The following is a 57,671-nucleotide window of genomic DNA, read 5'->3' as shown; positions in this document are numbered from 1 at the left end:
ATAGTATTGATTACGCTGCTTCGTTTGAAGGCAAAAAATAGACGGTACTTTACGATTTCTTCCTTAAAAATTACGAAAGCAAACAGTGACGCCAGAATAAATTGCGGTCTACACCATAGGTTTAGTGCAATACATACTGCTCCCAGAATGAGTAGCGACTTCCGTAAGTACGGGGTTTCAGAAAGAGCATCTTGAGTAGTTCGCGCTTGTAGCCACAATCCCAGTCCTAAGCAGGTGAAACACAATGATGACAGCATAGGAAGCGAGTAGATTTGCGGCAGATACACCTGAATTAGCACTCCGCTGGACATGAGCATAACGAGATGCGACAGCACAAGGAAGCCGAAGGATCGCTTTGGGAAGAAGCGTCGAAGTAATTGCACCATAAGATAGATAGAAGCAATTGCGAAAGCGACAGCAAAGAAGGCGACGGCGTAATCTGTACGCAAATCGTGGCCGGTAAGTACTTTGAACGGCACAAAAAGTAACAGTGCAGGAAGTGCGCCGAAGTAAGTAAAGTAGTGGCTTCCGTGGAACGCATAATCCCAGTAAGTTGGTTGACCAGTTTTTATCGACATGGCGTAGCGCGCGCCTGCATCGTAAGGGTTGCTCATATTCGGCAGCCAGTCAGGAACCGGCAGATCCAAGTACAGGTGACCTTTGAGCAGACTGTTGGCGAGGTGATTGTACTGGTTGGCGTCACATATAAAGCCGCCGTTATTACACACACCAGCTGTAAACATGTGTTGAGTACCAGTAACTTTCGTTACTCCAATAAGTATTGCGCACTGCACTAGCATTAACGCAACAAGCCACAACTGCTGCTTGCGCACACGCAAATCAAGTGCTTCTTTATAAATGCGCGAACGCGGAGCCAACGCGTATATCGCGTAAGCAATCAGCAACAACATCACGACACGAACAAGTGAAATATGTAACGGTCTACGCTGGTTCAACGCAAGATTAGCAATTGTAAAAGAATCGCCTTTCTGAAGCTTCGTGCTCAAACGCAAGCCCGCAACTTTATCAACCGCATGCACGCGCACATACTTCGTATCGTTCACATTCGACGTAACTGGCTGAGACGCAACTTGAATATAGGAAGTACTATTGCCGCCATCCAACACATACACAGCAATATCGAGTGTGCGAGTGTGAGGCGAACGCGTATCGACGTAAATGTTATTTATTTGAGAAGGCCGAGCGTAATGCAATTGTATGTATTGATCGTTTTTGCCGGTAACTGTATACACGTCGCCGTGACGCGTCAAACCTGCACCGATTGAAACTCTCTGAACAGGAGTTGGATTGAATCCTAACGATTCGATTGCCGGAAAGTTGAACCATACAAGTTCCAGCAGAAGCACAATAATAAGCGGCATAATTAGCGATATGCGTCGTAAAACAGAACGCATAGCGCGAGTACAATCGCGACTGCACTGTATCGCACTGCTTATTGCACCACTTATTGTGCTACTTACTGCACTACCAGCCATCGTTACGTTTCTTTCTGCCGCCACATCATTTACAGCAGTCGCATTACCGTTACTATTGCTCGTATCGCCCATATGCACACCTGTTAATTCCTTCGTACTATTGCCATTCTTAACGTTACTGTTTTGTAGAGTTACCGTTTTGTAGCGTTACATAACTCACTCAAGTCTGCCACAATCGATCGCATACGGATTTGAACAAATATCCTGCTCGATTACATCGTCAGTATGACTGCTATGCAAGGATTCACAGTCAACATGACGGAAGTGCGTAATAATATCCGACGGCAGCTGATAAATATCACCATACACGCGTTCCAAAATATCTTCCGATAACTGCGGTATAGCAACAGAAAAATCTTCAAAAGTTGCCATTTTTACTGGAAACATTTCGACACATTGTGCAATATACAAATTCTCAGCATCAACATTATCCAAACCGTACACCACGTTGTGCGCGCAAGACTTACTCACCACAAGCCCCTGGTTTACAGCCTTCTTTTGGAAACTCTGAAAAATCTGTTCAATATCAGCAGTGTATTCGCCGCCCTGCTCAACATAACCGCGGTCAAGCCATGTGTTGAAAAAAGTCTGCGAACGCAACTCTTGCTGCAAATCCTTACGCAAAGACACAAAACTCTGCTGCTGTTCAGACGTCAAATCAGGCGCGTAATCGTAGAAGAAAATATCCAAAAAACAAGGATTACTATTATTCGCGTAACGGAACCGCAACTGACGGCAGCACGCGTACGGATCGTACACGAGCACCGCACGGTAGCGCGCGCACAACGCGGCATCCTCACGCAACATCGTTAACAGCTTATCGATATCCTCTCGCATCATACCCAAGTCAACATCGTCATCCCAAGGTATAAACCCACGATGACGCACGCAACCGAGCAGCGTACCAAAATCAGCCCAATACTGAAGATTATGCTGCTGCGCAATCTGCGTAAACTCGCTCAGCAGCGACGCGCAACCACGTTGTATAACGCGCATAGAACCTGTAGCTTTCGGCAAACTAAGGAAGAAACGCTTATGTGCATCCACGCTACTTTCGCCATCTTTCCTATAGTTTGACCAAGCCATAATCGAAGACTGCTCACGATTCGTCAAAATCTCCGCACGCAACGACTTCTCAACGTTATACTGTCCAACCTCAAGATGAGCGCAGCGAGCGTCGACACATTCTTGCAATCGAGAAATTTGCGTTTGAATAGTGCTCAGCTGCTCGCGCACTTCCACAATAGAGCGTTTTGACGAAGGGAGTCTGCCTATTATCCAACTCACTATGCGACGTAACTGCGAAACCATAAGTTCATTACTCCCTCATTATTTAAAAACATACTTGCTATAGCGTACTGCTATAAACTGTTGCCACAATGCAATACAGGTTTATCATACTCCGTTGCGATTATTTTTCGGAAGCCACCACTACCGTCCCCGCAATTATCACCACGCAACAAACCCACGCAATAAGCGGCGGAATCGTTTGAGAAAGTAACGCTGCTGCAATCATGCTCCACACCGCGTACGTAATATTTCCAGCCATAGCGCGCGTCGCACCAACCTGAGCAATACCGCGGTAGTAGCACAAGTAGGAAGCAGTACCAAGTAACGCTATAAATATAGCTAACGCAATAAAGCCGGCTGATTGCATAATCTTTACACTAAAAACCGGCAGTATCGTACACAACGGCACAATGAGTAAGGCGTACGACAGTGCGGAAACAGTTTCGCGCACGTGCAGCATTACTTCGTCGTCCACGCTTTGCTTTCTAGTAGCCCACGCGCAAGCAACGGCTTCACTTCCCCAACCAATAACACTGAAAATAGCCGCAATCAAACCTAAGACTATGCTGCCCGGAGAGAAGACAGTTGCGGTTGAAGATTCCACGCAAGAACAGTAGCCAAGCACTCCTACCGCAATAAGCGTTACAGCAAAAGCACAATATTTCAACGCACTTAAGCGTTCGCACAACACAATAGAAGAAAGTACTATGCCAAAAGCCGGGTACAGTGCGGAAATCGCAGCAGCGTAACCGGCACCAATATTGCTTGCCGCAATAGCGTAACCGGTCATACCAATTGGGCCTCCAAGAAGCGAACTCAACACAATAGGCACAATCAATTTCGTACGTTTGCAAAGAGCAACAGTTTCGCGCAACTTTGAACGACAAGCCATATAAATCCACAATATTACAGCGCACACAACGTCGTGAACGCAAGCACCCACAACGCCCACATACCATACTGCAGAAGGTGTTAAACCATGAACAGATAACGCAACCAATACCGCAAGCAAAGCAGTGTCGACTCCCCAAAAAAGGCCGCTTATTAAGGAATATTTCATAAAATCACACCTTTGCTACAGAGCCTGCAGACCCGTCACAACCAGCAGATTCAGAGGATTCAGCGGATACGGCACCATATTCGCTCGAAGCGCGGTCGACATAACGTTTCGCATAACGGTAATACAAATAACGACAGTCACCTACAGGCTCCCCCTCAGCCTCTTTTACCAACGACCACAAATACCAACACCACCCCGCAAAACCAACGTACGCCATGCAATGACGACGCTCAGCACAAGTAGGATTGCGCTCAAAATACTCCGCTAGAACCGCGTCAAATTCCTGCTCATTAAGCGCGTCAGACACGCACAACGTACCCAAATCCTGCGCATAATCCGACATCCCCGCATACTCCCAATCAATCAGATGGTAGCGTCCAGCAACATCCACAAGCACATTCGCACCCAATATATCGTTGTGCGCCAAGCAAATTTTTTGACAAGCATCTTTACTCACGCACTCATGCAAACAATCAACCTTATGAAGCAAAGCGTCAGCACCCTCAGGCAACGCAACACGGCGAGCGCGCAAATCGCGCAAATAACGCTGAGATTCCTCATAAAAATCGAAGCATCTACTCACCGTAGCACCACTGTTGTGAAGCTTACGAATCAGACACATACCTTCGCGCAAATCGCAAGAATCGTGAAAATCAGCGGTACGACAACCTTTCAAAAAATGCGAAATTTTCCAGCCGTATTTCGGATCATCCGCAACCAACGTACCGTCCAAACCAAGGCGCTGCGCCGCACGCAAAGCCTCATCCTCAGCCTGGCGATTCACCAACACATCCGTGCCAACCCCCGGATGACGGTACACATACTCGTTAGAACCAACCATAAAATGGCAAGAAAGATTCGTCAAACCATTTTTCAACGGGTAAACGTCGCGAATATCCGACTTTTTGCAACCAAGCACCTTAACGATGCGGTCAAAAACTTCACTGTCAACATTTTCCAAAAACAGCGGATCAAACTCGCGAAGCTCATCTAACGAATCGAACTCGTGAATAATCGGCGCATCGTAGCGGCGCATGCGCATATCAAGCTCGTCTAAATGCTCAATCAAAATGTCTTCCCACAACTTGCCAGCAGTCTGCGGCAAATCATATTCCGCACGCAAAATTCGCACAAACTTAGCCGAAAATTCGCTGTCAAAATACACGTGACCAATCATGTACCACGCATCACTGCCACCAATAGTTACCGAAGTAATGCGATCGTGCGCACCTACACTCATACACCACTCTTTAGTGCGGCCCCGCTGATATTGCGCAGAATAGTAAGCCTTCCACACGTATGGTTCAAAAGGATTTTCGTCGAAATAATTGTCAGAAGAACAAATATACGTGTTACTTAAAAGGTGAGCAACAGCCATGATTGAACTGTTGTTGTTACGCTCACGATATTCCTTATTTGGCACGATTTTTACGCAAAAATCGCCTTTAGTAAACTTGTCTTCCAAATAGAAGAAACGTTCCTGCTTGTAGCCAACCACCACGCTAATATCTTTAATTCCTGCCGCTTGTAATTGACGAATTTGTCGTTCCATAAGCACTTCGCCGCGCACAGTGAGTAAACCTTTTGGCAATTCGTAAGAAATCGGGGAAAAGCGGGAGGAAAGGCCAGCTGCCATGATCACCGCATTGTGGACGCGATGCGGTTCGAGTGCGGTAAGACCTTTTGATGTAACTTCACCATTAACAACAAACCCATGCTGAATAGCATCGCGTAACGCACTATTTACTGTGCCTAATGAAAGCTTCGTATGCTCAGCTATAGTACGTTGATTACTTCCTGGCAAACGTTGCAATGCTGATATTACAGCAAATTCGTTATGAGTTAATGCTGAATATGCTTCCATAACAGTGTCTCCATGCACTAGTCGAGGTGCATAATGATGACTCTATACATTTTGTTGCATTAGTATAGTATGCACAAAGGTGTTCAAAAAATAATTATTATTAGTTTATTTTGAACATTTGACACTGTTTGCAGCATACACTTTTATACGTATTGCATGCCACCATAACTATTCTTAATACTCACATTCATTACATAACTTGAAAAAATTACATAACACTTGCCACACAGTATAGCAGACTATATGCGCAAGTACTACGCACAGTACTGCACACTGCCACATAAACGCAAATAGATTGTTGCACTACAATCCACAACAATAGGTAAGATAACAGTGATATGCACATAGTATAAGAACATTACTGCTCATTCCATGCGCACCATTCGCCATTATGAAGGGACATATTATGACTTCTGTCGCAGTGCTGCTGCCGTGCTATAACGAGGCAATCACCATTGAAAAAGTTGTTAAAGACTTTAAGGCGGCACTTCCAGAAGCAACGATATACGTGTACGACAACAACTCAACGGACAATACTGCAAAAATAGCCAAAGAAGCAGGTGCTGTAGTTCGCAAAGAACCTAGACAAGGCAAAGGCAATGTGATTCGTGCAATGTTCCAAGACATAGACGCAGATGTTTACGTAATGGCAGACGGCGACGACACATATCCCGCTGAAGCGGCACCAAACATGGTCGCCAAAGTTATTGAAGGCTACGACATGGTTATTGGCGACCGTCTAAGTTCTACGTATTTCCAAGAGAATAAGCGACCATTCCACAATTTTGGAAATCGTTTAGTTAGAGGCGCAATCAACACGCTTTTCCACGCAAAAGTAACTGATATTATGACAGGCTATCGCGCTTTTTCTTTTTCATTCGTAAAGACTTATCCTGTACTTTCGCGCGGATTCGAAGTTGAAACAGAAATGACTATTCATTCACTCAACAACAATATAAAACTGTACGAAATGCCAATTCAGTATCGTGACCGCCCAGAAGGATCAGTTAGCAAGCTAGACACAGTTGGAGACGGTATTCGAGTGCTTTCAACCATTTTTCACATGATTCGCGAATACAAACCAATGCCTTTCTTTGGAACACTTGGCGTAATAATAACACTGTGCGGAGTAGGAGCATGCATGCTTCCATTCATAGAATTTTGGCGCACACACCTAGTAACACGCTTCCCTACTCTAATTGGTGCTGTAATGCTAATTATTACAGGATTACTATTCTTTATTTCCGGAATTATTCTTGAGATTTTAGCCAAAAATGAGCGCAAACGTTTTATAGAACAAGTAAACCTTTTTGATTACATAAAAAGAAATAGAAAGTAGTAACCTGTGCGAGCCGTCATAAAAAACAATCTTAAACTAAAAACTTATTTGCCATATATAGTGTGCTTTGTTATAAGCGGACTAATAACACTAATGTTTTTTAGTAACTTATTTCAAGCATCCGAATTAGGATTTAAAACACAAAGCATAAATTTAAGCACAGTAAAAGAAGTAAAAGCTGAACAAGCAGAAGACTCTACAAACGCAAGCCGTGATGAAATATATGCAAAATACAAAAATGACGGCGTACATATATCTAAAAATGGCGCAGATGTAGAATTCACAAACTTAAACACGTACAGCAAAACATTAGAGATTTCGCTACAACAAACAAAACCAGTTTATTACGTAACTGGAAGCGTAGAATTAGAAGACTTTGGTGTAGCTCCTGGATACGCTTTAGCTAGCCAATTTAAAATAACAACAGGAAAATTTAATACGACTAAAGTACGTTTAGAAAGTCACGGAAAACTAAACAAAATAAAATTACACTTTAATGAAACGCCAAACGGAATCGTTGTTAAAAATATAACAATTAATCCAAAATACAAGTTGCACATAAACTATGGAAAATGGGCTATATTATTCGTTTTTGGATCCGCGATTATAACTATACGTAAGAAAAAATGGCACAAAATAGCCTATACTCAAGGAGATCGAGCTCAAACCATAATTTTTTGGGCTTTGTGCGCAATAGTAACCGGATTCTCACTGTATATTTGGCTCCGATTAAACACTTATAATCGAATACGCGTTCCACTCTCCTACGATAAATACGATTTTATAGACGGAAACCCATATACAGAGCAGTTAAAAGCCTGGAAACAAGGATCGCTATCTTTGCTACAAGACCCACCAAATGGCTTATTGCATTCAACAAACCCATTTAGCATTGGCAAAAGAATGCAATTAGTGCGCGAGGGAACTCCTGCAATATGGGATGTTGTGCTGCATAATGGCAAATATTATTGCTACTTTGGAATAGTACCGTTTATTTTAACTTATTTGCCGTTTAACGCTTTGTTCCCAGCTTGGATGCCGAGCGCAATAATGGTCACAACATTATTTGCAGCAATTACAATACCAGCATTATTTGCATTGTGGAAAGAAATAATAACATTCTTTGAAATACGAATAAACTACTGCTCAATGCTGCTTATAGGAGCAGCCTTACCATTTGGATGCCTTGTTTTTTATCTGCAAGCATCTGCATCGATTTACTACATTCCTATGGTAAGCGCTATATTTTTCGGAACATTATTTGTTTACGCATCACTGAAAGCCGTAAGGCTTAAGACTAAATTTGCTCAGTACGCATTATTTGCTTTAGCTGGATTAAGCTTAGCTTTGCAATGCGGTTGTAGACCAAATTCTTGCATTTCCACAGTTGCGTTTATAGCTCCACTGTTTATTGCTTTACTGCTTAACAACTCCAGAAGCGTAGTAAATAAAGTATCTGCAGCTTTAAGCTTCCTAACTCCTGCAATAGCTGGGTTTGCCGGAATCTTAGTATATAACTACTTGCGTTTTGGTTCATTCTTTAACTTTGGTAACGAAGAACAATTAACAAATTTTGACTTGCGATTTAATCGTATAGCATTTGACCCTCTAAAAATCAAAGACTTGTTAATAAACTTCTTTATAAAGCCACCAAGCATAGATACGGAATTCCCGTATATTACAATAACCAGCTCAAACATTTCGGATTATGGAAATAGTTTCTTTAATCACATGACATTTGGTCTGCTATCAATACCACTTATTTGGGGCATTTTCTTAATAAGACGCAAGTACATGCAAAAAATCGAATACATAATGTGCTTAAGCGGAATAACATTCTCGATTATGTTAATCTACGTAAACTACTGCTTAGGCGGCAGCCTTTACCGTTATTATTGCGATTCAATAATAATTCTTATGATTATTGCATCTATTGGTTTTGCTAGAAGAAATTGCTCAGCTAATCAAGATGCGCAGTTGCAATTAGATAAAGAAAATGCATGCAACAATATCGAATTGAATAGGAACCAAATGTCTACTCAAACTCTAATCGTTGCATGCACTACATTAACGATAGTATTAGGATTCTTGCTTGTATTTGCAAATCACACAGAAGCTGCGAATGAAATACAATACACAAATCCAGATGCTTTTATTGCATGGAGCCAAATGCTATCAGTGGGCTTCTAACACAACATTCTGGCACTTTTGATGCCATAAGCCATTGCCATCATTGTGTTCATCTTCAATAGGCGCGCCGACCTTCTTAAAGTCACCGCGCGCATAATAATCCTTGCGAAGATTGAACATGATAACGAACTTCTTGTCTGTGCCATGCGTCCAAACATCACCATTCTGGCAACGCTGACGCCACCAGCCAGCACCCAAATTCTCCTCATCAGCAACAGGAGCACCAAGCCAACCAGCACCACGATGCCTATAGTAAGAATCACGAAGAGCAAACATGATAACAAACTTCTTATCCCTACCATGCGTCCAAACATCACCATTCTGGCAACGCTGACGCCACCAGCCGCCGCCCATGTTTTCCTCTTCGGCAACAGGAGCGCCAAGCCAAGCAGCACCACGATGTCCTTGGTAAGAGTCGCGTAACTCAAACTGAATCACGTACTTAATGTCTCTGCCATGCGTCCAAACATCACCATTCTGGCAACGCTGACGCCACCAGCCAGCACCCATGTTTTCCTCGTCGGAAATAGGCGAGCCAAGTCGCGAATAGCTTCCGTGCTTATAGTAGGAGTCGCGCAATTCGTACTGGATTACGTACTTCTTATCTCGGCCTTGCGTAAACACATCGCCGTGCTTGCAGTGCTGACGCCACCAGCCAGCACCCAAATTCTCCTCATCAGCAACAGGAGCACCAAGACGACCATAACCACCATGCTTGTAGTAGGAGTCACGCAATTCGTACTGGATTACGTACTTCTTATCTCGACCCTGCGTAAACACATCGCCGTGCTGGCAACGCTGACGCCACCAGCCAGCACCCAAATTCTCCTCATCAGCAACAGGAGCACCAAGACGACCAGGACCGCCATGAGCATAATATGAATCGCGAAGCTCGTACTGGAGCACAAACTTCTTGTCTCCATTAGTCCATACTTCACGACGACCAAAACTCTTTACAGTCCAGCTACCATAGTTGCGCGTTTCTCCAGAAGGCTTAGACGAATTAGGCTTAGTAATAGTGCTACCAAACTCAGAAACACCATTGATTTCGCCGCCATCAGCCATGCCGAATGCGTTCAAATCAACGCGACCATCAATTCCGTCAACGCTGCCGTCGGAAGTGTACTGCCATCCGCGCAATGCTGTAGAAATAGGGAAGCCTACGCGAGAACCGTAGCTAGCAACCCAGCTTGTACGCTCGTGAATATACTGAGAATTTAATGGTCCTCTCAAATAATTTGCATAAGAGTAAACGCCGAGCTTATGGTAGCCTGCAGAAACTAACTGATTCCACCAGGAAGCAACAATATCCTGGTAAACGTATGGTGATGTTGGTGGTTTATGACCACTCCAGCTCCACTTTTCCAAATCGTAATAAACAGGATACGTTAAATCTTGAGGACTTACTCCAGCACCCTGCAAAAGATTTACAATGTCGGCACCTTCAGCAGCACCATCTTCAGCTTTTTCAGCATAGGAATACATGTAAATGCCGAATGGAATACCAAGACGCTTGCATTCGCTAATATTGCGCAAAGCTTGCTTGTCATATCCATTATCCCAGCCATAGCTAATACGAATAATCGCACCATCTACTCCAGAAGCTTTTACAGCATCCCAATCAATTTCTTTTTGATGCTCAGAAACATCAATAACCGCCTTAGCGTTATTAACGAACACATCATCATTTCCATCAATAAAAGCCGTAGTGCCATCAGCATCACTCCAATGCGCACCATACTCATTATCAATAAACGAGCTTTGATACGCAGTGCCAGAATGTGATTGAATAATAGGCTTAACAACACTTTTGGTATGCACATTGGTATGCACATTAGCACGCACATTTGCATGCACATGTTCAATCGATGAAGATTTTTGCGGCGCAACGACATTCATAGTGAAAGCAGTAGCAGCCGACACTAATCCAGCTAATACACGTACGATAATCTGTCCCACGAGTCCTCCAGACATGTTTTTTACGTGTCTCTCCGCTATTACCATAGCAATAGCACCCTAATAGCAAGCATAAATTCAATGAAAATGTGAAAACAATATGCAAAACATGTGATTTTCACAAAAAACTGAAATAAATAAACCATTAAAAAGAAAATTGCAAAACGTAAAGCAAAAATAAAAAAATGGAGCGGACGACGGGAATCGGACCCGCGTAATCAGTTTGGAAGACTGAGACTCTACCATTGAGCTACGTCCGCAATTACGCACCATATTTGCACGAAATATTCACGCACAAATATCGACTCGTTCAAGTATACAGATGCTTGTGACATCGACACAAGTGCACAAAACATATTTTTCTTATAATGTAGCTTTTCTTATAAGACTTCAAGCATTACAACAGCTGATGCAAAAGCTGAATTATCGTCTAATAATCCGTCATGACTAAGCGAAATATGCCAACGAATATTATCTATGTGCTCACTACTATCTACACACTCGCTGGACGCACTGAAAAGCGATTTTACAAGTTGCGAATGCACATCTGAGCTGAGAATAATGCGTGGGCAACCATGGGAATCGTTAAGAATCTCAATACTCGCCCATGGCATGTTATCCAGAGTATATGGATAAGGGTTATTTATTGTGCATAACGCCTCGGACCACGCTTTAATCACAGCTTCTTTGCCAGCCCAGCGTGCTGCAATATGTAAAGCTCTCTCATCATTCTTCACTTGCGCACGAAGATCACATTGTCGAAGCTCTCGCACAGAAAACAGCGCACGCCAACCATTGCCATCCTGCATCTGTTCAGCAAACTGCGCAACGTTTACCAAGTCGTGCCCTATTCCTGCAATCATAAACACCTACTTTTAACACACATACCTACTTTTCTATGTTCTACGCAAAAATACTATATAAAATCTTGTATAAAATATATTTAAATCAACAATCACTTACGCGCTTTTACTGCAGTAGCAAACGCCGAAAAAGTCACCGGCAAATGTTTTCCAAAACTACAAAACAGCAACAAACACCAGAAAATTACGCACGCGACAAATTGCTTAAGCATGTGCACAAGAAACGCTACAAGCGTGATTAATTCATATACGAATAAATTACTATAAAACGATAAACTTTTAGATAATTTTAAATAATCCGTCGTTATGACAATATTTTATACATAGAGCACCCCCCCCCCCGGCAGGAAATTTTACAGTTATGGAATACTTAACAATAAAAAAATTACGACAAAATAGCAAAAATACGATATAATATTATGCAGCATGTGTATAAGCGTACTTATTGTCTATCGTTGCTTTATGCAAACACAGAATTAGTGTTTGAAGAAGAACTAGACACACGTTTATATACGACGCACATTAGGGAACGCTAAATTAAGAAGCACAAGAATAAAGGATTACGGATTATTATGGCAAATAACAACCGCAAAAAGCATGCACGCGAGCAAGTTGAGAGCTCGTTTAAAAACGTTGATTCATCTTCTGCGTATGCAACCATGCGCAAGGTGTCATTGAGCACACTTGCCACAGTTCTCACTGCAGCAACCTGCTTGGGTGGTCAGCCAATCCTCGCATCCTCTAATATTCTTCTTCCTCCAACTACTGCGGCATTTGCGGAAGAAGTGCGTAAGAACGACCCTACTCCTTGGCTGCATACACCAAACATTCTTGAGTATCAGCGCTACCGTTACTTAAACAGTAAAGGCGAATTTGGCTACGTTGGAGACGACAAAGTCGGCGACTGGGATAAAATCATCAGCAAGACCGACATGTATGCGCACGTTCAAGGCGAAGGCAATAACAGATACATGGTTTTCGACGTGTTCTTTAACAACGACGGCAAATCCATGGTTTCTGCATCAACAACGCAGCAATACGTGTGGCAAATTCCTTATGCAATTGCCGATTTAAACAACGGCGGCTACAAGGGTGACACTATGCGCAATCTTAGATTTGACTTCTACAAGCGCAATAACAAATCACCTCAAACATATGCAAATCTTTCGCACGATATTGGCTTGTTTGAACACGACGCAAGCAGATCGTTCAGTCAAGACTTCTTGAAAGATAGCCAGGATCACAATAACTCAACATACCACTACTCTATAGGTGTACGCCCTGGCAGACCAGGTGATCAAGACATAAAAGATAACTTCCATGTTAACCCAGATGCTTTGGATTCTGCTATTAAAAAGGCTCTCCCACCAAACCAAAGACCTTATAACGGCTACAACTATGGCATTGGCATAACAACAACTCACGTTGATTACGCTGTTCACATGCATTGCGAGTTGAAGCTTAGACCAGACGTAACCGATGAAGAAATCAAAAATGCCTTTACTTGGGCAAATAGCAGCTCTTATGGTAGAACTACTCATTCTGCTTACACCTTTATTTCTGGTCGTACAAAAGATGAAAATGTGCCACCTACAAAAAGCGATAAAATCCCTCCAAAGCTGTATTTTAATGGCAAAGAGATTAGCGATTCCAACAACAGCATTACCGTGTATCAGGGAGATATTCCTACAATCACTTTCGGCACATCAGATGACAGCGGAAAGGTTAATAGCTTCTCAGTTAAGGGTCTTCCTAACGGTAATGGAGATGTCACTGAAAACAGTAATGGCATGGAAGCAACTGAAGCTAAGCATCACAACCATGTTGTTAATAGAGTTAAGTTTGAATATAAGAACGGCAACACGCCAGCAAATACTGACTACACGGTTACTGTCTCTGCAACCGACGCTTCTGGAAACAAAGTAGAAAAGAAAGTTACAGTACATCTTAAAAATCTGAACCAGAAGTACAAGGCTCCAACCACTACACCGATTACTGTTGATTGGGGACATAAGGCAACTAATGAAGAATTAAAGAAACATGTTTCTAATATTGAAGGCGGTGGACAACTAGATTTCAATACTTTCCCAGAGACTAAACTACCAGATATAGCTTTTAACGGGAAAGATACTGCTACAACATCCACATCAGCAAAAGTAATATATTCAGACAATTCGTACCATATTGTTACGATTCCTGTAATTGTCAGAAAGCCGCTCGCATTGCAACACAAAAGCGAGCTGAAAGATCACGAAGTTAAAGTAAATGTTGGAGACCCTCTTACTAAAGCAGGAAACAAGGTTGACGCTAAGGAATATCTTGGTATAACCGATAAGAAGGTTAAAGATAACATCAAGAGTGCAGAGTGGGTTAATGGCGAGCCTTCCACAGCTGTTGCAGGAAAAAGAGAGTACACTGCTAAAGTCACGTTTAATGACGGCAGCACAGCGGAAGAAAAGGTTACTTTCACAGTTCGCCCTAAGAAACCTACAATTGAAACTGATTTGACTGGTGTTGCAGGCGTAAAGGGCAAAGAAGTTAAAATTAATGCAGGCCCTGGCACAGCTGGAAGCACTGTAACGCTTAAAGATAGCAAGGGCAATCAAATTGGAACTGGAAAAGTTGGCAACGATGGCAAAGTTACGATTACAGTTGCTAATGGCATTCCTGAAGGAAGCATTACTGCAGTAACTACTACTGCAGATTCCGTAAGCTCTGACGCAAGCGACGCTAAGAAGGCTACTAAGGATGACAAAGCTCCAACGCTTACTGCCGATAAAGATAGCATTACCGTAAAAGTTGGCGAAGATCTGAAGATTCAGCTTACTGCAAAAGATGATGTAAAGATTGAGTCTATTGACACAGCAACAGCAACGATGGCTTTTGCTCGAAATGATTTCAGTAAGATGATGGCTGTCGCAGCGCGTGCAAAAACTGATTACACGAAGAATAGTGATAAGGAAAAGGTTTTCACTTATAGCTTCTCCGGCTTTAAGCCTGAAGAAGTTGGCACTTATACTCTTACGTTCTCCGCAACTGATGCTGCTGGTCACAAAACAGAAAAAACTGTGACTGTAAAAGTGGAGAAAAAAGAAGACATTAAGTCAAAGAATATTGCTGTTGACTTAGGTCACAAGCTCACCGAAAAAGACGCCGAAAAAGCTATTGCCAACGGAAGAAAGCTTAAAAAAGCAGGCGCAACCTTCAAGTGGAGCACTGAAACTGGCGGAACTCCAGACACTTCCACTGTTGGCAAGGAAAAGACTGGAAAAGTTATTGTAACTATTCCTACTAACGATCCAAAGAATCCGCGCGTTGAAACTGTTGACGTTAAGGTAACTGTTAAGGATCATAAAGAGCCTGAAGTTACGATTAAGCAAAAAGGCAATGATGGCAACTATAACAATGTTTCGATTACTGTTGATAGTTCACAAAAAGTCGTTACTAAAACAGCAACTATTACTACATACCGCGGTGATAAGAACGATATTAAGATTACCGCAACAGACAACAGCGGAAACGTTACAACTCTTACTTTAACGTCTAAGATTCCAGGAGAGACAGAAAAAACTCCTACTGGAACTGGCACAGATAAAGATCCTAAGACTTTGACGCTTGATGGCACTACTCCGCTCAACACTAAGCCTGGCGAGTATACGCGTACCTTAAAAGCGGTGGATCCTTCGGGCAACACTACAAACGTGTCTGTGAAGTTTGTTGTTAAGACGCAGGCAGATAAGTATAGCAAAGTCACAGGCACGCCTGTTACGTACAACATGGGCAGCGGCACAAAGCATCCAGATCCTAAGAGCGGTATTAATGCAGATGATCTAAAGAAACTACCTAGCGACGCTACCTACTCTTGGGCTAAGGAGCCAGATTGGAATAAGCCTGGCGAGCAGAAAGATGCTAAAGTTCGCATAACATTTAAGGACGGTTCAACTAAAGACGTTACTACAACTGTTACTGTTAAAGACAATATCGCGCCTGTTATTGAGAACCCTGCTACAAATCAGGTGAAACATGACGATAAACAAATGTACTACCAATTTAAAGTACATAAAGATAAGCCTTTTGATATTGAAATTAAGTCTTACGATAACAGCGGCAAGATCAGTAGCGCAACAATATCAACATTCCCAGGCCACGACGGAAAAATCACTATTGACAATCAAAACGGGAATTCTGCAGAAAAGCCTGCGACTATTCATATTAAAGGCACTGGAAAGCGCGCAGATAATACGAATCCTGATGCGAATAAGTGGTCTCGTGAGCTTGTTGTTACAGACGAAGCTGGCAATACATCCACGCTAAAGGTTCAGATTTCCGTATACACGGATGCTGAAGAGCATAATGCTGCTCCTAATGCTACACCAAAGAATCCTGACCAAAACGCAATTACCAACGCAATTACTATTACCAAGAAGGATGACCCGAAGAAGACCCCAATTGATAAGAAAGATTTGACTTTCACAGTTGGAAATATTCCTCAAGATGATGGTGTTCACACTGTTCCTGTAACAATTACATACCCGGATCATTCAACTACAATAGTTAATGTTCCTGTGTTGATTCATAAGGATGCTAAGGATTATGATCCAAAGGGTCAAACAGTTGAAGTTCCATGGAACACTAAGCCAGAAGAATTGACTAAGAAAATTAAGTCGTTTGGCAGTGGCAATGGCTTGAAGTGGAACGGCAAATCTCCAAAGCAAGATCCAACAGTAGAAATCGTCAACACGAAAGACGTTCCAAACACCGATAAGCCTGGCGAGAGCAAAGTTCAAGTTAATGTTAAGTATTCGGATGGCTCTAGTGACGTTGCAACAGTAACTGTTAAAGTGCTGAAGCCACAAAGCGAAACTTATAAGCCAGAAGGTCAAACAATTAACATTGACTACAATAAGACGCCGAATACAGGTATATCCAGCAAGATTACCGGCGTTGGCAAGGATAAAGGCATTAGCTTTGGTAAAGATAAGCAAGACAAAGATATAACGCTTCCAGAAGGCGCAAGTATTGCTATTGACGACAAAGCTAAGACTGTTCCAGATGGCACTCAGCCTGGCGATTTTACTGTTCCTGTAACCATTACGTATAAGGATGGTTCTAAGAGTAATGCAACGGTAAAGGTTACTGTAGGAAAGCCTCAGAGTGAAACTCACACGCCAAAGGTTGACAACAGCGGAATCACTAAAAAGTATGGAGAAAGTGGTCCTTCTGACAGTGAAATCATTGCTAAAGTCACTGTTCCAAACAAACCAACTGGTACAAAAATTACAGTTGACGATGGTCAAACACCTATCGACACTAAGACTCCTGGAACCGTAAACGTTAAGGTTACTGTTACCTACCCTGACGGTTCTGAGGATCGCGTGGAAGTTCCTGTAACAGTTGGCAATCCAGATAACGAAACCTACAAGCCAAGCGCAGAAGCTATCAACAAGAAGCGTAATGAGAAAGCTCCTGATGCTGATGAAATCAAGAAGGCTGTAAAGACTTCTACAGTTAAGGACAAGACTGCTCCAAAGGAAACAAAAGTAGAGCTTGTAAATCCAAACAATCCTCTGCCAACTACAGACAAGACTGGCACAACTAACGTACCTGTTAAGGTCACATATCCAGATGGTTCCAGCACTGTTGTGCAAGTACCTGTAGTAGTTACAGATACCGATGCCACTGCAAACACTCCTGCAGTTGACCCTGTGGAAGAGCCGTATGGCACTGGTAAAGAAAAGACCAAGGAAGCTGTTAAGAAGGCTGTAACTGTTCCTGATTTTAAGCCAAAGAAGGAAGGCGATAAGCCAACAGTCGACATTACAAGCGACGATAAGGATATTCCAGACGGCAATACCCCTGGCACCTATCATGTTAAGGTTAAAGTCACATACCCAGATAACACAACTGATGAAGTTACTGTTGATGTGACTATTAAGAACAAGCAGTCGGATACTTTTGAGCCAAAGGCAACACCTGTTGTTAAGCAGTATGGCGAGAAGGTTACACCTGAAGATGTAACTAAGAATGTAACTGTTCCTGATTGGTCAAAAGATTCAAAGGAACAACCAAAGATTGAGTTGAACGAGCCTAATACAAAGCTTCCAGATGGTAAGATTCCTGGAAACTCTACTGTTAAGGTTAAAGTCACCTACCCAGATGGCACAACTGACATTGTTGACGTGCCAGTAACTATTAGCAATAAGCAGTCTGAACTTTACCCACCTAAGGCAGATAATCTTGAAAAAGATAATGGTCAAAAGCCTTCGAACGACGAAATTATCGGCAAAGTAAGTGTTCCTACCTGGCCAACGAACGAAACAAATAAGCCAACTTACTCTATTGCTGATGGCGATAAGTCTAAGATCCCTAATGGAGATAAGGCTGGCAAGTTTGAAGTGCCTGTAACAGTTACGTATCCGGATGGATCAACAACTGTTATCAACGTGCCTGTAACTATCAAGGCTCCAACTGCTACAGCTAAAGTTGTGACTGTGCCAAAGGGCGTGGAGCCTAAGCCAGAGGACAGCATTGTCAATAAGGATAAGTTCCCTAATGGCACTAAGTTCGAGTGGGATAACAACGGAAAACCAGACACATCTAAGGAAGGTAACAGCGTAAAAGGCAAAGTAAAGATTACTATTCCTGGATCTGATACTCCTCAAGAAGTTGAAGTAAAGGTTAACGTTGTTGACCCAAGTGCATCTGAAGTCAACGTGCCACAGGGCAAGGATTTGCCAGAAGCTAAGGATGTTATTAAGGATTCTCACGATACTAGTAAGTTCCCTAATGGCACTACGTTCGAGTGGAAACCTGAAGATAAACCAGATACTAACAATCCTGGCGCAAAGAATGGCAAGATTATTGTTACCCTCCCAGGTCAATCCCCTGTAGAAGTGCCTGTAACAGTGAACGTTTTGCCAAAGCCAGAAGCGAATGTTGTGAACGTTCCACAAAATGGCACACTGCCAGAAGCTAAGGATGTTATTAAGGATTCTAGCGATAAGAGTAAGTTCCCTAATGGCACTACGTTCGAGTGGGAAGACAGTGACAAACCAACTACAGATACCGTTGGAGAAAAGACAGGCGGTAAAGTAAAAGTCACCATTCCAGGCGTAAATGGCAAGTCTGGTTATACGATTGATGTTCCTGTAACAGTGAACGTAAACCCTGTGCCTATCACGAAGGAAACCACCGTCCCACAGAACAGCAATCCTGATCCTAAGAACAGCATTGATAACAACAACAAACTCCCTAAGGGAACCACATTCGAGTGGAAGAAAGATGCTGCTCCAAAGACCGACAAGCCAGGCACTGCTAGTGGAACAGTGATTGTCAAGATTCCAGGGCAAGCACCTCAAGAAGTGCCAGTAACAATTACTGTGACACCAGCACCTGTTGCAAACGACGTAACTGTGTTGCAAAAGAAGAATGGTGACACAACTGACACTACCCCTAAGCCAGAGGATGTTATTAAGAATCATAAGGATCTACCTAAGGATGCTAGTATTTCTTGGAAGAAGAAGCCTGATACCTCAAAGACTGGCAACCAACCAGGCGTTGTGACCGTTAAGGTGCCAGGCGAGCCAGATATTGACATTCCAGTCAACGTGCTCGTTGTGCCAAATCCAGTTGGCAAGAAGGTAAGCGTGCCACAAAATGGCAATTTGCCGGATCCAAAAGACATGATTGCCAATAATGGTGAGTTACCTACCGGAACCACATTCAAGTGGTCAACCGACATAAACGGTACACCATCAACCTCTAACACTGGTGAGCAAACTGGCACTGTTGTTGTAAATATTCCAGGTATCGCACCTGTGAATGTACCAGTAACAGTAAACGTTGTGGCACAAAACAAGCCATTTATTAATGGTGGCAAAGCAGAAAACACACCAGATAAGTCTGATAAGACAACTATTACTGGTAAAACTCAGCCAGGAAACACAGTAACTGTCAAAGACAATGGCGGTAATACTGTTGGTACTGGAGATGCCAACAAAGACGGAAACTTCACTATCGAAATCGATAAGAAGGATCCTGGCACAACACTCAAGCTTGTTCCAAGCAAGGGTGGAGTTGATGGTGACGCAACTACTGTAACCGTCACAGCTAAGCCACAAAAGCCAACGATTACGGTACCAACCGACAATCAGAAGAACGACGGAAACGTAACTGTAACTCCGCCAACTGATGACACAACGGTTGTGAAAATTGAAATCAATGCTAAGCCAAATTCAATCAATGGTCCAGAACAGCCAGTTCGCACAATTATTGCTAAGAAGGATGATAACGATGGTAAGTGGAAGATTGACGGAGACGCTCCAGAAGGCGTAATCGTTAATCCAGATACTGGCGTTGTTACTATTCCAACAAAGAATTTGGAAGACGGCAGCACTATTACTGCAGTATCTAAGAACAAGACGGACAAACCATCTGATCCTGCTACTGCTGTGACTGGCTTTAAGACTCCACAGATTAGTGAGCAAACGCTAAAAGACAATCCAGATGATTCTACTAAACAGATCATCACTGGAAAAACTCTTCCGAGCGCAACAGTAACTGTTACCGACAAAGATGGAAAGCAAATCGGAACTGGTACTGCAGATGCTCATGGCGACTTCACTATTACTATCGACAAGCAAAAGCCTGGTGCCATCGTCACCCTCACACCAACCAACGGTAAGGGTGATGGTGCAAAGACAGGCGATAGTGTAAATATTACTGTCAGCGGAAATATAACTAAGCCAAAGATTGACACTCCAGCCGAGGGTGGCGCTAGCGTGACGCCTGATCTCACGGATACGCGCGTGAACAAGGTTGTAGTTACTTACACTCCAGAAGGCAGTGAAACAACCGCAACGATTACTGTTGTTGCTAAAGGCGACAAGCATGAGTGGGAGATTGACGGAGACGCTCCAGAAGGCGTGACTGTTAATCCGCAAACTGGCGTTGTTACGATTCCAGCAAACAAGATTAAGAGCGGTAGCACTATTACTGCGCAATCAGAAGACAGTAGCGATAAGACTGGCAAGAGCAAGTCAGAAGTGGTAACTGCTAAAGTTGCCGAAAAGGAGAAGCCTGCACCAGAACCAACGCCAACGCCTGCGGGTGAGCCGACTATACTCACACCACAAGATGGTGTTGAGCAAGGTTCCGCAACTGTTACCCCACCAGCAGACGCTGATACTCTCGAAATCACGTATACTCCAGAAGGCGATACAACGACTCCTGTAACAATTACCGTGAGGAAAGATAAGAATGGTAACTGGACTATTGACGGTAACACTCCAACCGGCGTGACTGTTGATCCTAAGACTGGTAAAGTCACCATCCCTGCAACCCAAATCAAGGATGGTAGTACGATTACCGCGCAAGCCAAGAAGAATGGTCAACCATCCAACACGGCAAACGGTAAAGTCGGAAACAACCCAACCAAGAAACCAGAACCAACACCTGCACCGACCCCTGCTCCAACCCCAGAACATGAATCTGGTTCTCATGATTCTGATGAACACACTGGCAACAGTGAAAACAACAGGAATAAGAGCAATAACACTCAGTTACAAGCTCCTAAGTCTCCTGCACGTCACTCCTCCGGCCAGGTTGCGCAATCAAAGTTAACCAACACAGGCTCTGCAATTGCTGCAGCAGGTGCTGTTGCTGCACTCGCAGCCGCAATAGGTGCTGCACTCGCAGTCATTATTCGCAGGAAGAAGCGCGACTAAACGTTGGTGTTGCAACAAATATTAAAATTGAATAAATAATATACATATGCTCCGTGATAAAAGGGTTCGCGAAATTTACGACAACCCTTCAACCACGGAGCATTGTTATATCTGTAGTAAATCTGTAGAGCTATAGGCCATAGAGGCATAGACTATAGAGACATAGACTACAGAGGTATAGGTGCGATACATAGATGCCATTAAATGATCTGGGTACTGGTAGCGAGATAGCACACCACTGCGATAATGACAGCGTACTTGACATTAAGTAATATCAGGCGACATACGCAATGTTACACGTACTAAATATGGCATACTGAACTACAAAGCTACTTACGTGATTGTTAACGCAACTCCAATCGCCCTACATTTTTCCGGCAAATGTGGTCAAATAAGGCAAGAGCGAAAATAAATGCCGAGAATATTCACAGCAAATGTTTCCACATAACGCCAAAACGACTACAAACGCCGGAGAAAATTCCCCGGCGTTTGTAAGTCAAAACCAGCTAAAGCAGCGACTCAGCAGTAGTATCCGTTCGCATTAAGGCGAGCTTCAGGATTAAGTAACATCGCCTTTTCTGCTTCGTGACCATCGTAGCGAGTGCCATCCGGAAGGCGCGTGCCATCCTTCAGCAAGTGACGATTCTCAACAGGCTCGAACAGTACAGATCGACCCATCATGCCTTCCTCAAATCGCCTCTGGCCCGCAGCCAAACGCACATTCGCCTTGGTACGCCAATTCTTAAGCACATTAACACCTGCGCTAGCAGCTACAGCAGCTTCAAAAGCACCAGGATGAACCAATGCCACAAATCCGCTAACATGACCGAAGCCGAGCGAAGTTGCGAGAGCAGCCTTCACTGCACAAGAACCTGCACCATCGCCAATGCGCATCGGCTCACGCAACCAAACCATGTGGTCGTCGCGCGCAAGCTTAGGATCCACGCAGTCAAGTGATGCGTTTCCAGGGATTACGCCACTTCTAAACAGTTGAGTCAAACCGTTGATTTGGAAGATGCACGCGCCGCCCTTTGCATGTCCAGTCAGCGTCTTTTGGCTGATTACGAACAGCGGATTTCCGTCCGTGCGTCCGATTGCGTGCGCAAGAGTATTGTGCAGCTCAGATTCGTTCGGATCGTTTGCATTCGTAGACGTATCATGCTTAGAAACCACAGCAATATCGTCCGGAGTAACGCCGAGAGCTGCCAAATCACGCACGAGCTTAGACTTAGCTCCACCCATGCCCGCAGCCAAAGCACCCAAGCCCGGAGCAGGAATAGAAGTGTGAATGCCATCAGCGTAGGAGTGAATGAAACCAACCACACCAGCAACAGGCAAGCCAAGCTTCAAAGCAATATCGCCGCGCGTAACCAAAATCGTACCGCCGCCTTGTGCTTCAAGGAAGCCTCCACGTCTGCGATCGTTTGCGCGAGAGAAGAATCGTGGATTGATGCCCTTCGCATACATTTCTTCGCTATTGGCAGTTGCGTTCATATTGCCGAAGCCAACTACGGATTCCACGCCGATATCGTCAATTGCGCCAGTTACTACGAAATCAGCTTTGCCGAGAGCAATCTTGTCGACGCCTTCTTCGAGCGAAACCGCCGCAGTTGCGCATGCCGACACCGGCTGAACCATATTTCCGTAGCCGCCGATATAGGTTTGCATTACGTGAGCTGCAACAACGTTTGGAAGCGCCTCTTGCAATACGTCCGTAGGAATTTCGTGGTTAAGAAAGCGATCCAAATACAGTTTTCGCATTGAACTCATGCCGCCGAAACCGGTTCCTTGCGTGGAAGCAACCATCGACGGATGCACAGATTGCAAAATCTCCGAAGGCGTGAAACCAGCAGAAATATAAGCGTCTACAGTTGTGACAATATTCCACAGCGCAATCGTGTCAACACTTCCAACCATTGAAGCTGGAATACCCCACTTCAGCGGATCGAAGCCCTTAGGGAATTGTCCACCGACGGTTCTGGTCATTGCAGCCCTACGCGGCACGCGAATCATAGAACCTGCCTTGCGCGTAACAGTCCATTCGCCAGATTCTGCATCGCGAGCAATCTCAGTGTGCGATTCGTCAAGTGCCACGTATTCGCGCGCAATTGTTTCTGTTGGAACGCTGAAACTCACGTCGTGATCGAGGAAGATTTCTGCTTCTTCTTCGTTTGCTCCATCCTTGTAATCGCCGCCCATACCGGTTTCGAATGGTCGAATACCGGAACGTGCTACTACTTCATCGCGATATTTCTCTGCAATATCTTCTTCTGGAACAAGCGTGCCGTCCGCATCATACCAGCCTGGCTTTGGCGAATCCTGCCAAGTAAGCAAGCCCATATTCCAAGCCAATTCCAGTACTGCTCCTGCAGAAAGCTCCACGGAACCGTCTTCGCGAATTCCAAGTTCTGCTTCGAAACGAGTACGTCCGGAACCCCATGGTCCAAGCTCGCCAACGGAGACGATCACAATTTCGTCTTCTGGACGCGCTGTTACGTTCTTCCAATCAGCCAAGTTGACTCGCGGCTGAGTTGGCACGTAAGGAGTTGGAAGTGCTTTGTTGGTTGATTTAGCAGAAGATTCTGCAGCTTCTTCTACAGCTTCCACCGCTTCTTCCGCAACTTCAGCACGCTTCTGATCTTCCAACGCTTCTGCACGAAGCGCGTTCAAATCAAGAGGCTCCTTGCCTAATCCGCCCGTAAAATCAACATCCAAAGGCGCAATTGCTGCCTGCTCTCGCGCTTCCTTCGTGCACAAATCGAGCAAACGATCTGCCATTTCTTGCGTAGAGTAGGTAGTTAATCCGTGACGCTCAACTACAGCCACAAGCGGATCATTTCCGCCCATTAAGCCGGTTCCACGCACCCATCCAATCTTAGGATGCGCGAAAGTCACGCGATCCGACCACACGCTTTCCGCATGCGCACGGTTCACAATCGCGTCGAAAGCACTCTTGACTTCGCCGTAAGCACCGTCGCCGCCGAACATACCGCGGTTTGGAGAGCCAGGTAACACAACGTGCATACGATGTTGTACATCTGTATCTGCTCCAATCTGCGCAAATCCAGCGATTGCACGCTCCACTCCCCACAGCATTAAGCGCGATTGCGATTCAAAAAGCGAACCAGAATCAGACAAAGTACCGTGAACTGGAGGAGCTGCAAACGGGAAGAACATGCTCGGCTCATAAGCAGGCTTCAAAATAGTAGTAGTTGCGCCACTTACTTTCTTTGAAACCGTGCCAACCCACTTTACAAGCGCATCGACATCGCGATAACTAGACAAGTTTGCTGGCACAAGCCACAACTTTGCGCCCATTTGAGCGTTTTCGCGATACGCTTTCTTCGCCCAAGACTTAACGCTCGGCTTGAAACTGTGCGAAGTTGCAATAACCGTAGCTCCACCCTTAAGCAAACCCGTTACTACGCGAGCAGCAATCGAGTTAGGAGCAACGCCTGTAACTACTGCAACTTCTCCTGCAAAACGAGTTGCTTGAGCAGTATCGGCGTTGTTTTGTGCAAGTTTAGTGCGAGAATCGCGAGCAATACCATTAAATATTGTTGCAAGATTGTTTAATTCGCGAGATTTAGAAAGACTTGCAAACCACTCAGCTTCCGAAGCTACTGCTTCCCCGGCACCGAGGAAACTACCAAAATCATTTAAGATTTCAGAAACTTCATTTACCTGAATATCAACATTCTTTCCGGCATACTTGTAGTACAAACGAGCAACGTCTTCGCGAGCCGAAGCCCAGCGGTCGTCGAAAAGAATCGCTTTTCGCTCATCAAATCGAGGAGCCACTTGCTTTGGCCAATCCGCACCTAATTCTGCTTCAACAGCAGCTACAACAGCAGCATTTTCGTCACTTTCAGTTTCTGCTTTAGGAGCTTCAACACCAAGCTTTGCTAGCACAAACTTAGCAGTTGCAGCAAGTACGCCGTCTGCGCCAACAACTTGCTGCGCAAAAGCGTCAAGAGCTGCAGAATCAACAACAGCACCACCGGCTGCGCCAGCAGCACCAGGCTGAGAAACGCTAACGCCGTGAGCTTGTGCAACTTGCTGAATTGCTGCGTCGATTAAAGCGTCAGCTGCAGCAGTATTCTTTGCAGGATCAGTTGAAAGTTGCGCAAGATTTTCACCGCGCACGCTAGCACCTTCACGCGTTTGCAAAACCAAAGCCGCAAGCACGTGCGCACGCCAGCCTTCGCCAAGCTGCCAGACTTCCGAAATACGCTTGTCAATTTGCGCTGGTTTCACACCGGCTGCACCGAAAAGTGCACGCAAACGTTCGCGCACAATATCGGAAAGCACTGCACCAAAAGCCTTGTAGCGTGGAGCAACCGAATCAACTAACTTTTTAAGCGCACTCATTGGAGCTTCTGCAGCACCGTCCACGCTAGCCACGCCAAGCTCGGAACTAATATCCATAAGAAGCTGATTTCTGCGCGAAGATACGCCGTTTGTAAGCGTATCAGTTGTGTCAGTGTCGCCGATTTGGTCAAGACGGATTTTTGCACTATACGCAATCAGCATTGAGATTGCGTCGGATGCTTTGAACGGCAAGTCTGCTACAGGTCCGCTTGCTGCTGCGTTAGCAACTTGAGCAGAAGGAGCAGCCGCAGGAGCAGCAGAAACAACATTTGCTGCAGGAGCTGCAGGATCAGCAGTCGCATCAGCAGTGCTACTTGCTTCTTGACTATCTTCCTCAGTAAACACTTCAGGCACAAGCGAATCCGTGTCAGTCATATAAACGCGACCTTCGTCACGACCAACGTTGTAAACAGTCACTTTTTCGCCACTAAACTCCGGCAAAGCAAGAGTTTTAGCGCCAAGATTTGCCAAAGTTGGCGCGTTTCCTAAACCAACTTCAACGTACTCTTCAACGCCAAGACCGCCGCGAGCGCGATCGGCAAACATAAGAGCCTGCGTTTCAATCCAGCGAACTGGAGAAGCAAATTGCCATGAAAGAAGCTCCGTAAGAAGCAATCTACCGAGCTTCTGCTCATCCTCTGCATAAGATTTCCATGTAGTTTCATCTTCCAAAGCTGCTTCAATGCGCTCAGATGGCACAACATCCAAAATCTTTTGCGCAAATTCTCGCGTAAGCTCAAACGGGCAAGCCACGAGGTTTGGAATGTAACGGTCTACAAGCACAGAGTAATCAATATGCTTCGGCAGCAGCGAATCGAGCTTGTCGCGGAATTCCGGCACTCCCTTTCGAAGAATTCGAGAGTGGAACGGCACGTCAATTCCTGGAACAAACATGAATGGAGGCTTGCCGCCATACTCCTTAGCGCGCTTAGAAGCGTCTGCAGCCAATGCCTTCAAACCTTTAATAGTTCCAGCAATTGCGTACTGCTGACCTGCCAAGTTGTAGTTTACAATTTGCAAGAATTCGCCAGTAGCCTTGGAAATGCCCTCAACGTAAGCATTCACGCCTTCGTCTGACACTCCAAACTGGTTTGGTCGAAGCGCACCCATGCGGTAGTTCGAGCGACCTTGTGCATCGCGCTCAATCAAGTGATGCATTGTAGATCCGCGGTGGAACACCAATTCAAGCACAGTTTCGAGTGGAATAATTTGCGCGAAGGAGCTCAAAGCATTGTATTCGCCAAGCGAGTGTCCTGCAAAGTAAGCAGGCCAAATATCGCATCCTGCTTCACGCAAACGCGCGGTTTGCGCAAAGGCAACTGTTGCGAGCGCAACTTGCGTAAATTGTGTTAAGTTAAGCAATCCTTCAGGATGGTGATAAGTTACGCCGTGAGCAGTAAGCTCCTTTGGATTATCGCGCACGACTGCGAGGATTGAGAATCCAAGCTTTTCGCGAGTAAGCTTGTCTGCTCGCTCCCAAGTATCGCGCACAGCAGGCGACTTTGCGCGCTCATCCAGCGACATTCCTTGCTTTTGGATACCCTGACCTGGGTATACGAATGCTGCACGTGGAGCGCGTGTAAGCGCGCTTGCTTTAGACACGATTTGCCCATCAACTCTGCACGTAACTTCCAAAGCAAGTCCGCCGCGACGAACTTTTCCAACGCGCTCAACTGTGATTTCTACTTCGTCATCAAGCTGAACCATGCCGTACATGTTGTAGGACCAGCCAATGAGCTCGTAGCGAGCACCTTTTTCATCAACTGCTTGAGCCACATGTTGAGCTGTTGCAGAAAGCCACATACCGTGTACCAAAGGAGCAGAAAGACCGGAAATTGCAGCACCTCGCTTAGAAGTGTGGATTGGGTTGAAATCTCCAGAAGTACGCGCAAAAGCGGTCATATCGTGAGGAGCGCGAACTACTACTCTGCGCAAAGCTCTGCGAGGCGTGTCTTCAATTTCATATCCATGCAATCCTGCAGCTTCGCCATATTGCGCAGCTGGAGCAGGAAGCGCGTTGCTGAAGCTTCGTCCACGAATAGCGAAACGCTCAGTTTCGTGCGCAAGTCGCGTGCCGTCAGCTGCAGTGTGCACAACGTGAATAGTTACCACGCGTCCGGAAGCAGATTCTGCATACGGCTCAGCCCAGCCGAGCAAATTAATTCGCTTGTCGACGTACTTTTTAAAATCTTCAGCATCGACGTCAAGCTCTACTAAATGATCTAGGTGAACAGCGTTAAGCAGACCCTCAATAATCGGGTAGCCATCAACCATTACGGAACCCAAAGCCGAGTAAATAGTTGGCCAAGCAGGACCTACTAACGCGTCTGGCACAATGCGAGAAGCAAGCAATCCATCTGGAAGTCTTCCAGCAGTAGCAGACTCGTGGTCAATTCCAAGATTTCTTGAGAAAGTATAGGAAGAATGAACCAATCCAAACGGGAAATCTCTATAACCTTCTGCAAGCAAATCTTCCGGCAATTTTGCCAAACTGCCATCTTCTTTTACTGTTTCAACCTTAGGCATAGCATCAAGCACATCGCCAGTAATCGCTGTATTTCCAATACCTGCGGTTGCTGCAAGCATTTCGTACACGTGCTTTGGCAAGCGCTCGCGGTCAACTACTGGTATGCTTCCAGCTTGACTTGCATCAACAGTTAGCGGAATTACAATATCTCGTACCGCGTGCTTGCGTTTTAGCGAGTTTGCAGCGTTTTTTGTAGAGTGTTTAGCAGCATTCTGTGCTTCCTGATTTTCTTGATCATCCCAGAATGTATCTAGCTTAATATCTAAATCAAGCGAAATTACGTCATTATTACTAGAAGTTACTGTAATTACGTAATTTTCGTCTCCTAAAGACGTTCCGTAAGCAGGGTTTGCAGTTACATGACCAACCCAAGAAATATTCGGGCATGCGCGCACGTAAGCTTCAACGTTTTTAGCATCAGCAATCTGACTAAAAGCAGATTTTGAAGACTTGCTTGCAGCATTTTCCTTATTTTCTGCTTCTACTCCAGTTTCCGAGCCAAATTCTGCACGATTGAGCATAGCTGCTTCAAAACGTCCCAGAATATCGGCAATCGGCTCATCCATAGTCGTAATTCCAGCCACGGAAATCGGTCCTGGAATTACGCGCACAGCGTCTGCTGAGTAACGCGAATCTTCCGACTGCCAAAGCTGATCTTGACCCCACCAACGCAACAAATCGTTGTCAATAACTGGCACGAATGGCATTGGCTTAGGATATTCGCGCACCAAAGTTGGGAACCAAGCGGCATCCATCGGCACAACGTTCATCTCGCGAGCTTGAGGCAACGCGTCAATCAGCGTATATAAAGCAGCTTGAGGGTGCTTAGAAACTTCTTCGATAGAAGGCAGAATAGAAGTAAATTCGCCTGAATCTTGATTAATTAAACGCGCTTCAATACGCTGCAACAAATGCATGTAGCGATCTACGTAAGTCGGATCCACCCAAGGGTATGCCAAATCTAGGAAACGTTGAGCAAATTGTGCGTAAGTCATGCTTTCTACGTCACCAAAATATGGTTTTGCAGTAGAGTTAAGTGCTTCGATTACTTCATCGCGACGCACTTCAAGCTCTTCAGGATGTTTCATCATATGAACGAGCAACCGACCGCAGCGAGCAGAAGCGTTTTCTAACTCGTAAATATCTGCGTGCAAATGGCTTAAACCACTCGTCACACCGCCAATCACTTTGCCAGAAGGCACCCAACGCTCACCCAAAGGTGCGAACGGATCCTCATCAAAACCTTCAATGCTGGAAGATTTCGGCATCGCAATACCCGGAGTTTCCACAAGCATACGCTTTACTTCAGGGCTTGTATGCGCTTCTTTTGCTGTCATTGCAGCTGTGCCAATCATTACAGCATCAACTGGCATATTTGGTAAACCGTATTCATTCGCCCATTCGCCAGAAATGTAGTCTGCAGCACGCTCAGGAGTGCCAATACCGCCACCTGCAACAAGCACCAAATTTTCGCACTCACGCACTTGCGCGTAAGTTGTCATAAGCAAATCATCAAGAGATTCCCACGAATGGTGACCGCCTGCAGCACCGCCCTCAACCTGCACAATAATCGTTGCTGGAGCAACAGCTTTAGCAATTCGCACAACTTGACGAATTTGATCAACTGTTCCAGGCTTAAATGTTACGTAAGGGAATCCATCAGCTTGCAAGGATGCTACTAATTCCTTGGCTTCGTCAAGTTCTGGAATGCCAGCAGAAATAACTACACCATCAATAGGAGCTCCCGACTGCCTCTTTTTTGGCACGATTCGCTTCGAACCAAATTGCAAATTCCACAGGTAGCGATCCATAAACATAGCGTTAAATTCGATAGTTGCGCCTTCGCGAAGCTGATTTTCAAGCGACTTCATATGACGATCGAAAACTTCTGCAGTTACTTGACCGCCGCCAGCAAGCTCAGCCCAGTAGCCTGCATTTGCTGCTGCAGCAACGATTTCCGGCTCTACTGTCGTTGGTGTCATTCCTGCAAGAAGCACAGGAGCTTTGCCTGTAAGCTTGCTAAATTTGGTAAGCACTTTGCGTCCTGCAGGCGTGTTGATCACTCGAGGCGCAAAATCAGCCCAGCAGCCCATACGCTCTGGCTCAGAAGCAGAGTCAGCTGTTGAAAGCTCAGCGCGAGAGCGCAAGGTAGCAGCCTCTACTATTCCAGCACCGGTTCCTTGCACAAGCACTCCAGTAAGCTTTCCGAGCACTTCGCTAGGACCCATGTCTAAAATCCAAAGCGAGCGCGCGTCGTTTTGCTCCAAAACTTCACCAATTTGCGTAGCCCAATCAACAGGAGTTACAAGCACTGCATCCGCCAATTCGCGAGCAACTGTAGTGTTTAAACCAGCCTCATTTGCCCACTCTACTACCTGCTCAACTGCAGATTGAAGCATTGGCGAATGGAATGGAACTGTAACATCCAAATATTCAGCAACTGGCGCAAATACAGCTCCACCGCGAACTTTCATTTCGCGCAATTTTTTCGAACGCTTTGTTTCTTTTTGCGCTTCGTTTGCAACAGCTTCCATATCTTCCGGGTATCCTGCAATAACCACGTGATTGTAAGCGTTTTTAACAGCAATTGACACTTCACCGCGCGTGCGCTCTACGCGTGAAATTAACGCTTCTGCCTGCTTTTTAGTAACTCCTTTAAGTGACAGCATTGGCGTGTGCTCGCCGTCACCAGTAATTTCAAGCATTCGAGATTCACGATCTCCTGCAGCTCCAATTAAGTAGGCAATTGCAAGTAATTCTTCGATTTGCGCGCGAGCTTTTTGCCAAGACTTTGCTTTTATGCGAGCTTTTACCATTTCTGCTGCGATTACGCCTTGAGAATGACCCAAAACTGCGCACGGCTTGTTTACTTCAAAGTTGTATCCAAGATTTGTTAAGTCGCGCACTGCACCGAATTGTGCAAGCGTAATTCCAGGCACACTAAGAAGCGCGTTTGCAGCGTTAATATGCTTATTTTCTAGCGCGTCAAACACGTTTATGTCGCCGCCTGCATTTGCTAAAAGCTCAGAATAAATTGGCGATAGCAAAGCTTTTGCGCCTGCTTCGTACTCATGAAGTTCTGCGTTTAATTCTTCGTCTGAACCAAGCTCGCGCAAAGCTTCAACCCACGGAGTCGACTGACCTGCAAACACGAGTGCGTGCGGATTATTAGCGAGTTGGTCGAAAAAGTATGTTGTCATGATGTTTCCTTCTCGTTGATTTGGATAAGTTTTATAAATTCTGTAAGTTTTGTAAGGTTTATAAGTTTTGTAAGTTCTATAGTTTTTAGTTATAAGTTTGATAACCCCTATAATTTTTATAAATCACTTACATTGGCTGATTCCCGTGATGCTTTCCAGTTCTGGAAACTCGCTTTTTACTTCGCAAAAGCTTCAATGAGCCGGCAATCATATCGCGAGTCTGCTCCGGGTCAATCATTGCGTCAATCTGACCAGTTTCCAACGAAAGATTTGCGTTCACAGTAGTCGCCTCATACTCGTCAACCAGCTGCTTTCTAAGAGCTGCAACGTCTTGCCCACGCTCTTTAGCTTTTTGCAAATCCTTGCGGTGAATAATATTTACGGCACCTTGCGCACCCAAAACTGCAATCTGGCTGGTTGGCCACGCGTAATTTACGTCCGCACCCATCGACTTGGAACCCATAACGATATAAGCTCCACCGAAAGCTTTGCGCAAAATCACCGTAACCAGCGGAACTTGCGCGTTCGCGTACGCATAAATCACTTTCGCACCTCGGCGAATAATTCCTGCGTGCTCTTGATCTGAACCAGGCTTGTAACCTGGAGTATCAACCAAAGTCACCACAGGCAAATTAAACGCGTCGCACAATCGCACAAATCGCGCGACTTTTTCGGAAGAATTTACATCCAAAATACCAGCGTTCACCTTCGGCTGATTTGCTACGATTCCAACAGGATGCCCCTCAATGCAAGCAAAACCAACCACTGCAGACGCAGCGTACAATTCCTGCACTTGCACGAACTCACCGTAGTCAACTATTCTGCGAATCACGTCGAGCACATCGTAAGGCTGACGGTCGTTATCCGGCACAATATTCACCAACTCGCGCGCAGTTTCGCGATCCGCGCGCGTTGCAGCGTAGGCAAAAGTTGGAGGCTCTACCTCACAGCTAGATGGCAAATAAGCCAAAACTGTGCGCGCGTAGTCGATTGCGTCAGCTTCATCCTCTCCCAAATAGTGAGCGACACCGGAAGTTGCGTTATGCACAAGACCGCCGCCCAAATCGTCCATGCTAATAGCCTCGCCGGTTGCAGCTTTAACAACATCCGGACCAGTTACGAACATATTTGAGTGCTCGCGAGTCATAATAATCAAATCTGTTAACGCAGGGCAATACACAGCACCGCCAGCGCAAGGACCTAGAATAATTGAGATTTGCGGAATCAAGCCGCTCGCTTCGCAAGTTTTTTTGAAGATACGCCCGTATTGCATAAGCGCGCTCACGCCTTCTTGAATGCGAGCGCCGCCGGAATCAATTACGGCAACAACTGGCACGCGAAGTTCAACAGCCATATCTAAAAGATGGCAGATTTTCTCGCCCTCAGCTTTGCCTAAAGTTCCACCGCGCACAGAAAAGTCTTGTGCGTAAACTGCAACTTTTCTGCCATAAACTTCGCCAAAGCCGGTGATTACAGCGCATCCGGCAACGTCGTTATTTATGTCACCGCCGTTAAAACGTCCGATTTCCACGAATGAGCCGGTGTCAAAAAGCAAGTCAAGACGCTCGCGAGCAGTGCTTTTACCTTTTGCGTGCTGACGCTCTAAAGCTTTTTGTTCTGCGTCACGAGCAAGTTGTGCTGCGTGCTGAACTGCAGCTTTTCCGCGACGAGGCTGCAAGTTTGTATCGTCAGCAGAGCTATTAACAGAAGAGTTATTAACTATTTTCGCTGAAGTTTCAGAGATTTCAGACTTTTCTTTTGCTAAAGTACTCATTTCTGCTCTCCTTCCGGCTTTTCAGAAGACTTTTCAGAAGATTCAGAAGACTTATCTGCGCTCTTATCCGCGCTTTTATCTCCAGCAAGATCAATCGTCACAAGCTTTGCACCCGATTCCACGCCGTCACCAGGACCCACAAAAATTCCAGTAACAGTACCAGCTGCAGGAGCGTAAACGTAATTTTCCATTTTCATAGACTCAAGCACCACAAGCAAATCACCCTTGGCAACCTGCTGACCTTCAGCCACATTCACGCGCGTAATAACAGCTTGCATAGGTGCTGCGATTACGCCAGGAATCTGCTTTTGTTCTTCAGATTTGTGAGTACTTCCGCGAAGCGAACGTCCACGCAAAGGCTGCGAAGCTCTAGAAACGCTACGAACTCGCGCAGAGCCGGTCAAATTGTCAACAATATCTTGCGGAATCGTAAGCTTTACGCGCTTATTATCAACCTCAATAATGAAGGATTCCATTGCAGGCTGCTTATTTTCGGATTCATCCGCAGACTTTCCAGAAACAAGCGAAGCCGGCTGACCGCCCAAAGAAGCTGCAGGAACGCGGTTCAAATACTTGCGTTCCATCCACTTAGTAGACACATCAAAACTGTGATTTTCCGCAGTAAACTCAGGGTCGTTAAAAATCTGCTCAAAAAGTTTCGCAGGAGTTGGCACGCCCTCAATACAAAGTTCCTTCAAAGCGCGACGCACGCGAGCAACAGCAGTTTCGCGACTTTGCGCAGTAATAATAAGCTTGCCCATCATCGAATCGAATTTTGGCGAAATATTATCGCCAACTTCAACACCAAAATCGACGCGAATACCAGGACCGGAAGGCCACTTTATTTTCGTCAAAGTGCCGGAACTTGGAGTCAAATTCGTAGCAGGATCTTCCGAAGTAATGCGAAGCTCGAAGCTGTGTCCGCGAGGCTCTGGATCCTTAATCAACTCGCCGCCGTCAGCAATATTGAGCTGTTCTCGCACTAAATCAAGTCCACTAACTTCCTCACTAACCGTGTGCTCAACTTGCAATCGCGGATTAACTTCCAAGAAGTAGACTTTATGCTGAGAAGTCACCATATATTCGCACGTGCCAAGACCAACGTAATCAACAGCTTCAAATAGGTTACGAGAATATCGGTAAAGCTGATCCTTTTCATCGTCAGTCAAGAACGGTGCAGGAGCTTCCTCAACCAACTTTTGGTTTCGGCGCTGCACCGAGCAATCGCGCGTGGAATATACGGTGAAATTTCCGTGAGCGTCGCGGCCGCACTGCGTTTCTACGTGGCGAGCTTTGTCAATAAAACGCTCAATAAAATATTCGTCTAAGTCGCCGCCTTGAAGAGCGTCGTGATTCATATAAAAGCCTCGCAACTCGTCATCGTTACGAACGACTGTAATGCCGCGTCCGCCGCCGCCATCCGTGCGCTTCATCATCACTGGATAGCCGTGAGTTTGCGCAAAAGTTAAAAGTTCTCGAATATCTTTCACAGGCTCCGAAATTCCTGGAACTGGCGGCACTTTCGCGCGAACTGCCACGCGACGAGCCGTAATCTTATCTCCCAAATCAATAAGCGCTTCCGGACGAGGACCAATCCAAATAACTCCAGCATCGTTAACTTTTTTCGCAAAAGACGCAACTTCCGAAAGGAAACCGTAACCCGGATGCACAGCATCCGTGCCGCTTCTTTTAATAATGTCAAGAATCGCATCTTCGTTTAAATAAGTATCGCGATATGTGTCTCCGGAAAGTGCGTACGCTTCGTCTGCCATTTCTACAAACTGCGCGTTGCGATCAGTCGGTGCGTAAATAGCAACGGTAGAAATGCCCATTTCGTGAGCCGTGCGAATAACTCGCAAGGCAATTTCACCGCGGTTTGCGATGAGGATTTTTTTGATATTCGTAACCATACGTTACAAGATATTAGAAAAGTTGCGTTTACGGATGAGTCGACATACACAAAAGCTAGAGCAAAATTTTGTACACTTCTCCAATGCACATGATTTTTATAACACGTAATGTGATTAGCGAAACGGAAAACAACCGGCAAAACCGTTTAATTGACAACCTATTAGCTGCAAACGGCAAACCGGAAATAACCAAAAGAAGGTTTTCATGACCAACATAGATCAAAATAATGCAGCAACAGCATCAGCAAATTCAAACGTTGCAAATAAGTTGAAAGTAGCTGCAGCATGGCTTGCAAAGCCAGCGCTTCTCACTGTGCTTTTGGCTCTTTCTACCATGGCAGGCGCAATTTATCTTCCTATTACTCCTGTGCCTATTACGTTGCAAACTCTTGTTTTGTGCATTATTGGTTTAACGTTGAGCTGGCGAGAAGGCGTAGCTTCTGTAGTTATGTATCTTGCTGTTGGTGCGGCAGGTTTGCCTGTGTTTGCTGGCTTTAAGGGCGGCTGGGCTGTTTTTGTTGGCCCTACTGCAGGATTCTTAGCCGGTTTCATATTTGGCGTTGCCGCAACTGCAGCTTTGAAGCGCGTATTTGACGTAGCTCTTGACGCAATGATGCCAGAAAACTCCTTCAAGAAGACTTTCGCACGCTTCTGCACTTACTCTGTAGCTTCTATAATCGGCACGATCGTGATTTACGCATTCGGCATTTTCGGCCAAAGCTACCTAACTGGCATGCCACTTTCAACTGCCGCCGCAACCTTGATTATCTTCATGATTGGCGATTTGATTAAGGCTTTTGTTGCGAGCGCGGCTTGCTCCGGCTTGTACAACGCACTTAACAAAAAGCGTGCGTAGCAGAAACGTTATATTGCAGAAAAACGGCATTTCCTTTACACGACTGTAAAAGGAATGCCGTTTTGTATAAGATTGCCGCGCACTTGCTCTTTGACTGAGATAACTAGCAAACAGCTGACGCTTGCGCTTTAAGCGCTCGCTGCTGAGCTCAAGCATGTCGTCAGCGCACGCCAATCACAGCCGAATTACTAATGAACTACCACGCGAATCTGCCCTGCCTTCGTCAATCGAGACGAAGGCAGACCTCGCTTGCGTTGAAAGCACACCGTGCTTTCAACTCTAAGCAAGCTCGGCGCTCCGAGTTGCTTTCGCGCGCTGTGCTGCGCTCAAGCATGTCGTCGCGCTTCATACGCAACCGCGTGCACATCGCCACTTTTTACCACAATTTCCTCGCCAGATGCCTCACGAATTGTAAGCGACGCATCTTCTCCAAGCCGCACAGCAGTTCCTGTCACAACGCTTCCATCAACCGGATGCACGTTCACTTTGCGCCCAAGCGTCCAACACACACCATTTACCTCTTTAAGCAAATCGGCAGCGTTACTTGGATAATCACGCATAAAATCGCACAATCTCGTCCTCAATCCAGTAACTATTTTTGCAGCAATCGTATCACGCAATTCTTTAGATTCCGGCAAATCAGTCATATGCATTTGCAACGAAGTTGCCATCTTAATTGGCAGCACTTCTTGCGGCACGCACAAATTCAATCCGATTCCAAAAATTACTCCAACAACATTGTCTTTGCTTGGATCGGCTACAATTTCTGTTAAGATTCCGCCTTCTTTACAATCGTGCAAAAACACGTCGTTAGGCCATTTAAGTTTTATCGCGCAAGCATCACCGTGTATCGGCGAACTTCCGCACTCTTTAAACGTTTCTAGAAGTGCGTCACGAGCTGCAAGCCCTGCAATAATAGGCAGCCAGCCATTGTGACTTGCGTCCATAACAATTGACTTCGGCAGCAACGTTACGAATGAAACTAAAAAGCTTTCTCCCGGCCGACTTACCCACGCACGCCCTAATCGTCCTCTTCCTGCTGTTTGCTCGTATGCCACAATCGCAACTATTGTTGGCTTTCCGTCATCTCGCGCGATTATTTCGCCTTTTTGTATCATTTCTCGCGCAATATTTTGCGTAGAATCTGTAATTGCGAAATATTTTACCAAATCTGCTACTTCTGATGTCTGCGGCATCAATGCCACACTTTGCGAAGAAAAAATAGTCATATGTATAATTTACATCAGATTATATTTTTGCGCGCGTCATTGCATGTTTTGCGCGCAATAGCAAACAAAATAGCTAGGCATCAATTAAGCAGGTGTTAACACATGGAGCGCATACGTCGCAAAACGCAGTACAAGAAGCCGCGCAAATTGCGTGCTGTTGTAGCACGTTTTTTAGATTACACTCTTGCTGCTTTGCTATGCTTTGTACTTGCTTTTTGCACTAGCTTGGGACCAATTTTCCGCAGTCAAGATATTAAAGTTCATTTAGGATCAATCGCTGATTTTTCGTTGGTTAATGCTTTTATTTTCGTTGCTGCCTTCATAATATACGCATTAATACTGACTGCGCTTATTTACTACGGTAAAAATAAAAAGTTTTTGCCTAAATATCAACGTTTTACGAAATTAATAAAGTCAATTGCGTTAAGAAAAAATAGCGAAAATAAAAAACAGTCAAAATTACAAAAATTTACTACTAAACACACTATTTTCCGCAATATTTCGCATTTTCTTTTAAAATTTGCAAAACTATTTTTTAATTGCGCTAAATGGTTCATTAACCACTCCACTCGCAACAGAAGAAACCTACTTCTTACTTTTTTCGTGGGCTGGATTTGGGTTCCAGCTACGTTACTTGCCGCATACGGTGCAGATATATGCTCGCAAATTCGCGAGTACAGTTGGACTTGGAATAAAATTACAGGCTTAGATCAGCCTTATATCGGCTTCTTTAGCTTTGTCCCAATGGATATTTACCCAACTGCGCACTACTTGTGGCCAACTTATCCAACTTATTTAACAAATCAGCACAACATTGTTCTAACTGTTATTTATGGCGCAACAACAGCAGTCTCCAGATACTTTACCGACTCAAACGACGCTGGAATTGTAGTTCTTGCCTTTGCACAATTTGTATTTGCAGCATGGTGCGTTTCTGCAACAGCACACCGCTTCTTAAACAAACCTTGGCTTGATGCAGAATCTAGCTCAACAAATTGCAGCACAACAACTTTTGCAAGATTCGTTATTCTGCTTATGTTTTTACTTAATCCGCTTGTGTTGTGCTCAACTATTGCGCTTACAAAATCTCCGCTTTTTGCGTTCGCTTTTGTTTGGTGGTTTGGTATAAATTACGAGTTAACTAATTGCTATCATGCGAAGGACACTAAAAATACACCTAGCACAAAGCCAAATGCGCAAAAGCCTAGACTTCACACTGTTTTGGAATTAATTGTTTCAGTGTGCGTAATGCTTATTGCTGCAAAATACGCTTGGTATATTCTGGTTGTTCAATTCGTGCTTTTGATTATTTTTGAGCGCAAACGCTGGCGTTTGTGGGTTTGCGGAATTTTGCTTCCAATCGTTGTGATTCACGGCTCGTTAATTATGCTTATTTCGAGCGGTGCTATTATTAGCGGCGATCCTATTGAGAGTCGCGGCATTCAGTTACAACAAATTGCACGTATAGCTAAGCTCGATCCGCATAGCATACCGCGTAGTGCAAAGCGCATTATTGCACCAATTTTTAATCTGGATCAAACTGCAGAAGCATACAAACCTTATGACGCAGACCCTGTGAAATCTTCCGGATTGCAGTCTAAAAAAGTGAGTTATCGTTGGCGATACGTTACTAAAGATAATATTCGTAAATTAGATTTCGCTTGGTGGCAAATGATTACGCATAGTCCACTCGTTGCAACTGACGCTTTTCTTGCGAAGACTTACGGATACTTTGATATTTTTGACCGCCCGTATGTTGGGCCAGAATATTACATAGACACTGACAGCATACACAAATCTGATTGGATTAAATATTGGAATCCTAAGTGGCGAACTAAATTTGCAGAAGATATTAGCACGTTTAGTGATATTCCTGTTTTAAGTTGGCCAATTCACGGAAATACTTTCGTTATTTTTACACTACTTATTGGTGTTGCAGAAATTATTCTTCGCCGTTGGCGCACATTGTTATGGCACATTCCACTTGCCTTGCTGGTTGGAGTTATGATTCTTGCTCCAGCTAATAATTTTGAGCGACACATGCTACCGTTAGCTTTTGTTTTCTGCTTTGTAGCACTTACTTTTTGGCGAGATACTTTTACTCAATCGCGCTATAATAGTAGAGAATGTTAGGATCAAAGGCATAAGATGGACGAGAAGAATACACCTCAGTTTGCGCAAGATAGCAGCGCTGCTTCTTCTGTTATGTCCGAAGAAAATTATGAAGATAAACTTGCAGGAAACAGCTTACTTAGTAACGATTTTCTTTCGATACTAGCAAGCGTACAGGCAGCAGAAAAGCACGCGGAGGATTCTAATATTGCCAATTCTCTTGAAAATCAACAGTTAAACAAAACGCAAGTAAACGCTGTATCAAATGATCAAGAAAGCTCTTCTACAGCAAAGCAATCTAAAGCAGAGCAAGAAAACGAAGAAAAGCACAAACACCACTTGTGGCATCGTCTTTCATCAAATCAAAGTCGTTCGAGTCATTCAAGTCAATCTTCTGAAAATACTAAAGGTAATAATTCACCGAGTTTTACTCCATTGCCCAGCGCGCAAAAATCAACTAGCTCGGAACCGCTTAGAATTTTCGACAATCGTGATGGCCAAGTTTTTGACGCGGCGATGCGCTTGCAATTACACTCGATTATTGCCACGTGTTTAATGAATGGTATTGCAGACGCTCGTATTGACGCTTTCATGCATTTACTTCAATGGTCAGATTCGCCAAAAGTTATTGTTATTGCAGGAACTTTCGGCACTGCAATTAAGCCAGATGACGGACCAAATCGCAAGCCAGCACCAGATATTCCACCTGATAACACTGACACTTTGCGTCGAAATATTTGGCCACAGCTTGGTAGTTGCAATGCGTATGATGCAATAGTTGAGCGCACACAAAGTAGTGCTTTGCAGCGCATTACGGGAGCTTGGCAAAAAACGCAAGCACTGATATCAGCATCTACGAAAAATTCTTCTACTTTTGCAGCGCCTTCTCATATTATTCTGCTTGCTGTGCGCGAAAATCCTAGCGATCAGGCTTTAGAGAAGCTGTGCAAAGTTTTTGAGAATTCTCATAAGACGATTTGTGTTAGCAGCATGGTTGAAGGCGTTGAGCAGATTTCTTCCGCTCTTACTGCTACTCTTGCCGCGATTGCTGTTGCTCCAGCAGTAAAGCATTTGCCGCAAATCATTCACACAGATGATTTGCTTCCAGAACGAGCGCTTATTGGCGATGCCACAGCTTTTGATACTCTTTACAACAAGGTGTATCAAAGTTTGGCTCCTTACAATCATGACGATCCGACTCTGGAAACTATTGACATGTTCTTACGCTTTGGTGGAGCTCTTGACCAAACAGCACACGAACTTAATGTGCATCCAAATACTGTTCGTTACCGTTTACGTAAAGTTGCGCAAACTACAGGATGGGATGCTACGGATCCGCGCGCCGCTTATGTACTGCAAACAGCTATAACAATTGGCAGAATTCGTGATTCGCACTAAAACGAAGTGCACGACAATAAAGACGCGCGGCCTAAACTACTCGCGCGCGTGATGTTTAGACCGGATTTTCTTGCGTAGGCGACCTAAACTACTCACGCACGTGCTGTTTTGGTCGCTTAGACAACGCATAAGTAGAAGTGTATTACATATCGAAAATGCAGCTCTTACTGCACATCTCCTACTACGCAGCGCTTACCGCAAAAAATTATGAGTTGAATAGTAATCTTTCAAAGAATCTTTAGTAATTTTTTGAACGCATATTGCCGAACTATTAGTAGCATCATAAGCATTCTTCCATGGATCTTCACTATGTGTCATAGCACTCAAATCACTACCAGAATATCCAGCAAACTTTTCGCATACCTTTTCCACAAGAATCTTTTGGACATCTGTTAAAGAATTATCCTGAAGCTTCTCAGTATTGGGAATTACAAGCTCACCTTTACGAATCAAAAACTTCCCACGATGCAATGCAAATAATTCCGGGCAAACAGGACCATTCCTCCATGCCTGAAAATCCTCGTTAAATAACGGATGCCCAGTAGCAGCCAAAGAATACGCTTGCGAATAGTAAGCTAGCTTCTGCAGCTTCATAGTGGTAATAGTTCCAGTAATATCAAGGATGTACGATGCCACGTTAAAGATTGTTGTCATACGCACCTCCCTTTTATAAAACATACAAGTTATATATTATATTCGTATGACGATAATTAGCCGAAAGCAAGCTAACGCAGCTGGCGAAATACTTAAGGAATTGAGAGATCAGCAAAACTCAGAAGAGTATGGCAAGCAGATATCCATCCTCAACACATGGCGCCATCAGCATGAAGAACCAGCACAAATCTTTTTCAAAAAACTTGTTGGAATCATAAATAAGTACCCAGACGCAATGGCTACGTATCGTCTTAAACGCAAAGAATCAATACTTAAAAAGTTATACCGCAGCAATGGAAATTTTGAGCTTGGTGCAATAGATGACATTGCAGGGTGTAGGGCGATTGTAAATTCTGTGAGTGAAGTTTACAAAGTTTATGATGAAATTCTTAATCTTAAAGAAGCTGGGGAAATCGATATTAAGAAAACGAAAGACTATATAAAAAATCCAGAAGAATCCGGATACAGGTCACTGCACGTAATCGTAAAACAAACATTAAACCAAGAAAAAAATAGATAGACAATATAGGATTGAACTACAAATACGAACCAAGCTTCAACACTATTGGTCAACAGCAGTAGAAGCTATGAGTGAGATAGATAATGTAGAATACAAAGATCCTACTTTGATAAGTGAAGGTAATACTCGAATACAATCTTGCTTACAATTCTTCAAAGTAATCTCTAAGTTATTTGATTGCTGTGAAAATGATGATGATTCTTGCAGTGAGTCTAAGAAAAAACTCGCAAATTCAGTGCGGACAAACAATGATTTTAAAGAAATTATTGAAGATCTTAAAGCTGCGCGCAATAGTGTAACTATTAATATGCAAAAAAATAGTACACAAGGCGGCGAAGGGCTTTACCTATTGGAGTTATCGCGAGAAACGCAAGAATTAACCATACATTCATACACTATGGATTGTGTAGAAAAAGCCATAACGAATTATAACAGCAAAGAAAATAGCAGCATAAACGGTGAAGATAACAAAATTCAGGATGCAGAAATCGATAACAGTAGTGTAAATAAAAACTTAACAGTTAATAAGTCAAGTGCTCAAACATCAGATATAACTGACTTGAACAGCGTACTTATTTATGCACAAAACGAAGAACAGCTAAACGATACTTACCCTAATTACTTATATAACATAGAAAAATTCATTGAAAAAGTAGAAGAACTTATTAATTAATCAATGAATGAATGAAAATTGGGATAATAATCATGAATTCTTATTCACCTGTGTGTTATCTTCGCAGTCAAATATATTCTTTATGCATGATGAGATGGTATTCTGCTTACTTTGAAAAAGATTACATACAATAATGAAAATAACAGATAAAATAATAAACCTGTAAAATCCTAACCACATATGTTCTGTAATAATTTCATTATTTGGCAATTTTGTACCACCACTAACATTGGAGCAATCATAAATCCAATTTAATAATTCTGATAAATACTCAGAAAGTTTCAAAGATAAATACAACATTGCTTCAAAAACTACTGCCATAATATTAATGACAATCAATTTATATTTATTACTATCTGAATCTTCTATTTTTATATCAAATATCCCTTTACATAGAATCTGTAAATTTTCCAATTTAAGCAAAAATACAATGCATGCTGTTATTAAAGTAACTACAGGCCAATTAGACTCATTTATAAATCCCAAAAGTGTAATAAATATTGATAGGCCAAAAATCAATGATTTTTGCTTTTCCAAAAAAATTCTAACGCTTCTATATATTAAAAGACATAATGGTATAAACCATAGAATGAACATTGCTAGCGATTTATAACATTCTGGCAAACCCTTAGTTGTATCATAATAAATATATGCAGAAATACAAAAATATAGATAAACCTGGATAGAAGGTATTAAAAATAGAACTTTATTGTTCTTAAATTTTAAATAAATAAGAAACAATAAAAGTAATATTAAGTACACTACACAAATATTAATAATAGAATATGTTTGCTTTGAGTCTTGAATATTATCACTAACAACTGCAGCTATTGTAATACACAGTAAAAACGCAAATAATATAATTAAAAGCGCGCGTGCCACTAATGTGCAATTCCTAAGACTGTTAAAAAAGGAAGATAATTTATGGGTTATAGGCCAGTAAATAAAAAATCGGGCGACGCATAAATGCATCGCCCGCAAAACTTTCGTTTTCAAATCGTATTTAATAAGTTACTATGCTTACTGTACATTATGCACAATCTCTTTACACATACGAAAAAGGGCTTGGAGACTGATGCCCCTAGTAGCACCAAACCCAAGCCCTTTAACAAAACCGACTCGTTTCCCTAACAAACAAGCCAGCCAAACACTCAACAGTCACGCCCCCGAAAACCAGCGCACAACACTACCGTGAAGAAAGAGATTTGGCAAAACAGTAGAATCATGCAAAAGCCCGAAAGCAAACCCGCCACAAAACACTAAACAGCATTCGCAGCACGTTGAGTGAAAGATTTAACAAGTGAGCGCACCATACTCACATACAGTGCGCTCACAAATCATTAAACAATCAACACACTTAATGTGCTAAAAGCTTAGTGACGGATCTTGCGAAGAGCAACACCCATGCCAGCAAGCACAGAAGCAGCAACAGCAGCCAAAGCTACAGCAGCACCGGTCTTAGCCAATGGAGCAGCCTTCTTCTCGGAAGACTTCTTAGCTTCAGACTTCTTATCAGACTTCTTGTCGTTAGCCTTGTCATCAACCTTCTGACCATGACGCTTGAGGTAGTCAGCGACAGCTTTGCACTCGAGAGCATCTTCACCGTAAAGCTTCACACACTTCTTGTAATCCGTGTCCATATTGCCAAATGGAGTATGCTCATACTTATCTTTCTCGTCAGCCGCAACCTTAGCAGCCTTCTCAGCATTCAAACGATCAGCAAGAGCACCAGGGTCCTCAGTCTCATATTGCCAATTATCATCATCGTTAGCAGTCTGATCAGTCTTTGGAGTAGTCTGATCAGTCTTTGGAGTAGTCTGATCACCGGCACCCTCAGCGAAAGCTGGAGCCGCGAAAGCGAGACCGGAAAGCAAAGTTGCGCCAGCAGCGAATGCGGCGATAGCCTTCTTATTCAACATAATATTTTCCTTTCTTCTTCTCCACCACGCTTAAAACACATGGTGAAAAACATAAACCCACAAAATCAATCTCTTGTGGATAAACTTTCAGATAGAGCATCTAGCTGAAAGCTGTTATTAACATACCCCCCCCCGTTCGAAAAAGTCAAGAGCAGACGCACAACTCATTAACAGAAAACATTTATATTTTTACGGAAATATTTCAGTCAAACTATTTTTAAGAATAAAAAATACAGTATTATGCGTTACTTTTCGTAAAAATATCAATTTCAAGGTTTTTAAAGATTTTTCCCAGAAAACTCTCAGAAAACTCCTGAATACTCCCCCAACCAGCCGCAAAACCGTTGCAATATAGCCACTCTTGTGCGACACGCCGAAACTACATTTGCGTAAGCGCGACCGAATTCCCAATGCAATACCACACAAATCTACCCTGCCTTCGTCTTTACTGACTCAGGCAGTCCTCGCTTGCGTTGAAAGTCCACTGGACTTTCAACTTTGAGCAAGCTCGGCACTCCGAATTGCTTTCGTGCGCGCAATGCTACACTCAAGCAGGCCGTCGCGCCGCAAAACGTTGCAAAACAGCCATTCCTGGACGACACGCCGCGCGCCTACATGCGCCGCGAACTCTCTAGAGGCGTAACCTCTCCCATCACCTATTCGTTATTAATGCAGATAGCGTACTGCGCCAGTAACGCAAAACATCAATTATTCGTTATTAACGCAGAAATGCAGTAACGCAAGTAACAAAAACGCTGAAAACATGACTCAAAAGAGTACATTTTCAGCGTTTATAAGTTCTAAACTTAATTTACTACTTACCAGCCATGCTTTCGCATAAGCTACGCAGGCAATAAATCAGGCAGCGATGCTTGCAATATCCACTGGAACACCAGGAGCCATCGTAGAAGTCACAGTTACCTTAGTAATGTAACGACCCTTGATGGTGCTTGGCTTCAAGCGGCGGATTTCGTCTGCGACAGCCTTGAAGTTCTCTTCAAGAGCCTTAGCATCGAAGGAGAGCTTGCCGAAGAGGAAGGACAGGTTGCCCTGGCGATCCACGCGGAACTCAATCTTACCGCCCTTAATATCAGCAACAGCCTTGGCTACATCCATAGTCACGGTGCCAGTCTTTGGGTTTGGCATCAAGCTACGAGGACCGAGAACACGACCCAAGCGACCAACCTTACCCATCATGTCTGGGGTTGCAACAACTGCATCGAAGTCAAGGAAGCCACCGGCAACCTTTTCGATCAATTCGTCATCACCAACGATGTCGGCGCCAGCTTCCTGAGCCTCAGTAGCCTTTGGGCCACGAGCAAACACCAAAACCTTAGCGGTTTTACCGGTGCCGTTTGGCAAGTTCACAACGCCACGAACCAACTGATCAGCCTTGCGAGGATCCACATTAAGGCGCATAACAGCCTCAACGGACTCGTCGAAAGCGTGCTTTGGCATGCTCTGCAACAAAGCAATTGCTTCAGCTGGGGTGTACAGGTTATTGCGGTCGATCTTCTCAGCCGCTTCACGATACTTCTTAGAACGCTTAGCCATTTCTACACTCCCTTTCAGTCGGTAACGGTAATACCCATCGAGCGAGCGGTGCCCGCGATGATCTTCATACCGGCCTCGACGTCACGTGCGGAGAGGTCAGGCATCTTAATTTCGGCGATTTCGCGCACCTGAGCCTTGGTCACAGAACCAACCTTGTGAGTCAATGGATTCTCGGTGCCCTTCTGAATGCCAGCAGCCTTAAGCAACAAAGCAGCGGCTGGTGGGGTCTTCAAAATGAAGGTGAAGGAACGATCTTCATAAACGGTGATCTCTACTGGGACAATCTGCCCCATCTTGTCCTTCGTCTGGTCGTTATAGGCCTTGCAGAAGTCCATGATGTTCACGCCGTGGGAGCCTAATGCTGGACCCAGTGGTGGGGCTGGATTTGCCTTACCAGCCTGAATCTCGAGCTTAATAAGCGCGGAGACTTTCTTTTTCGGAGCCATAATATGGTTCTTCTTTCTTGTACAAGCGGTTCAAACGGTTGTTGCAAACGCTGATATAGTCGCTTCTTACAGAAGTAAAGCACTTACGAAACGTTGCTATAAAGCTGTTTTGCAGCTTCCTCCCGCATCTTGTATTGCTGTGCTGTGCTAGCGGATTCCTCCTCCAGTCACAAGCCTTCCTATTATGCCACATCTTCGCGACACGCTGCATTACGAAATCTGCAACTATTTTTACGCAGCTACTTTTGCGCAACTATCTTTGCGCAGCTATCTCAGTAGACAATTCGTTAAGTATAGCGTTTCTAGTCCACGCACTCACAGTCATTTTTCTGCGCTTTGCATCGGCTTCGATTAAATGCCAAACGGTATCACTTAACCTAACAGTACGCGGTTTCAACGGCTGAGTTTCATCTTCCTAAGCTCTTCCAGCAAACTCTGTAATAGTGGCACCAGGAAAATTATCTTCTGCCTCCTCAGCCCACTTATCAACAATATCGTCAGTAATAACGAACCCATTTTCCGCAGTATACGTATTCTTACTCATCTCGCATCCCTTATCTCTTGTAAAAATCCCTTTGTAAGACGATTCGCATGAATTATAAGTATTGCGTTGTTTTCAAGCTACCATATCATGCTTTACTTCTATGCTCTTAATACAAACTCCACAAATCTCGAGCAACGCTATAACTAACTCAGAGCAAATAAGAGAACAAGAGAATATCACATTTACTTAAGCAAATTATGAACTGAATAGTACTCTTTCAAAGAATCCTTAGTAATTTTTTGAACGCATATTGCCGAACTATTAGTAGCATCATAAGCATTCTTCCATGGATCCTCACGATGTGTCATAGCACTCAAATCACTACCAGAACACTCAGCAAACTTTTTGCACACTTTTTCCACAAGAAGCTTTTGACCATCTGTTAAAGAATCATCATTCAACTTATCAGTGCTAGGAAGCACAAACTCCCCTTTACGAATCAAAAACTTACCGCGATGCAATGCGAATAATTCTGGGCAAACAGGACCATTTCTCCATGCCTGAAAATCCTCGTTAAATAATGGATATCCAGTAGTAGCCAAAGAATACGCTTGCGAATAGTAAGCTAACTTCTGAAGCTTCATAGTAGTAATAGTTCCAGCAATATCAAGGATGTACGATGCCACGTTAAAGATTGTTGTCATACGCACCTCCCTTTGCGCAACTACATTTGCGCAACAGCAAAAGTTGGAAGTCTACTTCCAAGTTGAGCGCAAAACACTAGAACATTATAAAATGTTAAAACTCTAACTCAGGATTCTTTAACAACTCATCAAACATCGCATGATACAAGCGCAAATTCAAAGACTCTATTCGCGTAATAGTCGAAATTTTGCCGCCAGCATCTTTCGACGAAGCGCCACAAACGTAAACAGCCTCATCATCCGTTCCATAATCTATAACCACATACCTATCGTGATACTTTCTGCCAGCAGTCTTAAACTTCAAATCAACACCAGGACAATCGCTTACAAAATCACCCAACATGCTTTCCGTAAGCATATTCTTGCTCCTAGCGTTATCACTAAAAACTACGATTTCAACCCCTTCACCAGCAAACCGTAATAGTTCCAATGTTTTAAGACCAATATAATTATCAACAACGTAAATGCTTTTCTTAGCTGATTTATATATTTTGCAATACGCAAGATCCGCTTCTATTTTATTGCCGTCCATAAGAAGAAAATGTTTATACGAATCTGGATTAATAAAATTATCCATTACCTTATTAAAATCTTCCTTCGTTGCCATTTGAGATTTTATTTCCGCTATATCATTAGTATTCTGATTCGTTTGAATCGCAAGCTTAGCTAATTCCTTCGCGCCAATAAAATCCTTATTTTCAACAATATAATCCTTCATTTGCTTAAAGGTTCTAATAAGCGCTTTCGACTGAATTATGGCAAGTTCGCCTCTTAACACAGTCATGAGCATATAAATACCTTGCTCCGTAAAAGCATATGGAAGCTTTCTGCGACCACCCCAACTTGATGTAGAATTTTTCGACATCAAGTTTTTGAACTCATCAGCAGTTAGCTGAAACATAAAGTCATCATCAAACTTTTCTATGTTATTTTTTACCTGCTCGTTGAATCTTGCCGTAGTATACCCATATATTTCAGCAAGCTCAAAATCAAGCATGACTTTTTGATTACGAATGTTGTAGATTTTCTCTTTTATTGTTTCAGCGTCTATTATCATTCCAACAGACGCGTTTTTAGAGTCAGCGATAATTAGATTTTTATTCCCCTCTACCATAAGATCACTCCTAAAAAATGTGCGTAAAACCTAGCGCTGTACAACAAAAACTACATTTCTAACACAAAACCCATGAATCGCAAGCAATCAGGGTTATTCCCAAAAATCAATCACAAGCCATAAAACATCTAACAACTAGCAAAACTAGCATGCATCAGCGCATAAATATAATTCTATAAGATTCCACAAATAAAAAGCAACAAAAAAAATCGGTTTTAATACAAACGCACAGCACATTTATGTAGTGCGCTTGTACCTGATTTACGGCATGTCATGCCAAATCAGCCAAACGGCTAAGCCGTGAGGAATAAGTGCACTACATAGCAGCGCGAAGGCAGGTCGGAACGCTACACCAATCCACACATATAAAGTGGTAATATTACGAGATTCAAATCTTTTCTAACGCTAAGCTGTTTAGGAGCAAATACATAACTAGTTCCAATTCTTTTTGAAAACTTGTTCTTAAATTTATCAAGAGAAACTGTTTTAAACACATTCCCAGATTTAACTTCAATAGGAGATATACGCATTTTGCCAGCAGAATCCTGAAAAGCTTTAGAAATCAAAAAATCTATTTCCATAGTATTTTCCGAATTTTCTTTGTCTCTATTTGAATAGAAGAATAGGCGATGTCCAGATGCTATTAGCTGTTGCGCAACAACGTTTTCAACTAGCATTCCTTCATTAATTGAGATTTTTCCAAATAAAATTTCTTTATACAGATCATTAGACGCAATACTACTATCTGAAAGTATCATAGAAGTCAACAAACCGGTATCAGCCATATAACATTTTACTAACGCATCATCTGCATTAAGATTCAATCCCACATTTGGATCTGTAGATTTGTAGCAATTATTTGTAATACTCGCATCCGAAAGCCAAAAAAACGCATCCTTATAGTCACGCATACGAGCATTCTTACCTAAGGAAGTAATCCTATATCTTTTTTCATGTCTGGAAAGCTGTGCTGGTATTCCATCAAACACAGACATAACTTTCATTTCATAACCTTTTGCAAACTTTGCAGCATCCTGCCTATAGAGCGAAAGAATACGACGCTTAACCCTATCTACTCGAGCAAAATCTCTCGAATCAACATATTCATTTACAGACTGCGGCATGCCACCAACTAGCATATATTCTCTAAAAAGTTGCATCGCTTTTTTATGTAAAACATCTGGCAAAGGATTTAACTCATCAAATGAATCTTTAATAACTTTCGATAGATTTTCTTCTCCAAAAGCCCACAAAAATTCTTCAAAATCAAGAGGATACATGCGTTCTTCTTGTTCTTCAGATGGAATCAATATTGTTTCAACATTGTGTTTAATAGACAATAACGAGCCAGTCTCTATATAGTCGTATCTGCCATCTGCAACTAGTTGTTTTACAAATTCTCTAGCCTGTGGGAAAAATTGCACTTCGTCAAAAACCATTACCGATTCACGGTTATAAAGTTTCACACCATATAGTGCAGATATGTATGTAAAGAAAGTGCTTAAATCTGAACGATAATCTTCAAATAGCCGAAGCGCATCTTTTGATGCTTGCGAAAAATCAATAAGAATATAAGACTTGTATTCGTTTCTTGCAAACTCTTCAACTATAGTACTTTTCCCAACTCTTCGAGCACCTGTTACTAAAAGCGCTGTTGAACCGCGATCAGCATTCTTCCAATCGAGCATTTTTTGATAAAATTTTCGCCTTAACATATAACACCACTCTTAATTACCACAAAACCGTTGAAAATACTATTGTTTTATAGTATATATTTCACGAAAATCAATGTCAATTTATGCTAAATTTTCACGAAATCAGGGGTAAATATATGCCGAATTTTCACGAAAATCAAGGTGTTATTTCTCTAAATCTTCGCGACACGCTGCATTACAGCAATTCTAAGCAGTTATATGTTTGGCATGAGCAAGTAAAGCAGCACGGCGGTGGCGCTTGCAAACCGCGGCAATAATCATCGTCGTAAGAATCACAGCGCAACCAATAAGCGCGAGCACAAACATCGTCATCCAAAGCGGCCACTGCAACTTATCGCCCGGCGCGGAAACAGGATCCGGCAGCACGCGATAGCCTGTCACCAGCAATCTCTGCGTATTAACACCATACGGCGTACACGTAAGCAGCGTCGCCAGATCACGCCCATTCTCGCGTTGAAGCAACCTAATATCATGCGGATCGACCACGCTAATGCGGAATACCCTGTAACGCAGCGTCTCCCCCTGCACGTCAAAGTAGAAGAAATCACCCTTCTTCAACTCCACTAAATCATCAAACATGGTCGCATTTGGCAAACCCGTATGCGCCGTCACAACAGCGTGACGCGTTTTACCCCCAACCGGCAAATCTGTGCCATACAAGTGTCCAGCGCCATACGCCAAAACCTCCTGCGAACTACCGTGGTAAATCGGCAGCTTAACGCCAATCTTCGGGATTTTCACAATACCCATAATCCCCATCGGCTCATCCAGCTGCTTCGCATACTCCTTATACTCCGGCGTCTTCATATAATCCGTCGTGCCATCGTACGGATCAGCCGTAATAATCGACTTGTGGCGCGCATTATAACGACGAGCCGCGTTCAAAATCTTCTCTCTAGCGCTCGCAGTCTGCTTACGACTCAGCCGATCATAAGCTACAGAAATCTCCTTCGACACCTTGTTATTCCACAACGTTGACGCAATCGGGTACGTGAAGCACAGAATCGCTGCAAGCGCGAGAACGATTGGCTCTAAAATACGGCGGAGTTTGGATTTGGGTTTTTTAGCGGGTTTTGTTGCAGTTGCGGAGGCTGCGGTTTGCGTTGCTGTGGAGGCTGGTGTTGTTTCGGTTGCAGAAGCGACGGGTTTTGCTTTGAGTTGCTTGAAGAAAGCATATACTTTAACAACAGCGTCGTTTAATTTCATGCTTCTTCCTTGTAACGTTTATACACGTAAATTTTGTTTCAAATTACGCGTGAAAACACACGTTTTTAGAGCAAGTGAGTCTAGGATTTAGTTCAGTAAACCCTAGACTCACACTTTGCTATTAGACTACAAGACCAGCTTTAGAAAGCGGATCAAGCGTTCTGCTGCTGTTCCTCTTCTTTGCGATTGCGCATGTAGAGGAACACGCTTGCTGCAATCAAGCCCATGCCAGCAAGCGCAAACAGAATCACGCCAGCAGCACCAGTTGCAGGAAGATTGAACCAGAACTTGTTACCGCCTTTTTCACCATGCAATGGAATGTTAGGGAATTTCAAAGTATCAGGATTATCGTTGGTAGTTGTATCCTTAACAGTTATTTCCTTAACCACAGGAGACAAAGCAAATCCTTCAGGAGCCTTAACCTCAACAACGTACAGCGTTGAACCAGCTTCAGCCTTGTAAGGATTAGAGAATTTACCGCCTTCAACAGTAGTTTCATCAAATGCAGAAGCGGCCTTGCAAGGACTATCTTTCGCATCTACTGCTGTATTTTCCTTAAGAGACTTGGTGCACAAATCTGCTTTACCTTTGTCGGTAAATATCTTGAATTCAGCACCAGAAAGCTTTTTACTCTCATCTTCAGAATTGTACTTATCAACCTGCAAATAACCAAACTTGACTGTAGGCTTACTGCCATCAACATTAGGAATTATAGGATTCGGTGCAGTAGTACCCTCATCATGAGCTGGGAAGAAGCCAGACTTATTAGTAATAGTCTTATCTGTAGTAGAATCCTTGAAGGCTTTACTTATGTCAAACGCAAGCTCAACCTCAACTTGAGGAGCCTCAGATCCAGCAGCAACGTTATTCAACTTAGAAGCAATTTTCTTCAAACCTGCTTCAGTGAACTTCACAAGAATGCGAGTGTGACCAGCAGCAAGACCTTTAGTATCTCCAGCTGTAGCAATCTCAGCATTATCAGAATTAGCCTTTGCAGTAACGGTGTAGTCGTTGTTCTCACCCTTAGTAAGGGTAGAATCACTACCTGTACCGAACTTTACAGACTGCACAGCAGCATCAAGTCCCTGATTATTAGGTTCTGTAAACGCTGAGGTTGGAGCATCATCGAACACAGCGTAATCCTTGAGATTCTTCTCAGTCAAATCCTTGTCAATCTTAGTCTTGTTCACCTTTGCGGTAATTGTGTAGTAAATTTTATCTTTTACACCAGCAAAAATGTGAGATTTATCAACATTCTTCTTAATTGCAGAAGAAAGATCAATATTCTTTGGCTTAACTACAGGATTATACTCATACACAGTTGTGGTCTTGCCATTATCAGTCTTCTGTTCAATCAAAGGCAAAGTCATGTAGAAACTACTGAAATCGTAAGCACCATAACCATCAGGAACCTTCTCAACAATCTTATACAAACCAACAGAAAGATTATTAAGTGTAGACTTACCATCCTTGTCTGTAGCAGTCATATTGTGCACATCAGTTCCAGTTCCAAGAGTTACAACTCCAGCTTCTTCCGGATGAGCATTTAACTTAGAAACAATACCAGCAATCTTCTGCCAAGAATCATACTGAGCAAGATTCAAAGTAACATCATTAGTTCCTTCCTTAATGGATGCAACTTTAGTTACAGTGAAACTAACATCTTTAAGAGATTCAAAACCAGCAGGGCAAGATGTATCTTGCGTTTTGCCTGTCTCATTAGATGCGGACGCATTAGCAGTACTAGACGAAGCAACGGTAGTAGTAGTTGTAGAGACATCCTTTTTCCTGCACTTAACAATAGTTAAACTACCGGTTGTCGGAGCTTTACTCTCCCATGGAGCCTTAGAACCCTTATTAACAGAAGGTTGTGAAACACCAGGCTTATTAGCCCACGCAACGCTGGATACAGTTACAGCGCCGGCGACGCACAGCGTGCCAGCCATCGCGAGCGACGCCACCGCCGCCACGAATTTATTAGTGAACTTTTTCATGTTCACCCCTTTCATTGCTTTTTACAGCAAGTAGAAAATTGATTTGCATTTATCATGCTCATACGAGTAAAGTTTTAAAATTTTTGGCATTTACCTTGTGTTATCACGCTCCCGAATCCCGAAAGACTGCGCAATAAAACAATACGCAATAAAACAATACGCGAAACAGGAAGGCTTTATGCGCAAATGCGTACGTAATCGCCTTATGCGAAGCACCGCGAGTAAATGCACATACAACTGCTTTATACGTGATTGCATAAGCCTCGCCACCTTCCCAAAATTAATTTGCGACCGCGCTCATTTTGACTTACCACAAAGCCAGCAGCCAGCAGATTCACCAGTAGCGCTGCAAGAATACCCAGCTGCAAATTCCAACTCTGACCGCCCGTGTGCGGCAAAGTAAAATTGCTCACCGAATCAATATTGAGCGTAAAAGCAGCAAAATCCTTATGTTCTTTAAAAGATGCTGGAGCAGCAGTTAGAGCAGATTTTATTGAATCAGGAGTTAGACTGTCAGCCTTAGTATTTTTTATTGCATCATCAAACGTAGTGAGTGCTTTAGGCTTTAGCGCGTACACAACGCACTGGTAATTGCCAACAGCAGTAGGCTTCAAGGTCACTTCCATAGAAGCTTGAGATGCAACTTTATCCGCAGTACATTCTTTATCCCCATCATTTGCCTTATTGCATCTAGTTTGCTTCGTATCCTCAGGCACACTCAGACCAAGCTCGGCAAGATTACTGCTCCAAGTTTTGTATACAAGAGGCTCCTCAGCTTGCGGCGATCCAGCAGTTTGAGACGGTTGCGACGGTTCAGAGGGTTGCTCAGATCGCGAGCCAGAATCCTTCTTCTTGCCCTTCGAGCAGAGCACGCGCAATGTAATCTTATTCGCGCTATCCGCCGCAGAAGTAGCATCAACAAACGGCTTAAGCTCCATACCGAGCATCGCAGAAATCTTGTTATTCTTGCTAGTCAACGCATTAGAGCCCTTAAAAGGATAAACATTAAGCGCAAGCTTATCATCATCTCCAACTTGGATTTTTACAGTCTTATAATCCCAGTCAACACCTTGTTGAATATCCGCCTTATTGTCCCACTTATCTTCAACAATGTTTCCCTCAAACAGGGACTTCTTACCTGCATCATCTTTGACTTTTTTATTAAACTCGTCTGATACTGTAGAACTTTCGAAATGTTTACCTCCACCGCTACTTACTAACTTAGTATCCTTAATAGCAAACACTTTGCACTCAAAAGTCCCAGCCTTTGTAGGCGTGCCACTAATCCAGCTTTGAGATTCCTCAGTATAATCATCATTCTCATATACAGCAGAATCCTCTGCACCAGTAGAAGGTCGATCCTTACCATCCATGTGCTTGAACTGAGTCTGCGTACCTAAACTCAAACCATTAACACTGTCTAACGTATAACTATCGGCACTATCACTAGTTTCTGCACTACCATTAGTACTAGTCTCTTTATGGCAAATCATATGGTGATGAATATAACCAGGCTCTTCTTTGGATTGAGAATCAATAAAAAGCTTATTAGTAATAGCTTTAGACTTCTGTTTTATAATAATTTTGTCATCGCTTACAGGAACTTTATCATTCTCTTTCCTAAAATCGTATAAGCTCAGCGATAAATCATTTTTTGATATATCAGATTCGTCAATTTTTACACTTACATCAATTTTTTTACCTTTTGTATCAGTAGGGTGGTATATGCCAATTTTGAATGTATAACTACCGCGATCCCATTTGCCTGGGCGCAACGTAACAGAACCATCAAAGCCTGTTTTATCTTTACTAGTATCCTTAACTTTAGTGGCACCATTATCTTTTTCAAAATTCGCCCAACTTGGTACAGGATCTTCACCATCTTTTTCTAACGTAAACCACAAGCCGCCTGGTACACCGGTTTGTTTTCTAGTCTTTCTTAATTTGAACTCTGGGGTAATAGTTCTAGTTTCACCACGCTTTATTAAAATAGTCTTACCATCATTATCTACAGTAGGACTACCAATATTGTAGCTAATCTTGTAGCATGAACTTAAACTCTTCTTCCCCTTGCACTCTTTCGGAAGCTGAGGATCTTCATTCGCACCTCTGTCAGTGCCTTTAACAGCTTTCGTAGAATCAGCAGCTTTATTTTTAGCATCTTTAGCTTTTTTATTTACAGCAGTCTCAGACTTAGCTTTATCGACAGACACATCTGCATTCTGCTGCTTTTCAACAGGCTTCGATTCCTTATTATCTTTATTTAAAGTACTTGAAGTATCAGTATTTTTCTTATTAGGCTCAGTATTAATAGATTCACTCTGCTTAGTCTGCTGCTTATTCTCATCATCATTTTTAGCAGAACCAGACTTAGCACCTTCAACCTTCTCAGTAACAGTAGTATTCTCACCAGCACTCAACGCATAAGTTGGAGCAATCACAAAAGTAGCAAGCAACATTGTAATTGCCACGAAAAAAGCAAATAACGAACGGCGAATTGAGCGCACTAGTCGAAGGAAACGGCTAAATATATGCGAATTAAACATATACACCTACCTTCTAATTCGCCCTCTTATATCATAATGTCGTTATTACAACGGCACTGAAAAACTCGAATTCTCGCTAAAATTCTCTGCTAAAAACGCTCTTCTCAAACACTCAGCACTATACCCCCCCCACGCCTATTTGCAAGCCAAACTAAATATTTGGAAATATTTATTATTTACATTGATAAAAGCACTGTAATTGCAAGAAAATTTAGGATTATTTCCCCATTTTACGGCGTGTCGCGGTAAATAAACAAAACTAAGCAAAAGCAAGCAAAGCAAAAAACAAAAAATAAACAAAACAAAAAAACCGGAGTGCAATACGCACCCCGGTCTATAAAATCTACAAAAGCTAGCTACAAAAGCCTAGGCTTTCAGCTCAAACAATCGGCTCCACTTGGTTGAATCCAAGCTCCACAGGAGTTTCACGTCCAAAGATGGAAACCAACACCGTAAGCTTCTGAGTTGTAGGCTCCACATCCGAAACCACAGCTGCCATCGTTGAGAATGGACCGTCGGTAACTGTTACCTGATCGCCAACCTTGTAAGCAACCTCAACCTTACGCTTACGTGCTGCAGCCGGCTTATCGCCAGCATTCTTCAAAGCTTCAGAAGCAATCATCGGAGCCATCATTGACACAACTTCTTTGCGGCTCAATGGTGCAGGCTCTCTAGAAGGACCAACGAAACCAGTCACGCCCTCAGTCTCGCGCACAATACGGCGAGCGTTCTCATCCGGCCACATGCGAATCAACACATAGCCTGGCACACGCACGCGAGTAATAACCTTCTTACCCTTTTCCGTATGCTTCTCGACTTCTTCCATAGGAACTTCAATCTGGAAAATTTTATCTTCCAAACCAAAGTTCTGCACGCGAGATTCAACGTTAGTTTTTACGCGCTTTTCGTAACCAGAATACGTGTGAAGAACGTACCACTTGCCTTCCAAAGTGCGAAGTTTCTTAGAAAATTCTGCTACAGC

General features: G+C 43.6%; 31 protein-coding genes and 1 tRNA gene (2 of these 32 only partly in view). 8 read left to right on the top strand and 24 right to left on the bottom strand.

The window, feature by feature from the left end; translation table 11 throughout:
- The 4 genes from HXT48_RS01305 to HXT48_RS01290 all read right to left on the bottom strand — a co-directional run.
- On the bottom strand, positions 1-1,568 hold the 5' portion of the coding sequence (locus HXT48_RS01305) for a hypothetical protein (protein WP_421793108.1). 736 nt of this gene lie to the left of the window's left edge; only the first 1,568 of its 2,304 coding nucleotides appear in the window; it begins with the start codon at positions 1,566-1,568; the stop codon falls past the left edge of the window.
- Between the two features lie 84 nt (positions 1,569-1,652).
- A complete protein-coding gene (locus tag HXT48_RS01300; RefSeq protein WP_421793107.1) occupies positions 1,653-2,807 on the bottom strand; it encodes a LicD family protein in 1,155 nt (384 codons plus the stop codon).
- A 100-nt stretch (positions 2,808-2,907) separates the two neighbouring features.
- On the bottom strand, positions 2,908-3,846 hold the full coding sequence (locus HXT48_RS01295) for a DMT family transporter (RefSeq protein ID WP_421793106.1): 939 nt from the start codon (positions 3,844-3,846) through the stop codon (positions 2,908-2,910).
- A gap of 4 nt (positions 3,847-3,850) precedes the next feature.
- Positions 3,851-5,710: a phosphotransferase gene (locus tag HXT48_RS01290; protein ID WP_421793105.1), complete on the bottom strand. Its 1,860-nt coding sequence runs from the start codon at positions 5,708-5,710 to the stop codon at positions 3,851-3,853.
- Positions 5,711-6,116: 406 nt separating this feature from the next.
- Between HXT48_RS01290 and HXT48_RS01285 the strand changes: the two genes are divergently transcribed.
- Together HXT48_RS01285 and HXT48_RS01280 are read left to right on the top strand one after the other, a co-directional pair.
- The gene (locus HXT48_RS01285; RefSeq protein WP_012914461.1) at positions 6,117-7,049 is read left to right on the top strand and encodes a glycosyltransferase family 2 protein; all 933 of its coding nucleotides are present in this window, start codon (positions 6,117-6,119) and stop codon (positions 7,047-7,049) included.
- 93 nt (positions 7,050-7,142) lie between these two features.
- On the top strand, positions 7,143-9,239 hold the full coding sequence (locus HXT48_RS01280) for a hypothetical protein (protein ID WP_410310305.1): 2,097 nt from the start codon (positions 7,143-7,145) through the stop codon (positions 9,237-9,239).
- Here the strand turns inward: HXT48_RS01280 and HXT48_RS01275 are convergent.
- The 3 genes from HXT48_RS01275 to HXT48_RS01265 all read right to left on the bottom strand — a co-directional run bounded on the left by HXT48_RS01275 (position 9,225) and on the right by HXT48_RS01265 (position 12,058).
- Entirely contained in the window at positions 9,225-11,243 is a 2,019-nt protein-coding gene (locus HXT48_RS01275; RefSeq protein ID WP_421793104.1) for a GH25 family lysozyme, read from the bottom strand. The genes HXT48_RS01280 and HXT48_RS01275 overlap by 15 nt on opposite strands.
- A 138-nt stretch (positions 11,244-11,381) precedes the next feature.
- Positions 11,382-11,455, bottom strand: a tRNA-Gly gene (locus HXT48_RS01270).
- A 120-nt stretch (positions 11,456-11,575) separates the two neighbouring features.
- Positions 11,576-12,058, bottom strand: coding sequence for a holo-ACP synthase (locus tag HXT48_RS01265; protein ID WP_004109204.1), 483 nt, complete (start codon positions 12,056-12,058; stop codon positions 11,576-11,578).
- Positions 12,059-12,630: 572 nt separating this feature from the next.
- Between HXT48_RS01265 and HXT48_RS01260 the strand changes: the two genes are divergently transcribed.
- On the top strand, positions 12,631-21,783 hold the full coding sequence (locus HXT48_RS01260) for a Rib/alpha-like domain-containing protein (RefSeq protein ID WP_421793103.1): 9,153 nt from the start codon (positions 12,631-12,633) through the stop codon (positions 21,781-21,783).
- A gap of 519 nt (positions 21,784-22,302) precedes the next feature.
- Here HXT48_RS01260 and HXT48_RS01255 read toward each other — a convergent pair.
- The 3 genes from HXT48_RS01255 to HXT48_RS01245 form a co-directional block, all read right to left on the bottom strand.
- Positions 22,303-31,881, bottom strand: a complete 9,579-nt coding sequence (locus HXT48_RS01255; RefSeq protein WP_421793102.1) for a fatty acid synthase subunit beta domain-containing protein — start codon at positions 31,879-31,881, stop codon at positions 22,303-22,305.
- A 127-nt stretch (positions 31,882-32,008) separates the two neighbouring features.
- Positions 32,009-33,655 carry an acyl-CoA carboxylase subunit beta gene (locus HXT48_RS01250; protein ID WP_004109195.1) on the bottom strand — a complete coding sequence of 549 codons (1,647 nt, stop codon included), beginning with the start codon at positions 33,653-33,655 and terminating at the stop codon, positions 32,009-32,011.
- Complete coding sequence (locus HXT48_RS01245) at positions 33,652-35,565, bottom strand: biotin carboxylase N-terminal domain-containing protein (protein ID WP_004109191.1); 1,914 nt, start codon at positions 35,563-35,565, stop codon at positions 33,652-33,654. The genes HXT48_RS01250 and HXT48_RS01245 overlap by 4 nt, the downstream gene beginning before the upstream one ends.
- Positions 35,566-35,770: 205 nt before the next feature.
- Here HXT48_RS01245 and HXT48_RS01240 point away from each other — a divergent pair, with 205 nt between their 5' ends.
- Positions 35,771-36,421 (top strand): biotin transporter BioY, encoded by a 651-nt coding sequence (locus HXT48_RS01240; protein ID WP_012914468.1) that lies wholly within the window; start codon positions 35,771-35,773, stop codon positions 36,419-36,421.
- Between the two features lie 326 nt (positions 36,422-36,747).
- On the opposite strand, the gene HXT48_RS01235 is transcribed toward HXT48_RS01240, so the two are convergent.
- Positions 36,748-37,650, bottom strand: a complete 903-nt coding sequence (locus tag HXT48_RS01235; protein ID WP_012914469.1) for a biotin--[acetyl-CoA-carboxylase] ligase — start codon at positions 37,648-37,650, stop codon at positions 36,748-36,750.
- Between the two features lie 102 nt (positions 37,651-37,752).
- On the opposite strand from HXT48_RS01235, the gene HXT48_RS01230 reads away from it, so the two are divergent.
- Positions 37,753-39,783 carry a DUF6020 family protein gene (locus HXT48_RS01230; RefSeq protein WP_012914470.1) on the top strand — a complete coding sequence of 677 codons (2,031 nt, stop codon included), beginning with the start codon at positions 37,753-37,755 and terminating at the stop codon, positions 39,781-39,783.
- Positions 39,784-39,798: 15 nt separating this feature from the next.
- Positions 39,799-41,160: a PucR family transcriptional regulator gene (locus HXT48_RS01225; protein ID WP_004109186.1), complete on the top strand. Its 1,362-nt coding sequence runs from the start codon at positions 39,799-39,801 to the stop codon at positions 41,158-41,160.
- 192 nt (positions 41,161-41,352) lie between these two features.
- Here the strand turns inward: HXT48_RS01225 and HXT48_RS01220 are convergent, their stop codons facing one another.
- Positions 41,353-41,814: a Panacea domain-containing protein gene (locus HXT48_RS01220; RefSeq protein ID WP_012914471.1), complete on the bottom strand. Its 462-nt coding sequence runs from the start codon at positions 41,812-41,814 to the stop codon at positions 41,353-41,355.
- A 46-nt stretch (positions 41,815-41,860) separates the two neighbouring features.
- On the opposite strand from HXT48_RS01220, the gene HXT48_RS01215 reads away from it, so the two are divergent.
- On the top strand, positions 41,861-42,334 hold the full coding sequence (locus tag HXT48_RS01215; protein ID WP_219705471.1) for a RelA/SpoT domain-containing protein: 474 nt from the start codon (positions 41,861-41,863) through the stop codon (positions 42,332-42,334).
- Positions 42,335-42,401: 67 nt separating this feature from the next.
- Complete coding sequence (locus HXT48_RS01210; RefSeq protein WP_012914472.1) at positions 42,402-43,007, top strand: hypothetical protein; 606 nt, start codon at positions 42,402-42,404, stop codon at positions 43,005-43,007.
- A 30-nt stretch (positions 43,008-43,037) separates the two neighbouring features.
- Here the strand turns inward: HXT48_RS01210 and HXT48_RS01205 are convergent, their stop codons facing one another.
- The 12 genes from HXT48_RS01205 to nusG all read right to left on the bottom strand — a co-directional run.
- Entirely contained in the window at positions 43,038-43,544 is a 507-nt protein-coding gene (locus tag HXT48_RS01205) for a hypothetical protein (RefSeq protein ID WP_219705468.1), read from the bottom strand.
- 836 nt (positions 43,545-44,380) lie between these two features.
- A complete protein-coding gene (locus HXT48_RS01200) occupies positions 44,381-44,926 on the bottom strand; it encodes a peptidase (RefSeq protein WP_421793100.1) in 546 nt (181 codons plus the stop codon).
- Positions 44,927-45,784: 858 nt separating this feature from the next.
- Positions 45,785-46,480, bottom strand: a complete 696-nt coding sequence (gene rplA / locus HXT48_RS01195; protein ID WP_004106273.1) for a 50S ribosomal protein L1 — start codon at positions 46,478-46,480, stop codon at positions 45,785-45,787.
- 14 nt (positions 46,481-46,494) lie between these two features.
- On the bottom strand, positions 46,495-46,926 hold the full coding sequence (rplK, locus tag HXT48_RS01190) for a 50S ribosomal protein L11 (RefSeq protein ID WP_004118588.1): 432 nt from the start codon (positions 46,924-46,926) through the stop codon (positions 46,495-46,497).
- A gap of 415 nt (positions 46,927-47,341) precedes the next feature.
- A complete protein-coding gene (locus HXT48_RS01185) occupies positions 47,342-47,470 on the bottom strand; it encodes a hypothetical protein (RefSeq protein ID WP_004109178.1) in 129 nt (42 codons plus the stop codon).
- A gap of 182 nt (positions 47,471-47,652) precedes the next feature.
- Entirely contained in the window at positions 47,653-48,114 is a 462-nt protein-coding gene (locus HXT48_RS01180) for a Panacea domain-containing protein (protein ID WP_012914475.1), read from the bottom strand.
- A 94-nt stretch (positions 48,115-48,208) separates the two neighbouring features.
- Positions 48,209-49,228, bottom strand: a complete 1,020-nt coding sequence (locus HXT48_RS01175) for an ORF6N domain-containing protein (protein WP_012914476.1) — start codon at positions 49,226-49,228, stop codon at positions 48,209-48,211.
- A 347-nt stretch (positions 49,229-49,575) separates the two neighbouring features.
- Positions 49,576-50,943 (bottom strand): ATP-binding protein, encoded by a 1,368-nt coding sequence (locus HXT48_RS01170; protein WP_421793099.1) that lies wholly within the window; start codon positions 50,941-50,943, stop codon positions 49,576-49,578.
- A gap of 186 nt (positions 50,944-51,129) precedes the next feature.
- On the bottom strand, positions 51,130-52,149 hold the full coding sequence (locus HXT48_RS01165; protein WP_102155617.1) for a class C sortase: 1,020 nt from the start codon (positions 52,147-52,149) through the stop codon (positions 51,130-51,132).
- 152 nt (positions 52,150-52,301) lie between these two features.
- Positions 52,302-54,143 (bottom strand): SpaH/EbpB family LPXTG-anchored major pilin, encoded by a 1,842-nt coding sequence (locus HXT48_RS01160; RefSeq protein ID WP_012914479.1) that lies wholly within the window; start codon positions 54,141-54,143, stop codon positions 52,302-52,304.
- 242 nt (positions 54,144-54,385) lie between these two features.
- Positions 54,386-56,689, bottom strand: a complete 2,304-nt coding sequence (locus HXT48_RS01155) for a hypothetical protein (protein ID WP_102155612.1) — start codon at positions 56,687-56,689, stop codon at positions 54,386-54,388.
- Positions 56,690-57,068: 379 nt separating this feature from the next.
- Positions 57,069-57,671: the 3' portion of a transcription termination/antitermination protein NusG gene (gene nusG / locus HXT48_RS01150; protein WP_076003074.1), read on the bottom strand. Its footprint extends 297 nt past the window's final position; 603 of the gene's 900 nt are visible here — the last part of the coding sequence; its start codon lies beyond the right edge, outside the window; its stop codon occupies positions 57,069-57,071.

This window comes from Gardnerella sp. KA00127, from assembly GCF_049244125.1.
Classification (GTDB): domain Bacteria; phylum Actinomycetota; class Actinomycetes; order Actinomycetales; family Bifidobacteriaceae; genus Bifidobacterium; species Bifidobacterium swidsinskii.
The sequence above is the reverse complement of the archived record's forward strand: the minus strand, read 5'-3'. Positions and strand labels throughout refer to the sequence as shown.

Excerpts from the sequence above, each read along its gene's own strand:
- HXT48_RS01275 (WP_421793104.1), bottom strand. The coding sequence starts at position 11,243 with ATGGTAATAGCGGAGAGACACGTAAAAAACATGTCTGGAGGACTCGTG.
- HXT48_RS01255 (WP_421793102.1), bottom strand. The coding sequence starts at position 31,881 with ATGACAACATACTTTTTCGACCAACTCGCTAATAATCCGCACGCACTC.
- HXT48_RS01155 (WP_102155612.1), bottom strand. The coding sequence starts at position 56,689 with ATGTTTAATTCGCATATATTTAGCCGTTTCCTTCGACTAGTGCGCTCA.
- HXT48_RS01215 (WP_219705471.1), top strand. The coding sequence starts at position 41,861 with ATGACGATAATTAGCCGAAAGCAAGCTAACGCAGCTGGCGAAATACTT.
- HXT48_RS01235 (WP_012914469.1), bottom strand. The coding sequence starts at position 37,650 with ATGACTATTTTTTCTTCGCAAAGTGTGGCATTGATGCCGCAGACATCA.
- HXT48_RS01165 (WP_102155617.1), bottom strand. The coding sequence starts at position 52,149 with ATGAAATTAAACGACGCTGTTGTTAAAGTATATGCTTTCTTCAAGCAA.
- HXT48_RS01160 (WP_012914479.1), bottom strand. The coding sequence starts at position 54,143 with ATGAAAAAGTTCACTAATAAATTCGTGGCGGCGGTGGCGTCGCTCGCG.
- HXT48_RS01280 (WP_410310305.1), top strand. The coding sequence starts at position 7,143 with ATGTTTTTTAGTAACTTATTTCAAGCATCCGAATTAGGATTTAAAACA.
- HXT48_RS01300 (WP_421793107.1), bottom strand. The coding sequence starts at position 2,807 with ATGGTTTCGCAGTTACGTCGCATAGTGAGTTGGATAATAGGCAGACTC.
- HXT48_RS01245 (WP_004109191.1), bottom strand. The coding sequence starts at position 35,565 with ATGGTTACGAATATCAAAAAAATCCTCATCGCAAACCGCGGTGAAATT.
- rplK (WP_004118588.1), bottom strand. The coding sequence starts at position 46,926 with ATGGCTCCGAAAAAGAAAGTCTCCGCGCTTATTAAGCTCGAGATTCAG.
- HXT48_RS01180 (WP_012914475.1), bottom strand. The coding sequence starts at position 48,114 with ATGACAACAATCTTTAACGTGGCATCGTACATCCTTGATATTGCTGGA.
- HXT48_RS01220 (WP_012914471.1), bottom strand. The coding sequence starts at position 41,814 with ATGACAACAATCTTTAACGTGGCATCGTACATCCTTGATATTACTGGA.
- HXT48_RS01260 (WP_421793103.1), top strand. The coding sequence starts at position 12,631 with ATGGCAAATAACAACCGCAAAAAGCATGCACGCGAGCAAGTTGAGAGC.
- rplA (WP_004106273.1), bottom strand. The coding sequence starts at position 46,480 with ATGGCTAAGCGTTCTAAGAAGTATCGTGAAGCGGCTGAGAAGATCGAC.
- HXT48_RS01210 (WP_012914472.1), top strand. The coding sequence starts at position 42,402 with ATGAGTGAGATAGATAATGTAGAATACAAAGATCCTACTTTGATAAGT.
- HXT48_RS01265 (WP_004109204.1), bottom strand. The coding sequence starts at position 12,058 with ATGATTGCAGGAATAGGGCACGACTTGGTAAACGTTGCGCAGTTTGCT.
- HXT48_RS01225 (WP_004109186.1), top strand. The coding sequence starts at position 39,799 with ATGGACGAGAAGAATACACCTCAGTTTGCGCAAGATAGCAGCGCTGCT.
- HXT48_RS01295 (WP_421793106.1), bottom strand. The coding sequence starts at position 3,846 with ATGAAATATTCCTTAATAAGCGGCCTTTTTTGGGGAGTCGACACTGCT.
- HXT48_RS01250 (WP_004109195.1), bottom strand. The coding sequence starts at position 33,655 with ATGAGTACTTTAGCAAAAGAAAAGTCTGAAATCTCTGAAACTTCAGCG.
- HXT48_RS01230 (WP_012914470.1), top strand. The coding sequence starts at position 37,753 with ATGGAGCGCATACGTCGCAAAACGCAGTACAAGAAGCCGCGCAAATTG.
- HXT48_RS01175 (WP_012914476.1), bottom strand. The coding sequence starts at position 49,228 with ATGGTAGAGGGGAATAAAAATCTAATTATCGCTGACTCTAAAAACGCG.
- HXT48_RS01170 (WP_421793099.1), bottom strand. The coding sequence starts at position 50,943 with ATGTTAAGGCGAAAATTTTATCAAAAAATGCTCGATTGGAAGAATGCT.
- HXT48_RS01185 (WP_004109178.1), bottom strand. The coding sequence starts at position 47,470 with ATGAGTAAGAATACGTATACTGCGGAAAATGGGTTCGTTATTACTGAC.
- HXT48_RS01285 (WP_012914461.1), top strand. The coding sequence starts at position 6,117 with ATGACTTCTGTCGCAGTGCTGCTGCCGTGCTATAACGAGGCAATCACC.
- HXT48_RS01200 (WP_421793100.1), bottom strand. The coding sequence starts at position 44,926 with ATGTTGAATAAGAAGGCTATCGCCGCATTCGCTGCTGGCGCAACTTTG.
- HXT48_RS01240 (WP_012914468.1), top strand. The coding sequence starts at position 35,771 with ATGACCAACATAGATCAAAATAATGCAGCAACAGCATCAGCAAATTCA.
- HXT48_RS01290 (WP_421793105.1), bottom strand. The coding sequence starts at position 5,710 with ATGGAAGCATATTCAGCATTAACTCATAACGAATTTGCTGTAATATCA.